Raw genomic sequence first — 57671 nt, 5'->3', positions numbered from 1 at the left:
GCAACCTGGCGAAGTCGGTCACCGTCGAATGATCGTCGGGGTGGGGATCGACGTCGCGGAGATCGACCGCTTCGAGGAGGCGCTGCGCCGGACGCCGGCGATGGCGGACCGGCTCTTCCTGCCGAGCGAACTGCTCCTCCCGAGCGGCGAGCGGCGCGGGATCGCCTCCCTCGCGGCCCGCTTCGCCGCGAAGGAGGCCGTCGCGAAGGCGCTGGGCGCGCCGGCCGGGCTGCTCTGGACGGACTGCGAGGTCTGGGTCGAGGACTCGGGCCGGCCGCGTCTGCGCGTCACCGGCACGGTGGCGGCTGCGGCGCGTCAGCGGGGGGTGCGGTCGTGGCACATCTCGCTGAGCCACGACGCCGGGGTGGCGTCGGCGATGGTGGTCGCGGAGGGGTAGCGCAGGGGTGGCGGTGGGGGGGGCGGGTCAGCGGAGGGTCGGCCGTGGGGTGGCGGAGCCTCCGGCGGCGGCCTCCGGCGGCGGTCGGCGGTCGGCGGCGGCGTCGCGGAGGGGCAGCGGCGGGTCCCGTCCGCCTACCCGCGGTGTTCCGCGCGGTGTTCCGCGCGGCGTTGCGCGGACGCTCCCGCTCCCACCGCGATGCCGGGTGGGTCGGGCGGGGACCGACGGGCGGTAGCCGGGCGTGGCGGGCGCGGCAGCACCCGTAACGCCGAGCGCGGCGGACGTCCGCACGGCATGCTTCTGAGCATGCGTCATGCCTACAGCGTCGACACCGTAAGGGCCGCCGAGGCCGAACTGATGGCCGCACTGCCGGAGGGAGCGCTGATGCGGCGGGCCGCCGCGGGGCTCGCCGCGGCGGTCGCCGGCCTGCTGCCACGCGTCTCCGGAGCTCGCGTCGTGCTGCTCGTGGGCAGCGGCGACAACGGCGGCGACGCCCTGTACGCGGGCGTGCGGCTGGCCCGGCGGGGCGCCGGGGTGAGCGCCGTGCTGCTCGATCCGGACCGCGCCCACCGGGGCGGGCTTGCGGCGCTGCAAGCCGCCGGGGGCCGGGTCGCCGAGGATCCCTTCGGGGTGCTCGCCGCCGCCGACGTCGTCCTGGACGGCATCACGGGCATCGGCGGCCACGGCGGACTGCGCCCGGACGCCGTGCCGCTCGCCAGGGCCGCGCGCGGCTCCGGTGCGACGGTCGTCGCCGTCGACCTGCCGAGCGGTGTCGAGGCGGACACCGGAGAGGTGAGGGGCGAGGCGGTACGGGCCGACGCCACCGTCACCTTCGGCGCGTACAAGCCGGCCCTGCTCGTCGACCCGGCGCACCAGCACGCGGGAGCACTGCGGCTCGTCGACATCGGTCTCGGCCCCCTGCTGCCGTCCGCTCCCGACCTGGAGGCGCTGCAACACGCGGACGTGGGCGGGATGCTGCCGGTCCCCGCCCCGGAGAGCGACAAGTACCGGCGCGGTGTCGTCGGCGTCGTCGCCGGGTCGGCCCGCTACCCGGGCGCCGCGGTGCTCGCCGTGGCGGGCGCGGTGCACGGCGGCGCCGGGGCCGTGCGGTACGTCGGCCCCGTGGCGGACGCGGTGCTCGCCCGCTTCCCGGAGGTGCTGGTGCACGGCTGGCCGCCCTCCCGCGCCGGCCGGGTGCAGGCCTGGGTCGTCGGACCCGGCCTCGGCGACGCCCCGGGGGTGGCGGAGGTGCTGGAGTCCGACGTCCCGGTCCTGGTCGACGCCGACGGGCTGCGGGGTCTCGACCCGGCCGCGGTCCGGGTCCGCAGCGCCCCCACACTGCTCACTCCGCACGCGGGCGAGGCGGCGGCGCTGCTGGGTGTGGACCGGGGGGAGGTGGAGGCCGCCCGACTCGGCGCCGTGCGGTCGCTGGCCGCCACGTACGGCGCCACGGTGCTGCTGAAGGGCTCCACGACGCTCGTGGCCGACGCGGAGGGCTCCCGTCCGGTCAGGGTGAACCCGACCGGCACCTCCTGGCTCGCGACGGCCGGCAGCGGGGATGTGCTGTCGGGGCTCGCCGGTTCGCTCCTCGCCGCCGGCCTCGACCCGCTCGACGCCGGTTCCGCCGCCGCGTATCTGCACGGCCTGGCGGCGCGGCTCGTCTCGCTGGACGCCCCGGTGTCCGCCCGGGACGTCGCCGCGGCGATCCCGCGGGCCTGGCGCGACACGCGGAGGTCCTGACGTGGCGCAGGCCACAGCAGGCGGGTGACCAGCGCCACTTGTGGCCTTCGCCGTACGGGGCGGGCGGTGGGCCTCTGAGACACTGAGCGCGATGATTCACGACGCATCCTTCCGGGCCCGTGCCGAGATCGACCTCGCCGCGCTGCGCGCCAACGTCCGCGCACTGCGCGCGCGGGCGCCGCGCGCCGCCCTCATGGCCGTGGTCAAGTCGGACGCGTACGGGCACGGGATGGTGCCCTGTGCGAAGGCCGCCCTGGCCGCGGGAGCCCAGTGGCTGGGGACCGCGACGCCGGAGGAGGCGCTCGCCCTGCGGGCCGCCGGGATCGGCGGCCGGGTGTTGTGCTGGCTGTGGACGCCCGGAGGCCCCTGGCGCGAGGCGGTCGAGGCGGATCTGGACGTGTCGGTCAGCGGCATGTGGGCGCTGCGCGAGGTGACGCGGGCCGCCGCGGAGGCGGGGCGGACCGCCAGGGTCCAGCTCAAGGCGGACACCGGGCTGGGCCGCAACGGCTGCCAGCCCGCCGACTGGGCCGAACTGGTCGCGGCCGCCCGTGCCGCCGAGGAGGCGGGCACCGTCAGGATCACCGGTCTCTGGTCGCACCTCGCCTGTGCCGACGACCCCGGTCACCCGTCCGTCGCCGCGCAGCTCTCTCTCTTCCGGGAGCTGGTGGCGTACGCGGAGAGGGAGGGCGCCGCCCCGGAGGTGCGGCACATCGCCAACTCCCCGGCGGCGCTGACCCTTCCCGAGAGCCATTTCGACCTGGTCCGCACCGGTGTCGCGGTGTACGGCATCTCGCCCAGCCCGGAACTGGGCGCGCCCGCCGACTTCGGGCTGCGCCCGGTGATGACGCTCAGGGCGTCGGTCGCCCTGGTGAAGCGGGTTCCCGCCGGACACGGCGTCAGTTACGGCCACCACTACGTCACCGGTGGCGAGACCGTCCTCGGGCTGGTCCCGATGGGGTACGCCGACGGGATCCCGAGGCATGCCTCCGGCCGCGGTCCGGTGCTGGTCGGCGGCGAGTGGCGGCGGGTGGCCGGCCGGGTGGCGATGGACCAGTTCGTCGTCGATCTCGGCCCCGGGGGCGAACCGGTCGAGGAGGGCGCGGAGGCGGTGCTGTTCGGCTCGGGCGACCGGGGTGAGCCGACCGCACAGGACTGGGCGGACGCGGCGGACACGATCGCCTACGAGATCGTGACCCGGATCGGGGCGCGTGTCCCCCGCGTGCACCTCCACGAGCACGAGCACGAGCACGGGCACGGGCACGACGGCGGACACGGATACGGACACGACGGCGGGCACGGGCACGGGCACGACGGCGTCGGCGGAAACGACGCCATGGGCGCGGGCATCGGCGCGGGCATGGGCCTCGGCGCGGGCACGGACGAGGGGGTGCGCGTGGGCACGGGCGCGGTCACCGCACCCGGCGGCTGACCGGGCGACCAGCAGACGACCACCAGTAGGAGCGGCACGGTGAGCGAGAACAGCGCGGGGGACGTGGCAGCGGCGGCGACCGACGCCGCCACGGCCAACTGGCGCCGGGCGGGTGTCGCCGGCGCCGCCATAGGGGTGATCGCCGCCGGGGCGGCGGCGGGTGTCGCGATAGAGCGGATGACCGTCGGCCGAGGCATGCGCCGGAAGGCCCGGCTCGCCCTGGACGCCTCCGGGCCGTACGGGGCGCTTCGCGGCACTCCGGGCCGGGCCGTCGCCGACGACGGCACGGCCCTTTACTTCGAGACCGACGAGGTGGACCCGGAGGCGGGCGGCGCGGCGCCGCGCCGGCGCAGGCTGTTCGGCCGCAAGGCCCCCGCGCCGGTGACCGTCGTGTTCAGCCACGGCTACTGCCTCAGCCAGGACTCCTGGCACTTCCAGCGGGCCGCGCTGCGCGGGCTGGTCCGTACCGTCCACTGGGACCAGCGCAGCCACGGCCGCTCGGGCCGGGGCAGCTCCCAGACCGGGCCCGACGGGGTGCCGGTGTCCATCGACCGGCTGGGCCGCGATCTGAAGGCGGTCATCGACGAGGCGGCCCCGGAGGGGCCGCTGGTGCTGGTGGGCCATTCGATGGGCGGGATGACCCTGATGGCGCTCGCCGCCGCGCATCCGGAGCTCATCCGGGAGCGGGTCGTGGGGGCCGCGTTCGTCGGTACCTCGGCCGGCCGGCTCGGCGAGGTGAACTACGGACTGCCGGTGGCGGGCGTGAACGTCGTACGCCGGGTGCTGCCGGGAGTCCTGAAGGCGCTGGGCTCCCAGGCGGAGCTCGTGGAACGCGGCCGGAGGGCGACGGCCGACCTCTTCGCCGGGCTGATCAAGCGCTACTCGTTCAGTTCGAGGGACGTGGACCCGGCGGTGGCCAGGTTCGCCGAGCGGATGATCGAGGGCACGCCGATCGACGTGGTCGCCGAGTTCTATCCGGCGTTCGCCGAGCACGACAAGGCGGCGGCCCTGGACGTGTACCAGGAGGTCCCGGTGCTGGTGCTGGCCGGGGACCGCGACCTGGTCACCCCCAGCTCGCACAGCGAGGCGATCGCGGACCTGCTGCCGGACGCCGAGCTGGTGATCGTGCCGGACGCGGGGCACCTGGTGATGCTGGAGCACCCCGAGGTGGTCACCGACCGGCTGGCGGATCTGCTGGTGCGGGTCGGTGCGGTCCCGTCAGCGGCTAACGTGGGCACGTATGGAAGCACCGCACAGCCCGGCGGCTGAGACCGCTCACCAGCCCGCCGCCCGTCTCACCCTCACCTCGCCGGAGCAGACGCAGGAGCTGGGCCGCCGGCTCGCGAAGCTGCTGCGGCCCGGTGACCTCGTCCTGCTGACCGGGGAACTCGGCGCAGGCAAGACGACCCTGGCGCGCGGGCTCGGTGAGGGCCTCGGCGTCCGCGGCGCCGTCACCTCGCCGACCTTCGTGATCGCCCGGGTGCACCCCTCCCTGGTGGGCGGGCCGGCGCTGGTGCACGTGGACGCGTACCGGCTGGGTGGCGGGCTGGACGAGATGGAGGACCTCGATCTCGACGTGTCGCTGCCGGAGTCCGTGGTCGTCGTGGAGTGGGGGGACGGCAAGGTCGAGGACCTTTCGGAGGACCGCCTGCACGTCGTCGTCCACCGGGTCGTGGGCAACACGGACGACGACCGCCGCCGGGTCACGCTCACCGGCGTCGGTCCGCGATGGGCGGACGCCGGGCTGGCCGGCCTCTCCGTCTGAGGGCCTCCCGCCGGCCCCGGAGGGGACCCGGCGTCCGGACCGCGCGCCGGCTGATCCGCCCGGGGGAACGTTCCGACAAGGTGTCGGCAAAGTGTTGCCTCCGCTGCTCGGGGCATGGTCACATGGAGGGACGTACGCGGTGAGGTCTGCCTCACCGCGCCTGCCCCCGGACCATCAGGAGGCATCCATGCCGGCGCCCGAGCACGCGGCGCAGTCACCGCCGCACGCATCGCCCCGGCCGTCGCCGGCGGCTTTCTCCATGCGCGATCTGCTGGCGTCGTGCGCGGCGGCCAGAGCGGTCTCCACCCCGCCGCGCGACCGCGGCGAAGCCGCCGGGTCCGGGGAGCCCGTCCCCGGGGAGCGGGAACCTCACCGCGACGCGGCATAGCCCCTTCGAGTGAAGTGGGCTCGCCCCGGCCTCCCGGCCTGCCCTGCCTCTCCGCGGCAGCCGCCTTCCCCGGGGCCTTCCGTGCGGACGGAACGCGGACGGAATGCGGACGGAACTCCGTGCAGGCCCCCCGCCGGGGGTCTGCCTCTCCGGCGCCGTGCCCCGTGTCGGCCGGTGCGGGCTTGCCTCCCGGGTTTCGCCCGGTGTCCGCCGTGCGCCCGCGATCGCTGCGGAACCCTTCTCCGGCCGCCGCGCGGGGAAGGTGCGTCCGCATACGGTCCGCGTACGGTCCGCGTACGGCCCGCGTACGAGGAGCGGCCCACGGGCCCGTGCCCGAGGCGGGGTGCGGCCCCGGCGTACACATACGAGGCGAGGGATGCGGGCCCGGCGTCCCCGCGTCGGGAACGCGCCTGCACCCGGCTACGGGACGACGACGACCTTCGAGCCGATCGTCGCGAACGTCCACATCGCGTCGCCGTCGGCCCGCTTCATCCGCACGCCGCCGGTCCTGCCGTCCGGAGCCGGGCTCGACATCGACCCGTCCACGGCGGCACCGAAGCCGATCGACACGTCGTCGACCGTCGCGAACCGCACGACGTGCTCGATCTCCACGCCGTCCGAGCCCTGGATCCTGCCGCTGCGCGAGGTCACCTCGTATGTGCCGGGCTGCGGGCTGACGGTGCTGGGCATCACGGGGAACGTCTGGGTGAGCTGATCCGCGCCGACCAGCCAGACCCTGCGCTCCGCCAGCGAGTAGACGACGCGCTCGCCCGTGCCGGACCCCGTGGGCACGGCCAGCGGGTCCTGCCGAGGGGCCTCGGCCGCGGCCGCGGAGGGGAGGGCGCTGGGGGCGGCGGCCGCGGGCTTCTCCGGGCTCTCCGGCACGGTGGCCGAGGCCTGGTAGGCGAGGAAGGCCACGACGGCGAGCGCCGCGGCGGTGAGCCCGGCCACCGTTCCCGAGCTGCTCCTTGCCACGCCTGCTCCCCTCGCTCGCACACCTGCCTGAGTGACGGTAGCAGCAGGGTGGCGGGGGCACGGGACGCCGTGCCCCCGCCGCGGTGGCCGTAGGCTGTTTGCGTGCTCTTGCTCGCCGTTGATACCGCCACCCCCGCCGTCACCGTCGCCCTCCACGACGGCGACTCCGTCGTCGCCGAGTCCACCCGGGTCGACGCCCGCCGGCACGGGGAGCTGCTGCTGCCCTCCGTCGACCGGGTGCTCACCACCGCCGGGCTGGCACTCGACGCGGTCACCGGAGTCGTCGTCGGCGTGGGGCCCGGCCCGTACACCGGGCTGCGGGTGGGCCTGGTCACGGCCGCCACCTTCGGCTCGGTCCTCGGCGTCCCGGTCCACGGCGTCTGCACGCTGGACGGGCTGGCATACGCGGCCGGGCTCCAGGAACCGTTCACGGTCGCCACGGACGCGCGGCGCAAGGAGGTCTACTGGGCGCGGTACGACGGCTCGGGCACCAGGTCGGGCGAGCCCGCGGTCGACCGGCCGGCCGACATCGCCGGGCAGGTCGCCGGGCTCCCCGCGGTCGGCGCGGGTGCCCTGCTGTACCCCGAGGTCTTCCCGGACGCCCGGGGCCCGGAGCACCAGTCCGCGGCCGCCCTCGCCGCGCTGGCCGCGGGGAAGCTGGCCGCAGGCGAGGAGCTGCTGCCACCGCGGCCGCTGTACCTGCGCCGCCCGGACGCCCAGGTGCCCAGGAACTACAAGGTGGTCACGCCGCGGTGAGCACCCCCGTCCTGCGCGAGATGCGCTGGTGGGACATCGCGCCGGTGCTGGACATCGAGCGCGAGCTGTTCCCGGAGGACGCCTGGTCCCCGGGCATGTTCTGGTCCGAACTGGCGCACGCCCGCGGGCCCGGGGCGACCCGCCGCTACGTGGTCGCCCAGGACCCGGCGGACGGGCGGATCGCCGGCTACGCGGGCCTCGCGGCGGCCGGCGGGCTCGGTGACGTCCAGACCATCGCCGTCACGCGCGACCAGTGGGGCACGGGCCTCGGCGCCCGGCTCCTCACGGACCTGCTGCAGCACGCGACCGCGTGGGAGTGCGGCGAGGTCCTGCTCGAGGTGCGGGTGGACAACACCCGGGCCCAGAAGCTGTACGAGCGCTTCGGCTTCGAGCCCATCGGCTTCCGCCGCGGCTACTACCAGCCCGGCAACATCGACGCCCTCGTCATGCGGCTGCACGTACACGACGCACAAGGAACCCGGAACCATGGCTGACGAACCCCTCGTACTCGGCATCGAGACGTCCTGCGACGAGACGGGCGTGGGCATCGTCCGCGGGACGACGCTCCTCGCCGACGCCATCGCCTCCAGCGTCGACGAGCACGCGCGTTTCGGCGGCGTCGTGCCCGAGGTCGCCTCCCGCGCCCATCTCGAGGCGATGGTCCCGACCATCGAGCGCGCCCTGACGGAGGCCGGGGTCACCGCGAGGGACCTGGACGGCATCGCGGTCACCGCGGGCCCGGGCCTCGCCGGTGCGCTGCTGGTGGGTGTCTCGGCAGCCAAGGCGTACGCCTATGCGCTGGGCAAGCCGCTGTACGGCGTGAACCACCTCGCCTCCCATATCTGCGTCGACCAGCTGGAGCACGGCCCGCTGCCCGAGCCCACGATGGCCCTGCTGGTCTCCGGCGGCCACTCGTCGCTGCTGCTCGCCCCCGACATCACCGCCGACGTGCGGCCCATGGGGGCGACGATCGACGACGCGGCGGGCGAGGCGTTCGACAAGATCGCCCGGGTGCTGGACCTCGGCTTCCCCGGCGGCCCGGTCATCGACCGGCTGGCGAGGGAGGGCGACCCCGAGGCGATCGCGTTCCCGCGGGGGCTGACCGGTCCCCGCGACCCCGCGTACGACTTCTCCTTCTCCGGGCTGAAGACGGCCGTGGCGCGGTGGATCGAGGCCAGGCGCCACGCGGGCGAGGAGGTACCCGTGCGGGACGTCGCCGCGTCCTTCCAGGAGGCCGTGGCCGACGTGCTCACCCGGAAGGCCGTACGGGCCTGTCAGGACGAGGGCGTCGACCATCTGATGATCGGCGGCGGGGTCGCCGCCAACTCCCGGCTGCGCGCGATGGCCGCGGAGCGCTGCGAGCGCGCCGGGATCCGGCTGCGGGTACCGCGGCCCAAGCTGTGCACGGACAACGGGGCCATGGTCGCCGCGCTCGGCGCGGAGATGGTCGCCAGGAACCGGCCCGCATCGGACTGGGAGCTGTCCGCCGACTCCTCGCTGCCGGTGACCGACCCGCATGTGCCGGGCGGGCCCCACCCGGGCCGTGTGCACGACCACGACCATGTCCACGAGATCAGCAAGGACAACCTCTACTCATGACCGTCGTCACGCTGATGTGGGAGGCCAGGGCGGCCACCGGACGCGGCGGGGAACTGCTGGAGTGGGCCCGGGCCCAGAGGCTCGGCGCGGCTCCGCTGCGCCGGGAGACCTTCCTGGCGCCGGGGGAGCGCGTGCTGGTGCTGACCTGGTGGGAGACGGACGGCCCGGACAGCGAGCTCCCCGCACTCCCCGAACTCCCGGATCCGGACGCCGGGCTGCTCGTCCGCCCGGTGCACCGCTGGCGCTTCCAGTCGCTCGACTTCTCCGAAGCCGACTTCACCGGCGGCTGAGCCGTCGTCAGGCCCGTCGGGCGGTGGCCGCGCCCGTCGGGCGGGCGCGGCAGCCCGCAGACCCGCGGCCACCCGCAGACCCGCGGCAGCCTGGGGCGCCCCGCGGTCCGTCAGACGGGGGCCGGCGCCCCTACCAGCACGGTGGGCGCGCCGGCCACCCGGGTCAGGAAGACGGTGGCAGCGTTCGGCCCGCTCGGCTTCACCCTGCGGCGCAACTCCTCGGGCTCGACCGCCGATCCGCGCTTCTTGACGGTGAGTGTGCCGACCCCCCTGGCGCGAAGCAGGGCCTTGAGCTTCTTGAGGTTGAACGGGATTTCGTCGGTGATCTCGTACGCGGTCGCCCACGGCGTGGGGCGCAGCTCGTCGGCCGTGATGTAGGCGATCGACGCGTCGAGCAGGCCGCCGTCGAGCTCCTCGGCGACCTCCGCGACCAGATGGGCGCGGATGACCGCTCCGTCGGGCTCGTAGAGGTAGCGCCCGGTCTTCCGCACGCCCGGGTCGGGCAGCCCGCGCCCGACGAGCCGGGCTCCGGACGGCAGCAGGGTGGCGCGCCGGGTTCCCGGCGCGGTGCCGAACCAGAGCACGGCCTCCTTCACGTCCCCCCGGTCGGAGATCCACTCGGCCTCGGCGTCCCCGGGGATCGCCTCGTGCGGGATTCCTGGCGCGACCTTGAGTGCCGCGCAGCGCGCCGTGCGCGCCGCGCCCACGGCCCAGGACAGCGGCGGTGAGTACGCCTCCGGGTCGAAGATCCGGCCACTGCCGCCGTTCGGTCCGCGTCCGCGGCCGCCCCCCGTCCGGCCTGCGCGGCGGGCGGGATCGACGAAGACGGCGTCGTGGGAGGACGTCCCGACCTCGGTGACGTCGGCCCGGCGGACCTCGATCAGCGGGGCCAGGCCCAGTGCCTCCGCGTTGGCCCGGGCGGCATCGGCGGCGAACGGGTCGTGGTCCACCGCGAGTACGGAGATCCCGGCGCGGGCGAGCGCGATCGCGTCACCGCCGATCCCGCAGCACAGGTCGGCCACGCTCCGTACCCCGAGTGCCGTGAACCGGGCGGCTCGGTGGGCGGCGACGGACGCCCGGGTCGACTGCTCCACGCCGTGGGGCGTGAAGTACATCCGGTACGCGTCCCCGGCGCCGAACTTCGCCACCGCCCGCTGCCTGAGCCGGGCCTGCGCCAGCGCCGCCGAGACCAGCCCGGCCGGGTGGTCGCGGCGCAGCCTGGTGGCGACGGCCAGCTCCTGCTCCGGGTCGTAGTCCCGCAGGGCGGTGAGCAGGGCCTGCCCTTCGGCGGTGAGCAGAGGGGCGAGGGGGGAGGGCGAGCCGGCGTCGTTCACCCGGCCATTGTCGGCCAGTCGGGGGACGGCGCGTGGCCGGGCGGCGCGGCCGGACCCCGATGGGTGCACGGCGCTGACAGGATGCGACGCCATGCGACAAGTACGACAAAACGAAAAGAAGATGGTAATTCGACGTAGGCGTACCTGGATGTGCGCACTGCTCGCCATGGCCGTCGGCTCCGGCTGCGCCGCCGGGTCCGGGCAGGCACCCGTCGCGGCCGGGGCCACCGGCAACGCGGGCGCCTCCGGCTCCGCCGCCCCCGTGCACGGCCGCGAGCAGGGGGCACCGGGATCGCGGGGGTCCTCCGGTGCGCCGGAGCGGGAGGACCGGAAGGGCGAGCCGGCCGGAGAGGGCGGCGAAGCCGGGTCCCGCAAGGACGAGGGCGGCGAGGGCCGGGAGCGGGCGGGTGAGCCGGCCGCAGCGGCCGAGGCGCACGCCAAGCGCCAGAAGAAGGCCCAGGCGGCCCGGGCGGCCGCGGCCAAGCGCTGGGGGCTCCCGCAGACGCCGCTCCCCGCGCCCCCGCCGCCCGCCGAGAAGCCGCGGCTCACCACCCGCAAGGGCTTCGAGGTCGACCGGCACACGGGTCTGCCTCCCGTATTCACCACCGTGCCGACCAAGCAGAAGGTCGTCTTCCTGACGATCGACGACGGTGCGGAGAAGGACCCGGAGCTGCTGCGGATGATGAGCGAACTCCGGATCCCGTACAGCGCCTTCCTCAGCGACTACGTCGTCCGCGACGACTACGGCTACTTCGAGAAGATGCGGGACCGCGGCGTCTCCCTGCACAACCACACGCTCACCCACCCCTATCTGCCGGCGCTGCCGTACGCGAAGCAGCAGGCGGAGATCTGCGGGCAGCAGGCCAGGATGGAGCAGCGGTTCGGCAAGCGGCCGCGCCTGTTCCGGCCGCCGTACGGCAGTTACAACCGGGACACCCTGCGGGCCGCCGCGTCGTGCGGTGTGCAGGCCGTGCCGCTGTGGGCGGCGGAGGCGTTCCCCGACCACATGGAGTGGCGCGAGTGGGACCGGGACCTGCATCCCGGCGACATCATCCTCACGCACTTCCGCGGCAAGGGGGAGTGGAAGGGCAGCATGCCGGACATGATCCGCCAGGTGATGCAGGTCGTCACGGCGAAGGGCTATGCGGTGGCGCGGCTGGAGGACTACGTCTGAGACCTGCCGCCTGCCGCCTGCCGCCTGCCGCCTGCCGCCTGCCGCGCGCCGGCCTGCCGCCGGGCCGTCGTGCGACGGGCGTGCCGCCTGCCGGCGCCCAGGAGCGAGCGGTGCGGCGGGTGTGACCGGCACGGCGGGTGCGGCGGGTGTGACCGGCACGGCGGGTGCGGCGGGTGTGACCGGCACGGCGGGTGCGGCGGGTGTGACCGGCACGGCGGGTGCGGCGGGTCGGAGTGCGGGCGGGTGCCGCGCGGCGGGTCCCCCGCGTGTCGTCTGCTGCCTCCCAGCTGGGGCAGGTGTGACGGATCTGACAGTTGTGACATGTGCGTGAGGGTGCCGCCGGGCCGTCGTGCGGGTCTCGGAGGCGGGTGCGAGGGCCCGGATGTGCCGCTCGGCCCGAGCCGCCGCGCGGCCGCCGGAACGGGGCCCGCCCCCGGCGGGCTCCCCGCGGGCCGTCATGGCCTCACCGGCGCCGCCCGCGGCTTCCGCACCCGGGGAGCGGTGCGGCCGTACCGGCCGCCGGAAACCGGCCGAACACGCAGTGCATTGGCACTCCGCTTGACCGAGTGCTAATCACGGTCATAGTCTCGGCTCTGGCACTCCCCACCGGAGAGTGCCAACACAGCGACGGGCAGGTCCGGCACCCGCGACGACGGATCCACCTGGTCGCCACCTCAGACAGATGAACCCCGTGAGATCTCCGAAGGGGGAGGTCGGATCGTGACGACCACCAGCACCAAGGTTGCCATCAAGCCGCTCGAGGACCGCATTGTGGTCCAGCCGCTCGACGCCGAGCAGACCACCGCCTCTGGCCTGGTCATCCCGGACACCGCCAAGGAGAAGCCCCAGGAGGGCGTCGTCCTGGCCGTCGGCCCGGGACGCTTCGAGAACGGCGAGCGCCTTCCGCTCGACGTGAAGACCGGCGATGTCGTGCTCTACAGCAAGTACGGCGGCACCGAGGTGAAGTACAGCGGCGAGGAGTACCTCGTCCTCTCGGCCCGCGACGTGCTCGCGATCATCGAGAAGTAGTTCACCGCAGATTTGCCCAGAGCCGCGCCCCTGGCCCCCGCTGATGATGAAGCCGGGCGGCGAGGGGCGCGGTTCGCTTTGAGAGGACTTGAGAAGCTCCATGGCGAAGATCCTGAAGTTCGACGAGGACGCCCGTCGCGCCCTTGAGCGCGGCGTCAACAAGCTCGCCGACACGGTCAAGGTGACGATCGGCCCCCGGGGCCGCAACGTCGTGATCGACAAGAAGTTCGGTGCCCCCACCATCACCAACGACGGTGTCACGATCGCCCGCGAGGTCGAGATCGAGGACCCGTACGAGAACCTCGGCGCCCAGCTCGTGAAGGAGGTGGCGACCAAGACCAACGACATCGCGGGCGACGGCACCACCACCGCCACCGTGCTCGCCCAGGCCCTGGTCCGCGAAGGTCTGCGCAACGTCGCCGCCGGCGCCTCCCCGGCCGCCCTGAAGAAGGGCATCGACGCCGCGGTGAAGGCCGTCTCCGACGAGCTGATCGGCACCGCGCGTCCGATCGAGGAGAAGTCCGACATCGCCGCCGTCGCCGCGCTGTCCGCCCAGGACCAGCAGGTCGGCGAGCTCATCGCCGAGGCGATGGACAAGGTCGGCAAGGACGGTGTCATCACCGTCGAGGAGTCCAACACCTTCGGCCTTGAGCTGGACTTCACCGAGGGCATGGCCTTCGACAAGGGCTACCTCTCGCCGTACATGGTGACCGACCAGGAGCGTATGGAGGCCGTCCTCGACGACCCGTACATCCTCATCAACCAGGGCAAGATCTCCTCCATCCAGGACCTGCTGCCGCTGCTGGAGAAGGTCATCCAGGCCGGTGCCTCCAAGCCGCTGCTGATCATCGCCGAGGACGTGGAGGGCGAGGCCCTGTCCACCCTCGTCGTCAACAAGATCCGCGGCACCTTCAACGCGGTCGCGGTCAAGGCCCCCGGCTTCGGTGACCGCCGCAAGGCGATGCTGCAGGACATGGCCACCCTCACCGGTGCCACCGTCATCGCCGAGGAGGTCGGCCTCAAGCTCGACCAGGCCGGCCTTGAGGTGCTCGGCACCGCCCGCCGGGTCACCGTCACCAAGGACGACACCACGCTCGTCGACGGCGGTGGCAAGAGCGAGGACGTGGCCGGCCGTATCGCGCAGATCAAGGCCGAGATCGAGGCCACGGACTCCGACTGGGACCGCGAGAAGCTCCAGGAGCGCCTCGCGAAGCTGGCCGGCGGCGTGTGCGTGATCAAGGTCGGCGCCGCCACCGAGGTGGAGCTGAAGGAGAAGAAGCACCGTCTGGAGGACGCCATCTCCGCGACCCGCGCCGCGGTCGAGGAGGGCATCGTCTCCGGTGGTGGCTCCGCCCTGGTGCACGCCGTCAAGGTGCTGGAGGGCAACCTCGGCAAGGACGGCGACGAGGCCACCGGTGTCGCGGTCGTGCGCCGCGCCGCGGTCGAGCCGCTGCGCTGGATCGCCGAGAACGCCGGCCTCGAGGGCTACGTCATCACCGCCAAGGTCGCGGAGCTGGACAAGGGCAACGGCTTCAACGCCGCCACCGGCGAGTACGGCGACCTGGTGAAGGCCGGCGTCATCGACCCGGTCAAGGTCACCCGCTCGGCCCTGGAGAACGCCGCCTCGATCGCCTCCCTGCTGCTCACCACCGAAACCCTCGTGGTGGAGAAGAAGGAGGAGGAGCCGGCGGACGCGGGCCACGGTCACGGCCACGCGCACTGACCCGTAGGGCGCACCGTCCGTCAGAGACGCCGGAATGCCACCACTCCCCGGGAGGGGGGTGGTGGCATTCTCCTTGTGCTCCTCGCGCCCCCTGTGCGCGGTGCCCTGAACGGGGTTCGCCGCCGGCGCCAGGGGGACGGACCGAGCGGCCCTGCCCCTCGCACGGCCGGACAGCCGTTCACCCCCGGGCGGTCCCCCGGGCGGCCCCCCGGACGGTCCCCCGGGCGGCCCCTTGTCGCCGGCTGTGCCTGTGCGTGAACCCCCGGCGGCCCCGCCGGCCGGGCATCCTGCGGAGCCAGGACAGCCCGGCGGAGCGGGGCCCGGGGAACCCGGCGGAGAACTGCGGGGCTGTGCGCCGCTTACGCGGGACGCGCCGCTCACGCCGCACGCGTCGGTCAGGGCCGTGAGGGCCGGCGGCTCGCGGGCCCCGCCCGTACCCGGACGGGGCCCGCTCTCACCGCGTCCGACGCCGGCCGCCGCCGAGCAGCGAGGGCTTTCTGCGCGCTGCCAGGTCCTCCGCCCAGCCGAAGGCGCAGGCGGCGACCAGCACGGCGGCGAACTCCAGGGCGAGCAGCACCAGGGTGCCGGGTACCGGCCAGCCCGCGAAGTCGTTGGTGCGCCCCTGGACCGCCCAGACGAGGGGCAGCGCCGGATAGTGCCAGAGATAGACGGTCACGGCCCGGGCGCTCAGCCGGTCGGAGAACGTGCGCAGCCAGGACGCCCGATCCAGCAGCGCGGCCCCGGGGCGGAACTTCAGCAGCACCACGGCGAAGGCGAGGGAGAGCAGGGTGTTCAGCAGCGGGCTGTCGTAGATGCTCAGCTCGGCGAAGTCGAGTTCGCCGTGCAGATATCCGATCCACCCCAGACCCGTTGCCGCAAGGGCCAGGGCCAGTACGGCCGCGGCCCGGCCGCTCAGCCGATCGAGCAGCCCGTCGTGGTAGGCGAAACCCGCGAGCCAGCAGGCCAGGTAGACGACGAAGGCGGACAGCGGGGCCTCGGAACCGCTCAGCATGGCCGCGAGACCGCTCTCGGCGGCCTCGCCCTCCGGCATGTACCAGGACAGGGCGGCGACCCCGGCCACCGCCGCCCCCAGCAACACCCGGGGCCCGGCCCTGAAGAGGAAGAGCAGCAGGGGGGAGAGCAGGACGAACCAGAGGTAGGCCCGCAGATACCAGAGCACCGCACCGAAGGAACCGGCCACCTCGGTGTCGGTGACCGGCGGGTCCAGTACCGGGACGACCCAGCAGAGCAACTGCCAGGTGACCGGGAAGGGGGTCCCCGCCGCACGTGTCTCCCACCACATCACGGGTATCGCGATCGCCGCGAGCAGCCACAGCGGAGGCAGCAGCCGGCGGAGCCGCCCGCGGATCACCCGCACCCCGCCGCCGCGACGGTCGAGCGAGGAGGCCATCAGTGAGCCTCCCAGGACGAACATGATGCCCATCGACGGGAACGCCAGGGTCATCCAGGGGGCGCCCGCGGTGTGCAGCACGACCACCCGGACGACGGCAAGGCCGCGCAGCAGGTCGAGATAGCGGTCGCGCCCCGCGCCGCGGCGGCTCCCCGCGCTCTCGGCGGGGGGACCGTCTCCCGCTGCCGGCGGCACGGTCGGGGCCTGACTGCTCTGTGACACGGAGCTCTTCCTCCTGGGATGCCGACGCACGCGCTCGGCGGAACACGCACGGCCCCCGGGGCCGAGGGCTCCGCCACACTGCAGGAGGAAGGTAAAGGAAGTGCTGGAGTCGGGTGGGAACGGGGCAAGGACCCGGGCCGTTGGCCGCCGCCGGACGCACGGGCGCCCGCGCCCGCTACCCGGGGTTCCCGTATCCGGGGTTTCCGTCACCGCCGGGTGCGCGGCCGGCCGCGTCCACGGCCCCGTCACCGCTGGCGCGCCCGCCCTCGGGGAGCAGGGGAAGGACGAACCCGGTGACGGCGCCGGCGCCCGCGCGGTTGCGGGCGAACACCGAGCCGCCGTGTGCGTGCACGATATGCGCCACGATGGCCAGCCCGAGCCCGGAACCCGGCATGCTCCGGGCCTCGGGTGCGCGGTAGAAGCGGTCGAAGAGCCGGTCCTCCGGCACATCGGGGAGCCCGGGCCCCCGGTCCCGTACCTCGACCCTGCCCTGTGCGACACGGATGTCCACCGGGTGGCCCCCGGGGTCGAACTTCGCGGCGTTCTCCACCAGATTGGCCAGGGCGCGCTCCAGCGCCTGGGGCTGCCCGGACACGCTCGACCCGTCGGCGCGGACGGAGATGTCCCGCGCCGCCCTGACCCGGAAGCGCCTGGCCACCCGTTCGGCGAGTTCGGCCAGTGCCACCGGCTCTCTGCCCTCGGGCTGCCGGCTGTCCGTCGAGAGCCGCACCAGTTCGTTCACGAGCTGGATCAGTTCCCTCGACTCGCTGGTGAGGTCCTCCAGAACCTGGGTGCGCGAACGCGGTGGCAGCTCCTCGAAGCGGTGCAGCAGAGCGATGTTGGTGCGCAGGCTCGTCAGGGGGGTGCGCAGTTCGTGCCCTGCCTCCTGGGCCAGCCGCCGCTGGTCCTCCCTGGCACGCGCCAGCCGGTTCAGCATCGTCTCGAAGGCCGCACCGAGCTGCCCCACCTCGTCCCGGCCCGCCGAGGGCACCGGCAGGTCCAGGTGACCGGTGACGGCCACCAGACGGGTGACCCGGGCCAGGTCGGTGAGCCTGCGCGTGACCCGTCCGGCGACGAACCAGCCGCACACCCCGGCCACGGCCGCGACCCCGGCACCGACCAGCACGATCCGCGATCTGAGGCCCGAGAGCAGCGTCTCCACCTCTCCCAGCCGCTGGGCGACCTGCACGGCTCCCCGCCCGCCCCCGAGCGAGACGGCCGTGACGCGGACCCGCTCTCCGTCGATCCGCGTCTCGCCGGAGGCCGTCCGCCCCGGCTCCTCCTCGTCGGCCATCGCCCGGTCGGGGCCGGCCACGGGCAGTACCAGGGGGTGGCCCTCGTCCGCGATGCCGCCGTCCGGGCCGAGGACCTGGACGACGAGCGTGCGGGAGTCGTAGAGCGACTCGTCGAGCCCCGCGTCCTCATCCGGGTCGGCGAGGCTCTCCGGGGTCAGGCCGCCGTGGTCGGCGGTGAAGACGGCCACGGCCTCCACGGCCCCGTGGAAGTCGTCGTCGGCACGGTCCCAGGTCAGCCGGGCGGCCAGGCCGTGGCTCAGGACACCCACACCCGCGGCGACCAGCACCGCGGTCACGGCGGAGACCACCGAGAAGGTGAGCCGGAGGCTGGGCCGGGGCCGGCGGAGACGGAACACGGCTACCGGACCGTGTAGCCGACACCGCGCACGGTGTGGATCACACCCGGGCTGCCGGGGCGGGCGAGCTTGCGGCGGAGGTAGCTGACGAAGACGGTCAGGTTCTTCGACGACGGACCGAAGTCGTAGCCCCAGATGCGCTCGTGGAGGGTGGCGTGGCTCAGTACGACCCCGCGGTTGCGGAGGAGGAGTTCGAGGAGGTCGAACTCGGTACGCGAGAGGACGACCTCCTCGCCGTCGCGCCACACCCGGCGGGAGGACGGATCAAGGAGTACGCCCCATGCCTCCAGGGCGTCCGCGTCCGCGCGGTCCGGGCCGGACCCGGCGGGCACGCGTCGCAGCAGTGCCCGCAGCCGGGCCAGCAGCTCCGCGGGCTCGAAGGGCTTCACCAGGTAGTCGTCCGCCCCGGCGTCCAGCCCGGCGACACGGTCCGTGACCTCGACCCGGGCGGTGAGCATGAGGATCGGCGTCCGGACGCCCCGGGCCCGCAGGCTGCTGCAGACCGCCAGGCCGTCCAGCCGGGGCATCATCACATCGAGAACGATCGCGTCGGGCGAGCAACCGGCCACGCCTGCGACGGCGTCCAGGCCGTCGCAGGCGGTGACCACCCGGTAGCCCTCGATCAGCAGCAGGTTCTCGACCGAGGTGCGAAGAGCCCTGTCGTCCTCGGCGAGCAGCACGGTGGGTATCGGCACGCCGTCATGCTCGCACGGGCGCCGGTACGGGACAGCGGCGGTACCGGCGGCTCCCGCGGCCGCCCTGCGCGGCCGGCCCGTTCGCCTGCTGCCTCGCTCGGTACCTGACCTACCAGGCCTACCAGGCCTACCAGGCCTACCGGACCGGGTCCCCGGGCCAGGGGCCTCGGGCGCCAGGGGCCGGTGGCTGTGTCCGCCGCGGACGGCCGGGCCGGCCGTGGGTGCTCCTGCCCCGCCGTCGGTGCTCGTCCTCCCGCCGTGCCGCCACGGCGGGAGGGGGTCCGGGGCGTCTACTTCGGCGCGTACTTGCGGCCGGCCCTGGAGCCGACCCCGCCCAGCAGACCGCGCGGCGCCAGCTTCACCACGCCCATCAGCGCCTTGTAGCGCGGATCCGGTACGGACAGCGTCCTGCCGCGCGCCAGATCGGCGAGCGCAGCCGACACCACCTTGTCGGCGTCCAGCCACATCCAGCCGGGAACGTTCTCCGTTCCCATTCCCGCCCGCTGGTGGAACTCGGTGCGCACGAAACCGGGGCACAGGGCCATCAGCCGCACTCCGGTGCCCGCCAGGTCCCGGGCCGCGCCCTGGGTGAACTGCACGACCCATGCCTTCGACGCGCCGTATGTGCCCCGCGGCACGAACGCGCCGACCGACGCCACGTTCACCACCCCGCCGCGACCCCGGTCGCGCATGGGTGCGGTGCCCGCGGCCGTCAGCCTCAGCACCGCCTCGCAGTGCACCTTCAGCATCCTCAGCTCGTCGGCCATGGAGACCTCGAGGAACCGCCCCTTGTTTCCGAAACCGGCGTTGTTGACGAGCAGGTCCACCGGCCGCCTGCTGTCGCCGAGCCGCTTCTCCACCGAGGAGATGCCGTCGTCCTCGGACAGATCGGCGGTCAGTACCTCCGCCTCGATGCCGTGCCGGTCGTGGAGTTCGGTGGCCTGCTCCTGAAGGCGCGCGGTGTTCCGGGCCACCAGGACCAGATCGTGGCCGTCGGCCGCGAGCCGCCGCGCGAAAGCGGCCCCGATACCCGCGGTCGAGCCCGTGATGAGTGCTGTCGTCATAGGCGGCACGTTAGTGCGCCGCGCGTATGCGCGCCGTTCGAGCCGGGCATGGTGCCGGACGCCGCCCGGCCCGGCGGGAGGAGGAACCGGGGCGGGACCGGAGTACGGTCCGCCGCAGCCCGCAGCCCGCAGCCCGCAGCCCGCAGCCCGCAGCCCGCAGCCCGCAGCCCGCAGCCCGCAGCCCGCAGCCCGCAGCCCGCAGCCCGCAGCCCGCAGCTCCAAGGTGCTTGTCGAATACTTCGCCGTGCCCCAAGGGTCCCTTATGATCGGGGGGTGATCGAACCCCGTCACCTCCGCGTTCTGCGCGCCGTGGCCGCCACCGGCTCCTTCTCCGCCGCGGCCCGTGAACTGGGCTGTACACAGCCCGCCGTCAGCCAGCAGATGAAGGCCCTCGAGGCGTCCACGGGCACCCCGCTCCTGGTCCGGACCGGCCGGGAGATGCGCCTCACCCAGGCCGGGGAGGCGCTGGTGCGTCATGCGGCGGGCATCCTGGCCGGGCTCACCGCAGCCGAGGAGGAGGTCGCGGCGATCGCGGGGCTGCGCGCCGGGCGGGTCCGGCTGGTGTCGTTCTCCAGCGGCAGCTCCACACTGGTGCCCACCGCCCTCGCGGCGCTGCGCGCCGCCCACCCGGGTACCCGCGTCTCCCTCGTCGAGGCCGAGCCGCCGCGCTCCGAGGAGATGCTGCGGGAGGGTGACTGCGATGTGGCGCTGGCGTTCCGGTACGGCACCGGAGGCACCGAGTGGGCGGACCTCGTGGTGCGGCCCCTGCTCAGCGACGGACTGACGGTGCTGGTGCCGGAGGGGCACCGCCTCGCGGACGCGGGTTCCGTCTCCATCGGGGAGCTGGCGGGCGAGTCGTGGATCGCCGGATGCCCGCGCTGCCGGCGCCAGCTGGTGGCGGTCTGCGAGGAGTCGGGGTTCACCCCCCGGATCGACTTCGCCACGGACGACTACCCCGCGGTGGTCGGACTCGTCGGCGCCGGTCTCGGTGTCGCGGTGCTGCCGGGGCTCGCGCTGGAGTCCGTCCTGCCCAAGGGGGCTCGGACGGTGGCGGTGGAGCCCCCCGTCCTGCGCGAGATCGTGGCGCTGACGCTGCCCGACCTGGCTCAGGTACCCGCCGTCGCTGCGACTCTGGACCAGCTGGTCACGGCCGCCGCCCGCTGAGCCGCGCCATGCCGTCCCCCGCGCCTGCCGCACCGGCGGTGGACGTCCCCGGCTGCGGGGCCGCGGTTCCGGTTGGCGGCCCGGACATTGCAGGAACGTTTCTTCTCAAGGGGTGACGGCCCGGGGTCAGCCGTGCGGCGTGCCGCCGGTGCCACCGGTCGGGATCAGCCGGTGCCGGGCCCGCCCCATGAGCTCCTCGCGCTCGTCCTCGGTGAGTCCGCCCCACACCCCGTACGGCTCCCGGACCGCCAGTGCGTGCGCCGCGCACTCCGCCCGTACCGGGCACCGCATGCAGACCTCCTTCGCCGAGTTCTCGCGCGCGCTCCGTGCGGCGCCGCGTTCCCCCTCCGGGTGAAAGAAGAGCGAGCTGTCCACCCCACGGCAGGCTGCGAGCAGCTGCCAGTCCCACAGATCGGCGTTCGGTCCGGGAAGGCGGGAGAAATCTGCCATGGCGCATGTCCCCTTGTGGCCGTGCTGAGTGGTTCTGATGTCGCCGTGCTGAGTGGTCCTGGACTTCGACCGTACATCTACGGTGTAAGTAGATGTAAATATGACTCATTGCGAATCTAGCCGCAGACACCAGCAAATGTGAAAAATTGCGGCCAAATGGGGCATAGATGCCGTCTGACGTGCGGCTGAGCTGTGTCGCGCTCCTCTGCTCACGGCCCGTGACGTAGAGTCCCGAAGGTGCCCGGCCCGCCCGTAACTCTTTCGAGTGACCGTCGTTGAGAGGGCGGAGGCGGTTGAGAGAACCAGCACTCGGGCACGAGTCCGGGGGCGTCAACCGCACAGGTGACGATACGTAACCAGCCTGGAGGCTCAAGGTGACGCGCATCAGCTGCGGAGGGCGGCCATGACATCCGTCCTCGTCTGCGACGACTCCCCGCTCGCCCGAGAGGCGCTCCGCCGCGCGGTGGCAACCGTGCCCGGCGTGGAGCGTGTGACGACCGCGGCCAACGGCGAGGAAGTCCTCCGCCGCTGGGGGGCCGATCGCTCGGATCTGATTCTGATGGACGTACGCATGCCCGGACTGGGCGGCGTCGAGACGGTCCGGCGACTCCTCTCCGCCGACCCCGGAGCCCGGATCATCATGCTCACCGTCGCCGAGGACCTGGACGGCGTGGCGCTGGCCGTCGCCGCCGGTGCCCGTGGATACCTGCACAAGGACGCCTCGCGCGCCGAGCTGCGGGCCACGGTCACCCAGGCCCTCGCCGACCCGACCTGGCGGCTCGCGCCGCGCAGGCTGCGCTCGGCCGAGATGGGCGCGGCGCCGACCCTCACCGCCCGGGAGATCCAGGTGCTCGAGGGCATGAGCCACGGCAGGTCCAATGCCGAGATCGGACGGGAGCTGTTCCTCTCCGAGGACACGGTGAAGACGCACGCCAGGCGGCTGTTCAAGAAGCTGGGTGCCTCGGACCGGGCGCACGCCGTCGCGCTCGGATTCCGCTGGGGCCTGGTCCGCTGAGCGGTGCCGGGCGAAGCCGGGACCCGTCCCGGCGGGCGGCACCGGAGGGGCGCGCGGCCGTCGTGCACGGGACGCGCGCCCGGGACCCCGCGGCAGGGCCTCCCGCGGCATCGCGAGTCCCGCCCGTCATGCGGTGGGCGGGGCGGCGGTCGGCGGCGGGCACACGTTTTCCGCGCGATGCCGCATCCTTGAGGTGTGGAGTTCCTCGGGGACGATTCGGTCGAGCGCAAGGGGAGGGCGCAGGAGATGAGTTCCGGCGCACCTGCTCATAACGCTTCGGTGCACAACTGCGGACGCGGTGCAACGGAGCAGCGGCAGCCAGGGCACCATGGACCGATGCGTGACGACGAGGCGGCGGCTGCCCCGGGGGCCATCGGTGCCCTCGTCCAGCGTGCCGTCGACGGCGACGACCAGGCCACGCACGATCTGCTGGCCCGGGTGCACCCCCTGGCCCTGCGGTACTGCCGCACCCGGCTGAGCCGGCTGCCGGGTGACGCCCGCCACTTCGTCGAGGACCTCGCGCAGGAGGTCTGCGTCGCGGTCCTCATGGCGCTGCCGCGCTACCGGGACACCGGGCGCCCCTTCGAGGCGTTCGTCTTCGCCATCGCGGCGCACAAGGTCGCCGATCTCCAGCGGGCGGCCATGCGGCACCCCGGCTCCACCGCGGTGCCGTCCGACGAGATGCCGGAACGGCCCGACGACTCCCTGGGGCCCGAGGAGCGTGCGCTGCTCAGCGACGACGCGGAGTGGGCCAAGAGGCTCCTCGCCAGCCTCCCGGAGAACCAGCGCGAGCTGCTGGTGCTGCGGGTCGCGGTCGGGCTCACCGCGGAGGAGACGGGGCAGATGCTCGGTATGTCGCCGGGCGCGGTCCGGGTCGCCCAGCACCGGGCCCTCAGCAGGCTGCGGGCGCTCGCCGAGCAGTAGCGTGGAGGGCGTCGGATGAACTCCGCGGGGGCCGCGTCCGTACGTACGAACGTACGAAGCCACTCGGTGATCTTGATCGTGGAACGTGGCGCCCCGGGATCCCGCTAGCATGGACATCCGCACCGATCAAGGCCATTTGGGGAAGGTGTCATGACTGCCTACGTCGACGGAGTGCCCGAGAAGTTCGCGACACTCGGGCTGACCTACGACGACGTGCTGCTCCTGCCCGGTGCGTCCGACATGGCGCCCGATCAGATCGACACCTCCTCGCACGTCTCGAAGAACGTGCGGGTGAACATCCCCCTGCTGTCCGCGGCCATGGACAAGGTGACCGAGTCCCGTATGGCCATCGCCATGGCCCGCCAGGGCGGCGTGGGCGTGCTGCACCGCAATCTGTCGATCGCCGACCAGGCCAACCAGGTCGACCTGGTGAAGCGCTCCGAGTCCGGCATGGTCACCGACCCGATCACGGTGCACCCCGACGCGACGCTCGCCGAGGCGGACGCGATCTGCGCCAAGTTCCGGATCAGCGGCGTCCCGGTCACCGACCCGGCCGGCAAGCTGCTCGGCATCGTCACCAACCGCGACATGGCCTTCGAGACGGACCGCACCCAGCGGGTGCGCGACGTCATGACCCCGATGCCGCTGGTGACCGGCAGGGTCGGCATCTCGGGTGTGGACGCGATGGAGCTGCTGCGGCGCCACAAGATCGAGAAGCTTCCGCTGGTCGACGACGCCGGCATCCTCAAGGGCCTCATCACCGTCAAGGACTTCGTGAAGGCGGAGAAGTACCCGAACGCCGCGAAGGACCGGGAGGGCCGGCTCGTCGTCGGTGCCGCCGTGGGTGTCGCCGGCGACGCCTACGAGCGCGCCCAGGCCCTTGTCGAGGCCGGTGCCGACTTCATCGTCGTCGACACCGCCCACGGCCACTCCAAGCTGGTCGGGGACATGGTCGCCAAGATCAAGTCCAATGCCCCCGTGGACGTCGTCGGCGGCAACGTCGCGACCCGCGACGGCGCCCGGGCGCTCATCGACGCGGGCGTGGACGGCATCAAGGTCGGCGTCGGCCCCGGCTCCATCTGCACCACCCGCGTCGTCGCCGGCATCGGCGTCCCGCAGGTCACCGCGATCTACGAGGCGTCCCTCGCGGCGAAGGAGGCGGGCGTCCCGGTCATCGGCGACGGCGGCCTCCAGTACAGCGGTGACATCGCCAAGGCGCTGGTCGCGGGCGCCGACACGGTGATGCTCGGCTCGCTCCTGGCCGGCTGCGAGGAGTCGCCGGGCGAACTGCTCTTCATCAACGGCAAGCAGTTCAAGTCGTACCGCGGCATGGGCTCGCTCGGCGCCATGCAGTCCCGCGGCGACCAGCGCTCCTTCTCCAAGGACCGCTACTTCCAGGAGGGCGTCGCCTCCGACGAGAAGCTCGTCCCCGAGGGCATCGAGGGGCAGGTGCCCTACCGCGGCCCGCTCTCCGCGGTCGTCCACCAGCTCGTGGGCGGTCTGCGCCAGTCGATGTTCTACGTCGGCGGCCGCACCGTGCCGCAGCTGCAGGACCGCGGCCGGTTCGTCCGGATCACCTCGGCGGGACTCAAGGAGAGCCACCCGCACGACATCCAGATGACGGTCGAAGCCCCGAACTACAGCAGGAAGTAGCGCGGGCCACGGCAGCAGACAGGGCCGACGGCCGCCGTCGGCGCTGCTTTCCGCCGCGGTGCGTGCTTGCGGCAGGGGCGGCTCCGGGGTTTGCCGGGGCCGCCCCCGCCTATGTGTCGGGGATACTGGTAGGCGCAGACGCAGAGGGAAAGGCCACACATCGTGACTGAGATCGAGATCGGGCGCGGCAAGCGCGGCCGCAGGGCGTACGCCTTCGACGACATCGCCGTCGTACCGAGCCGGCGCACCCGGGACCCGAAGGAGGTCTCGATCGCGTGGCAGATCGACGCCTACCGGTTCGAGCTGCCGTTCCTGGCCGCCCCCATGGACTCCGTCGTGTCGCCGCGGACCGCCATCCGCATCGGTGAGCTGGGCGGACTGGGCGTGCTGAACCTCGAGGGCCTGTGGACCCGGCACGCGGACCCGCAGCCGCTGCTCGACGAGATCGCCGAACTGCCCACCGAGCGCGCGACCCGCCGTCTGCAGGAGATCTACGCCGCCCCGATCAGGGAGGAGCTGATCGGGCAGCGCCTGAAGGAGGTGCGCGACTCCGGCGTCGTCACGGCCGCCGCCCTGTCGCCGCAGCGCACCGCGCAGTTCTCCAAGACGGTCGTCGACGCGGGGGTGGACATCTTCGTCATCCGCGGTACGACGGTCTCCGCCGAGCACGTCTCCGGCGCCGCCGAGCCGCTGAACCTCAAGCAGTTCATCTACGAACTCGACGTCCCCGTCATCGTCGGCGGCTGCGCCACGTACACGGCGGCGCTGCATCTGATGCGCACCGGCGCGGCGGGCGTCCTCGTCGGCTTCGGCGGCGGCGCCGCGCACACCACCCGCAACGTGCTGGGCATCCAGGTGCCCATGGCGACGGCAGTCGCCGACGTCGCCGCCGCCCGGCGCGACTACATGGACGAGTCCGGCGGCCGGTACGTCCATGTCATCGCCGACGGCGGTGTCGGCTGGTCCGGCGACCTCCCGAAGGCCGTCGCCTGCGGCGCGGACGCCGTGATGATGGGCTCCCCGCTGGCCCGTGCGACGGACGCGCCCGGCCGCGGTCACCACTGGGGCATGGAGGCGGTCCACGAGGACGTGCCCCGGGGCAAGCTCGTCGACCTGGGCATCGTCGGGACGACGGAGGAGATCCTCACCGGCCCGTCGCACTCCCCCGACGGCTCGATGAACTTCTTCGGCGCCCTCCGCCGCGCCATGGCGACGACGGGCTACAGCGAACTCAAGGAGTTCCAGCGCGTCGAGGTGACGGTGGCGGACTCCCAGCACAGGCGCTGACGGTCCGGCGCGGCGCGCCGCACGCGAGGGCCCGGCAGCCCGCTCCTCCGGGCCTGGGGCCCGAGGGGTCGGCCTGGTGTCCTCCCGTGCGCGGCCGGGCCGTGCGGGGCACGGGTGGTCCGAGGCCCGGGCCCCCGCTGGGTCACAGGCGGTGCGCCGCGCCCGCCGGACAGGCTCCCCTGGTGTCCAGGAAGATCTGGGCCTTGACGGCCAGACCCTGCAGATCGTACGTGCGGTGGTGCTGGAGCAGCACGGTGAGGTCGGCGGTGGCCGCGGCCTCGTAGAGGGAGTCGGCGCGGGGGACGGGACGGCCGTTCACCCGCCAGGCCGCCGCATAGGGGTCGTGATAGCCGACCGAGGCGCCCAGTTCCAGCAGGCGCCGCGCGATCTCGGGGGCGGGCGAGCCCTGCTGGTCGGCGAGGTCCGGCTTGTAGGTGATGCCGAGCAGCAGGATCCGGGCCGCGCGGGCCGACTTGCCGTGCTCGTTCAGCAGGGTCGCGCAGCGCTGGACGACATAACCCGGCATGCGTTCGTTGATCTGGCCCGCGAGTTCCACGAGCCGCAGGGAGCGGTGCGGCCCGACCGTGCCGACCGGGTGGCCGTGCCCGCCCGCCCCGGGGCCGGGACGGAAGGCCTGGAACCCGAACGGCTTGGTCTCCGCGCAGCGGATGACGTCCCAGAGGTCGACGCCGAGGTCGTGGCAGAGCACCGCCATCTCGTTGACCAGGGCGATGTTGACGTGCCGGAAGTTGGTCTCCAGGAGCTTGACGGCCTCTGCCTCGCGCGTTCCGCGGGCGCGGACCACCTTGTCGCTGATCCGGCCGTAGAAGGTGGCCGCCGACTCGGTGCAGGCCGGCGTCAGGCCGCCGATCACCTGCGGGGTGCTGGACCGGCCGTGGGCGCGGTTGCCGGGGTCCAGCCGGCTGGGCGCGTAGGCGAGATGGAAGTCGGCGCCCGCGCGCAGCCCCGACCCCTCCTCCAGGATGGGCCGCAGATAGTCCTCCGTGGTGCCCGGTTCGACCGGGGACTCGAGCAGCACGGTGGTGTGCGGGCGCAGCCGCGCGGCCAGCGCCCGGGCGGCCGCGCCGACGGCTGAGAGATCGAGCCTGCGGTCCGGTCCGAGGGGGGTGGGCGCGCAGATGACCGCGGTGCGCACCCGGCCCAGCTCGGCGGCATCGGTGGTGGGCCGGAAGCCCCCCGAGAGCATCCGGCGGATCTCCGGCGCGCTCAGGGAGCCGCTCACGGGCGGACGTCCCGCGGCGAGTTCGGCGGCGGGGCGGGGGTCGGGGTCGTAGCCGACGGTCCTGATGCCCGCGGCTGCCGCGGCCTGGGCGAGGGGCAGTCCGAGGTGGCCGAGTCCGATGACGGCGAGATCTGCGGGCATGGCGGTGGGCCGTCCTTCCCATTAGCCGAAGGGCACGTGACGCGCAAGTCCTGTGGACAGAACGAGCAGGGGCAATGTCAGACTAGGAGTAAATATGACCGTTATGCGGTATTGCGCCCCGCTGGTCGTCCGAGTGTTGTCCACAGGCGGTGGCTGAAGTCCGGGCGTGCGGACAGAATCGGGGGTGTGGGCCCGACCAGCGGGGGCGACGGGAGGCACCGTGAGGACAGCGACGATGGGACCGGCGCAGCGCGCCGAGGCTCTGGCCGCGATGGCGGAGCGCGAGCTGGACGTGCTGGTGGTCGGTGGCGGGGTGGTCGGTGCGGGTACCGCGCTGGACGCGGTGACGCGCGGGCTGGCCACCGGGATCGTCGAGGCGCGCGACTGGGCGTCGGGCACCTCCAGCAGATCCAGCAAGCTGATCCACGGCGGGCTGCGCTATCTGGAGATGCTGGACTTCGCGCTGGTGCGCGAGGCGCTCAAGGAGCGGGGACTGCTGCTGGAGCGCCTCGCCCCGCATCTGGTGAAGCCCGTGCCCTTCCTCTACCCCCTCCGGCACAAGGGCTGGGAGCGGGTCTACGCCGGAGCGGGCGTCGCGCTGTACGACGCGATGTCGGTGTCCTCGGGCCACGGCCGCGGCCTGCCGGTGCACCGCCATCTCACCCGCGGGCACGCCCTGCGGGCGGCCCCGTGCCTGCGGAGGGACGCCCTGGTCGGTGCACTGCAGTACTACGACGCCCAGATGGACGACGCCCGTTTTGTGGCGGGCCTGGTGCGCACGGCCGTCGCGTACGGCGCGCTGGCGGCCGGCCGGGCGCCCGTCGTCGGCTTCCTGCGCGAGGGGGAGCGGGTCGTCGGAGCCCGGGTCGAGGACGTCGAGACCGGCGGGGAGTACGAGATCAGGGCCAGGCAGGTGGTCAACGCCACGGGTGTGTGGACCGACGACACCCAGGGCCTGATCGGCGAGCGAGGGCAGTTCCACGTCCGGGCCTCCAAGGGCATCCACCTCGTGGTGCCCAAGGACCGGATCCACTCGGCCACCGGTCTGATCCTGCGCACCGAGAAGTCCGTCCTCTTCGTCATCCCGTGGGGCCGGCACTGGATCGTCGGCACCACGGACACCGAGTGGGACCTGGACAAGGCCCACCCGGCCGCCTCGAGCGCCGACATCGACTACCTGCTGGCGCGGGTGAACTCGGTGCTCGCCGTCCCGCTCACCCGCGACGACGTCGAGGGGGTGTACGCGGGGCTGCGCCCGCTGCTCGCCGGGGAGTCGGAGGCGACCAGCAAGCTCAGCCGCGAACACACGGTGGCGCATCCGGTGCCCGGTCTGGTCGTCGTGGCCGGCGGCAAGTACACGACGTACCGGGTGATGGCGAAGGACGCGGTGGACGAGGCCGTCCACGGGCTGGACCGCCGGGTCGCGGAGTGCGTCACGGAGGATGTGCCGCTGCTGGGTGCCGAGGGATACCGCGCCCTGTGGAACGCGAGGGCGGGGATCGCCGAGCGGGCGGGACTCCATGTCGCCCGGATCGAGCACCTGCTCAACCGGTACGGGTCCATGGCCGAGGAACTGCTGGAACTCGTCGCGGCCGACCCCGGCCTCGGCCGCCCGCTGACCGGCGCGGACGACTATCTGCGGGCCGAGATCGTCTACGCCGCCTCCCACGAGGACGCACGCCACCTCGACGACGTGCTCACCCGGCGGACCCGCATATCCATCGAGACGTTCGACCGGGGCACGCGCAGCGCACGGGAGTGTGCCGAGCTGATGGCCCCGGTGCTGGGCTGGGACAAGCGGCGGATCGCGAGGGAAGTGGAGCACTACGAGAAGCGGGTGGAGGCCGAGCGGGAATCGCAGCTGCAACCCGACGACCTGACGGCGGACGCGGCGCGGTTGGGCGCGCCGGACATCGTCCCGATCTAGGATCCTGCCGAATTGCCCTCTCCCCTAACCTTCCTGACGCCCGGTGGACCCGGGACTGCCACCGGTCCCGGAGTGAGAGAGAATGGGGGCTCTTCCAGGGCGGGTTACCGCATCGCGCGGGCGCGGCGGGCGCGGGCGAGGATCAGGGATCGCAGAGGGGACGCATGTCGGAGGCGAAGCGGGACACGGCACCAGAACCCCCTCGGGACACGCGGCGGGAGGGCGGACGTTCCACCGGCGCGGACAGCACGGCGAGTTCGGCCGGGGCAGGGGCCGGCCGCCCGGATGCGGGCTCCGGGTCCGGTGACGGCGGTTCGGACGCGACCGCCGACCGGGATGCGGCACCGGACAAGGCGGCGGGCCCGGGAGCGGACAAGGCGGCGGGCCCGGAGGCGGACAAGGCGGCGGGCCCGGGGGCGGAACACCCTCGCGACGTGCCGGGCGGGGCCGCTCGGCGAGGCGGCGGCGGTGCCGGGGCGGCCGGTGACTTTGCCGCGGGTGACGTGGAGCCCGGTGCGGGGGACGTGGAGCCGGGCGCGGGAAGCGCCCCGGTCCGGTCCGGCTCCGATGGCGCGAACGGGCCCGCGGACGGCGGCGGTACGCGTGCGACGCCCCCGGCCGGGCAGGCTGACCTGACGAAGGACGGTGCGTCACAGAGCGCGGGCGGGCGTCCGGAGCCAGGTCCCGGCGCCGCGGCCGGCTCGGGATCGGGGTCGGCGGGTGAGCGCGCGGACCCGGCGAGGCGTGCGCAGCGGGCGGCGGAGGAGCCGGGCAGCCGTCCGGCGGCCGGGGAAGGCACCTCGCGCGGCGGCACCTCCCCCGGCGGCGGTAAGGGCGCCGCCGGGGACTCCGCGTCCGGTCCTGCGGGGTCCGGTCCTGCGGGACCAGGCGGCGCGCGCGGGGCCGAGCGGGGTCCCGCCGGGAAGGCGGCGGGCCAGGAGACTTCCGGGCGGGACGGGGTGAAGACGGCCGCCGAGGGTCCCGGTCCGTCCGGGGGGCCGCGTGCCGCGCAGGCCGCGGCGGACCCGGCGCACCGCGCACCGACCGCCCAGGGGCGGCTGCTGGCCGGCCGCTACCGGCTCGGCGGGGTGCTCGGGCGCGGTGGCATGGGCACCGTCTGGCGCGCCGACGACGAGACCCTCGGCCGCACGGTCGCCGTGAAGGAGCTGCGCTTCCCCAACAGCATCGACGAGGACGAGAAACGACGTCTGATCACCCGCACGCTGCGCGAGGCGAAGGCCATCGCCCGGATCCGGAACACCGGGGCCGTGACGGTCTACGACGTCGTCGACGAGGACGACCGCCCGTGGATCGTGATGGAACTCATCGAGGGCAAGTCCCTCGCGGAGGCCATTCGCGAGGACGGCGTCCTGACGCCCCGGCGGGCGGCCGAGGTCGGTCTCGCCGTCCTGGACGTCCTGCGCTCCGCGCACCGGGAAGGCATCCTGCACCGCGACGTGAAGCCGTCCAACGTGCTCATCTCGTCCGACGGCCGGGTGGTGCTCACCGACTTCGGCATCGCCCAGGTCGAGGGCGACCCGTCGATCACCTCCACCGGCATGCTCGTGGGCGCGCCCTCGTATATCTCGCCGGAGCGCGCCCGGGGACACAAACCCGGTCCGGCCGCCGACCTCTGGTCGCTGGGCGGGCTGCTGTACGCGAGCGTGGAGGGCTGCCCCCCGTACGACAAGGGTTCGGCCATCGCGACGCTGACCGCCGTGATGACCGAGCCGCTCGATCCGCCGAAGAACGCCGGGCCGCTCGAGGAGGTCGTCTACGGCCTGCTCGTGAAGGACCCGGCACAGCGGCTCGACGACGCGGGCGCCCGCGCGCTGCTGCGGAGCGTGATCGACGCCCCGGAGCAGCCGGTGGGGTCGGCGGCCCCACCGGAGGCGACCCGGGTCGTCCCCCTGCCCCCCGTCGCGCCGGAGCCGACCGCAGCCGCCGGGGAGCGGGCCGGGGAGGCCGCGGACACGGCGGCCGACCGGGTCCGCGGAGCACTGCGCTCGGTGCGGAACGCGGCGAAGACCGAGACCGGGCAGCCGGCGGACCGGGGAGGCGCCCCCGGCCCCTCGGCAACGGCCACGCCCGCGGCCGCCCGGACGTCCCCCGCGCGTGCGTCGCTCACCGATGTCGTGCCGCGGCGCGGGCTGGTGGTCGTCGCGGTGGTCGCCGTGCTCGCGGTGCTGTCGGCCGTGCTCGTCGTCGCGCTGGGCGGGGACGGAGACGGGAGCGGGCAGAGCAGCCCGAAGAACGACAGCGCCTCCGCCGGGGCCGCCGCGGGCGGCGACGCCCACCGTGAGGGCGGCGAGGGCGACAGCGAGGGGAGCGGCGCCGGCAACGGCGAGGGCCGGGCCGCGGACGAGGCCGGCGGGGACAGCGGGGACAGCGGAGGCGAAGGAGACAGCGGAGGCGAAGGAGACGGCGGGGACAGCGGAGGCGGCGCGGGCGCGAGCACGGCGCAGCCGTCGGCCGGCGCGGACTCCGGAGCACCCGCCGGCGGCGCGCTGCCCACCGGGTACGCGAGGGTGTCCAGCGACCAGTTCCACTTCACCATCGCCATGCCGGAGTCCTTCCGCCGCACGGGCACCGCGGGCGTCAACTCGGGTGCGATCTTCAGCGCGGACGGCGGTTTCCCGCGCGTCCAGGTCGACTTCACCGACAGCCCCAAGGACGACGCGGCGGCGGCCTGGAACGCCGCGCGGCCCGCGGTGAGCGGCAGCAGTGACGGCTACCGGCATCTCGGTATCAAGGCCGTCGAGTACAAGGACTATCCGACGGTCGCCGACTGGGGCTTCGAGCGCAACCAGTCCGGTGAGCGGGTCCGGGTGCTCAACCGCGGCTTCAAGGTCGACGCCGGCCGCGGTTACTCGATCATGATCAGCTGTGCGGCGGACGAGTGGGAGGACGCGGAGTGCCGCACGCTCCGGGACACGGCCTTCGCCACGTTCGCCCCCAAGGGCTGAGAGGTTCGGCCCCAAGGGCCGGGCAGGCCACGTATCGTGAGGGGTCGTGGACCGGGCACAGGCGCAAGAGGCCGGTAGCCGACCGGAATTGACGGCTTCGCGCGGTTCACGGGACCGGGGGCGCGGCTCTGGCGACCAGGGCCGCGCACACGACCGACCAGGGCACCGGTCCGGGACCCGCGGCGGGAAGGCCCCGCCGCCGGGCCACGGGGAGTACCGGGCCGGGAAAGCTGCACACTGGTGGGAGGCGCCGTGGACGACTACGCGGGAAGGGTGCTGGCCGACCGCTACCGGCTTCCCCTGCCGCCCTCCGACGCGTACGAACTCGTCGAGACACGCGCTTTCGACACCTACAGCGGGCAGGAAGTGCTGGTCCGGCAGGTCCCGTTGCCGGAGGTCGTCGACGCCGAGGTGCTGGACGAGCAGGGCGGCACCAGCCTGTCCGCACCGCGCAGGGCCGGGGGCCGCACCACGCGCCGGCCGACCGATCCGGCGGTGCGGCGGGCCGTCGAGGCCGCCCAGGCCGCCGCGCAGATCCCCGACCATCCGCGGCTCGACCAGGTCTTCGACGTCTTCGCCGAGGACGGGTCGCTGTGGATAGTGAGCGAGCTGGTCACCGCGCGGCCGCTCGCCGCACTGCTCGCGGAGAGGCCGCTGAATCCCTACCGGGCGGCGGAGATAGGCGCGGACGTGCTCACGGCGCTGCGCGTCCTCCACGCGCACGGATGGACCCACCGCAACATCACCGTCCGCACGGTCCTCGTGTGCGACGACGGCCGGGTGGTGCTGACCGGGCTCGCGTCGGGCGCCGCGGAGGAGGCCCTCTGCGGCTATGCGCCGGTCCCGGACCCCGAGTCGGGGGTGGAGGAGGCCGAGGCGGTGGATCCGCCGCACGGGACGCCTTCCGGCCCTCCCCGCGAGCCCCGTCAAGGGTCGTACGGGCCTTTCCACGGGTCGTCGGACCCGCCGTCGCACGAGCCGTCGTCCGGGCCCCCCAGCGGGCGGTCATACGGGCCGTCGCACGGCCCGTCGTACGGGCCGCGACACGAGGGGGCGTATCCGCCGCCGCGTTCGCAGGGGCAGGCTCCGGAGGGCCACGGCGGACAGGAGCGCCAGGGCCCGGCAGCCCCCGCGGCGGAGCCCCACCGGACCCCACCCCCTCACGAGCGGCGGCCCGCGCCCGCGCCCGCGTCCCCGCCGGAGCCGGCGGCCGGATCGGACCTTCCCGGCCGGGGCGCCGCGGACCGGTATGTTCCGCCCCCCTACGGCCCCGGGTTCGGCGGCGGCCAGGGCGACGCACGTGCCGCGCGGGCCGGTGCCATCGCCGCCTACCGGGCGGGGGCCCGCGCCGCCGCGCGGCTCAGCGAGGAGAACCGGCAGGGACAGGACCGAGGCGAGGGCGGGCAGGGCGGGGCCTCCACCGCGGCCGCGGAGTCCGGCGCGGGCGGCCGGGGGGCCGTCCTCCCCGGCGGCGTCTCCCCGCGCGGCCTTCCCGGCGGCGGTGGCTCCGGTCCCCCGGGTGACCGCCCCGGCGGCGGCGACCCGGGCTGCTCCGGCCAGGGTCCGGGGACCGACGACCGCACCGGTGGGTACGCCCCGGGTGGCCGCGGCGGCCGGAGTACCCAGCCGGCCGGTGGCGGGGCGGACGCCATCGGGCGCCTGCACCATCCCGGCGTGAGGGATGAGCCGGACGACCGGGATGCGCCGGAAGGCTCCCGGACGCCACCCGGAGCCTTTGTGCCCCCGTCCGGCCCGGGTTTCGCCCTGCCCGCCCCCCGCGCCGCGCTGCCCGCCCCCCGGTGGTGGTCCCGGCCCGCTGACGCCCCGGACGCCGAGGGGCCCGATGCCGCGGACGGCTGCCGCGACCAGGGAGACCACCGTGACCGGGGTGCCCCGGGCGGCGCCACCGGCCGGGACGGCGGACCGCACCGGGAGCCGCCCGGCGGTCCCCGGCAGGCCCGGCTCGCCGGTGTCTGGCGCGACGGGTCCGGCCCCGCCTCGGACGGTCCGGCCGCCGCCACGGCCGGTGGCGGCGCGGTCCCGTACGGGGGCAGTGCCCGCGATGCACTGCGCGCCGACGCCCGGCGGGGGGCGGACGCATACGCCGGTGCCCTGCCCGTCCCGCGCGGCGGCCGCTGGGACGAGGTCGTCGCGGCCGGTGTGCCCCCGGCTGCCTACCGCGGCCCCACCACGCCCCTCGCCGCCGAGCGCGCCCGGCAGGCCCGGATCGCCGTCGTCGGCGCGGTCACCGAGCGCTGGGCACCCGAGCAGGCCGGCCCGGTCCACGAGAACTGGCAACTGGCTCCGCCTATCGGGCCGGCCACCGACCTGTGGGCGCTCGGCGCCCTGCTCTACCGCGCGGTGCAGGGCCACGCCCCTTACCCGGAGGAGAATGCGGCCGAGCTGGTGCAGCTGGTCTGCGCCGAGCCGCCGGCGTTCGCGGAGGAGTGCGGTCCGCTGCGTCCGGTCGTGGAGTCGCTGCTGCGCCAGGACCCGACCGAACGACCGGACTTCGAGGAGCTGCGGGGCTGGCTGCGGTCGCTCGTCCGCTCGGCCCCGGAGCCCGAAGCGGGCACCGGGGTGGTACCGCTGCCCTCCGTCGACGGCACCCGCCTCCCCGTCGTACGGCGCAGAGGGGAACTGGTCCGCAGGCGCGGCGGCGGCTCGACCGCACTCCGCGGCCGGCACCGCCACAAGAAGGCCAGGGACTCCAGAGAGCCAAGAGAGCCGAGGGAGCCGAGGGAGCCGAGGGAGCCGAGGGAGCCAAGAGGGCCCGGAGAGCGGCCGCGGCGCAGCCCGCGCTCGCTGGGCCGGACCCTCCTCGTCCTGATCCTGCTCGCCCTGGCCGCCGCCGTCGCCTACGCGATGCTGTTCATGCCGAAGGCCGGCTCCGGCTCCGGGCCCGCGTCCTCCTCCGCGCCGGTCTCGTCCTCGTCCGCGCCGGCCTCGTCCTCGTCCCGGGTGCCCGACCGGCCGGGCGGTCCCGGCAGTGCGGCCGGCAGCGACCCGTCACCGGACGGGACACGGCCGCAGACCTCGGCGCCCGCCGTGGACCTCGCCGAGGGCTATGCCGTACGGGTGGACCCCGAGGGCTTCCGCATCGGCGTCGACAAGTCCTGGCAGCGCAGGCCCGTGAACGACAGCGGACAGGTCCGCTACCTCGGCGGGGACTTCACGCTCATCGTCGTCCCCGGCCGCGACTCCGTCGAGGAGAACGGCTCGGATCCGATGGCGTACCAGCGGGACAAGGAGCGCGAACTCCAGCCCTTCCGCGAGTCCTCCTGGTCCACCGCATCCGGACTGCGCCGGATCGACGTGGGCAGACAGGCCATGGCGGAGGGCCAGTTCACCTGGCAGGACAGCACCGGACGCGAGGTGTACGTACGCAATCTCGCCATGATCGTCGGCGGCAGGTACCACGTGCTGCAGGTGATCGGGCCCGAGGGCCAGCGCGACAAGGTCACCGAGATCTACCAGCAGGCCACGACCGCGTACCACGCTGCGGGTTGACGGGCCGTTCGCAGGAGTGCGCGGCCGTTCGGGCCACTGCCCGGGACGAGGGGGGACGGCCGTGGCCCGCCCGCGAGGCCCTTCCCGGCGCCGAGCGCGCGCGAGCCCGGATCGCCCCGGGAGGCCGCGGCCGGGAGGGAGAGCGTCTGAACCGGAAGGGCGGCCCTGGAGCGGCGCGGCCTGCCGCAAGCCCCTGATCGGTGCTGATCTGCCAGCGATCACTGGCGCGATGTGCGGGCGCGGCGAAAAGCCGTTACTCGCGGGTACCCAAAGTCTTGACTGCGGCATACCCTCGCCCCCATGACGGACTCGCAGGCTCCCGCCCTCCCGCACGCCGGTGCCCTCGGAACCAACCCCGTCGCCGCCGCCCCGGCCGGTGCGCGCACCGCCGTCGACGTGGTCACACCCGAGGTGGTCGCCCGGCTCACCCGGGGCGTCGTCGGCTCCGCCCGCACCGCCAACCACACGCCGTTCACCGGGGAGGAGCTGGCGGACCTGCCCGAGTCCACCCCGGAGGACGTGGCCGAGGCCTTCGCCCGCGCCCGGGCCGCCCAGCCGCTCTGGGCCGCGGCCTCCCCGCGCGCCCGGGCCGGGGTGCTGCTGCGTTTCCACGACCTGGTCCTGGAACGCCAGGCCGAGGTGCTCGACCTCATCCAGCTGGAGACGGGCAAGGCCAGGCTGCACGCCCACGAGGAGGTCCTGGCCGTCGCCGTCGCCGCCCGCCACTACGGCCGGAAGGCGCCCTCGTATCTGAGGCCCAGACGGCACACCGGCGTGGTCCCCGTCCTCACCAAGACCACCGAACTGCGCCAGCCGCGGGGAGTCGTGGGTCAGATAGCCCCCTGGAACTACCCGCTGGAGCTGTCGGTCGGCGACGCCCTGCCCGCCTTCGCCTCCGGCAACGCCGTCGTGATGAAACCCGACACCGAGACCGCGCTGACCGCACTCTGGGCCCGCGACCTGCTCATCGAGGCCGGGCTCCCGGCGGGCGTCTTCCAGGTGGTCCTCGGCGACGGCCCGGTCGTCGGCCCGGAGGTCGTACGGCACGCCGACTACGTCTCGTTCACGGGCTCCACCCGCACCGGCCGCGAGGTCGCCCGGGGCGCCGCGGCCCGCCTCGTCGGGGTCTCCCTCGAACTCGGCGGGAAGAACGCCATGCTGGTTCTGCACGACGCCGACGTCGACAGGGCCGCGGCCGGCGCCGTGCGGGCCTGCTTCGCCTCCGCCGGGCAGCTCTGCATCTCCATCGAGCGGCTGTATGTGCACGAGTCGATCGCCGACGCGTTCGTGGAGCGCTTCGCCGCCCGGACCAAGGCCATGCGGCTGGGCAGCGCCCTCGCCTACGGCGCCGACATGGGTTCCCTGGTGGGCGAGCGCCAGCTGGAGACGGTGCGGCGGCACGTGGACGAGGCCGTCGCCAAGGGCGCCACCCTCGTCGCGGGAGGTGTCCACCGCACCGATGTCGGCCCGCTGTTCTACGAGCCGACGATCCTGGACGGGGTGGCGGCGCCGATGTCCGTCTGCACCGAGGAGACCTTCGGACCGGTCGTCTCCCTCTACCGGTTCACGGACGAGGACGACGCCGTGGAGCAGGCCAACGCCACACCGTACGGGCTCAACTCCAGCGTCTGGACCAGGGACGGCAAGCGCGGCCACGCGGTCGCCGCCCGGCTGCGCACCGGCACCGTCAACATCAACGAGGGATATGCCCCCGCCTACGGCAGCGTGCAGTCGCCGATGGGCGGTATGAAGGACTCCGGCCTGAGCCGGCGGCACGGCGCCGAGGGCATTCTCAAGTACACCGAGGCCCAGACCGTGGCACAGCAGCGGCTGATCCCGCTCGCCCCGTCCTTCGGCATGGACGACGAGAAGTACGCGGCGGTCATGAACACGTCCCTGAAGGTGATGAAGGCCCTGCGGCTGCGCTAGGCACCCCGGTGCTCGGCACCCGGCGTCCGGCACCCCGGCGTCCGGCACTCAGCACCCCCGCACGTTCTCACGAGGAGAGCCATGTCCGAGGACTTCCCAGCCCGGAAGCCGGGTGACCGGGGCGAGAGCGCCCCGGATGCGGCGTACGGCCGAAAGCGGGAGGCCGGCGGCGAACGCGGACGCGAGGCCGCCGTCGGCCGCCGGCGTGACCGCGAGGCCCCCCGACGCGGCGACCGCGGCAGCGACCGCCCGTACGGCAGCGCCCGCAGCGACGGCGACCACGGCGGCGGCGGCGAGGACGGCGGCGGCGAGGACGGTGGCGGCGGCGACCGCGCGTACGACTACGACGTCGTCGTGGTCGGCTCGGGCTTCGGCGGCTCGGTCAGCGCACTCCGCCTCACCGAGAAGGGCTACCGCGTCGGCGTCCTGGAGGCCGGCCGCCGCTTCACCCGGGAGACTCTCCCGAAGAACTCCTGGGACCTGCGCAACTACCTCTGGGCCCCGGCACTCGGCCTCTTCGGCATCCAGCGCATCCATCTGCTGGGCAAGGTGATGGTCCTCGCCGGAGCGGGAGTCGGCGGCGGCTCCCTGAACTACGCCAACACCCTCTATGTGCCGCCCGCGCCGTTCTTCGACGACCCGCAGTGGAGGGACATCACCAACTGGCAGGAGGAACTTCGGCCCTACTACGACCAGGCCAAGCGCATGCTGGGGGTACGGCTCAACCCGACCACGACCCCCTCGGACGTCCATCTGAGGGCCACCGCGCAGGCGATGGGCGTCGGCGACACCTTCCATATGGCCCCGGTCGGCGTCTTCTTCGGCGACGGCCGGGACGCCGTCGGCGAGCACGGCACCGGTGCGGCGAGGGCCGAGCCGGGGGCCGAGGTCCCCGACCCGTACTTCGGCGGGGCCGGCCCCTCGCGCCGCGCCTGCACCGAGTGCGGGGAGTGCATGACGGGCTGCCGCCACGGTGCCAAGAACACGCTCAACGAGAACTACCTCCACCTCGCCGAGAGGGCGGGAGCCGTCATCCACCCCATGACGTCGGTGGTCTCCGTCCGCGAGGACGCCCGGGGCGGCTTCGCGGTCGGGACCGTGCCCAGCCGCAACCGGCGCGGGGGCGCCGGCCGTACGTTCACGGCCCGCCGGGTCGTCATCGCCGCCGGCACCTACGGCACCCAGACCCTGCTGCACCGGATGAAGGACGACGGGCTGCTGCCGCGGATATCCGCCCGGCTCGGCGAGCTGACCCGTACCAACTCCGAGGCCATCGTCGGCGCCCAGACCGACGACCGGCGCTACCGCAGGCGCCACGGCAAGGACAGGGTGGACTTCACCCGGGGCGTCGCGATCACGTCCTCGATCCATCCGGACGCCAGCACCCATATCGAGCCGGTCCGCTACGGCAAGGGCTCCAACGCGATGGGCGCGATGACCGTCCTCCAGGTCCCGTACAGCTCGCGGCGCGTCCCGGCCTGGCTCGCCGCATGCGCCCGCCACCCGTGGCGCACCGTCCGGGCCCTCTCCAACCGCCGCTGGTCGGAGCGGACCATCATCGGCCTGGTGATGCAGTCCCTGGACAACTCGCTGACGACCTACCGCAAGCCCGGCGGCCTCGGCAAGGGCCTGCTGACCGCGCGTCAGGGGCATGGAGCCCCCAACCCCGGCCAGATCCCCGAGGCCACCCGTGCCGCGAGGCTCCTGGCGGAGGAGATCAACGGCTTCGCCGGATCCAACATCGGCGAACTGGTCGGCACCCCGCTCACCGCCCACTTCCTCGGTGGCTGCGCCATCGGGGCCTCGGCGGAGACCGGCGTCATCGACCCGTACCACCGCCTGTACGGGCACCCGGGTATATCGGTCGTCGACGGGGCCGCGGTATCCGCCAACCTCGGCGTCAACCCGTCCCTGACGATCACCGCCCAGGCGGAGCGCGCGATGTCCTTCTGGCCCAACAAGGGCGCGCGGGACCCCCGCCCCGAACAGGGCGCGGCCTATGAACGCCTGGCCCCGGTCGCGCCCCGTGACCCGGCCGTCCCCCCCGGTGCCTTCGGGGCCCTGAACCTCCCCTTCCTCGGCGTGCCGGCAGTCCCGCCGAAGTCCCCTTGACCCGCCCCTGGACAGACGGGAGGCGCTGCACCCCCCTCCGAGTGCAGCGCCTCTCCTGCCGCCGCCGGCGCCTTGCCTCCGCGGGCGCTCCTACGGGCGCTTCAGGGGCTCGGGCGGCTTGTGCGGCGGCCTGTACGGCGGTTCGTTACGCGACCGCGTCGCCCTTGCGGCGCTTCATCGCGAAGACGACACCGGCACCGGCGACCAGGGCGATACCGCCGGCGATCCCGATGGCCGGGAGCACCGAGGAGGAGCCGGTCTCGGCGAGGTTGCCGGTGACGGGGAGCTGCTTGACGTCACCCTGCGGCTTGATGTCGGGGCCCTTGTCCTGCTTCGGGGCGCCCGGCTCGGCCTCGCCCGGGTTCTCGTTCGGGGAGCCCGGCTTCAGGACCACGAAGTCCACGAACCTGTCCGCGCTCTCGGCGATGCACTCCTGGCCCTTGACGTCACCGATGTAACCGCCCGAGCCGAGGGAGTAGCTGTCGCCGGCCGGAGCGTTCCTGTCGATGGTGAGGCGGAGGTCGATCTTCACGAAGTCCTGGGACTTCATGGTCTCGACGCCCCAGAAGTAGTCGCCGGCGTAGTCATCGTTCCCGATGCCGACCCACTCGTTGGTGCCGGGAACCTTGAACTCCAGGTCGATGTACGGGCTGAGGAACTTCTCCGGGTCGTCGAGCTCGAAGTTCTCGACCGCTGCGTAGAAGGCGACCTCCTTGAGGTCGGCCTCCGAGGTGTTCGTGATGGTGAGGTTGAACTGCTCGGGGGCGCCGCCCGCGACTATCTTGCCGGGCAGGCCGGAGAACCGGATGTCGAGAGCCTTCTCCTCGAAGTTCTCGTCGACCTCCTCGCAATAGGGCGGGAGGCCCTCGTCGTCGCCCGGCTCCTCGTCGGCGTTCCCCTCGGAGGTGTCCTCCCCGGTGGTGTCCTCCCCGGTGGTGTCTTCCCCGGTGGTGTCCTCCCCGGTCTTGCTCTCCTCCGTGGTGGCGCCGTCCTTGGAGGTCTTCTCCGTGGCGGCGTCGTCCCCCGTCGTGCCGTCTTCCTCGGCAGGGACCCCGGCGTCGTCCGTGCCGTCCTCGGCGGCGGGCGTCCCGGTCGTCGCCGCGCTGCCCTCCGGCGTGGGAGTGTCCGTGTCCTCGGTGGAGCCGGCGGTGGCGCTCGGGCTGGGAGCGGTGCCGTCGGTCGCGTACGCGGTCGGCGCTGCGAGGAAGGCGGCAGGAGCTATGACAGCGGTCGCGGCAGCGACGGCCATAGCGCGGCGAAGCTTCATGAAGACCTCAGTGAAGTCCGGCGTGCCGCGTCACACGGCACGAGTTTTGTGGGCCGTCCCGGTTGTGGGTCACGGGTGTGGCCGTTGGTTTCGTATGCATGACCTGTGACCGGTGCAATTGGTTGCACGGAAACTCACACAGAACTTATGTGACGCCCGACACATTGCTGTGGGCATATGACGTGGACGTCGGGAAGCCCCGGGAGTGGGCGCCGTGCGAAGGACTCCTCGAAGTCCGGTCGCCATGCCGGTGCCGGTGCCGGTGCCGGTGCCGGTGCCGGTGCCGCGTGCGGACGAGAGGCGAGTGGACGGGGGTGAGGCGCCGGATGCCCCGTCAGTGGCCCGGAGGCGGCAACCGGCTGCAGGGGCCGGACGGTTGGGCCGGATAGCGGCGGCTCGGCGGTTGGGGCGGGACAGCCGGGTCCGGCGCCAGGAGCCCGGCGCTAGGAGCCCGGCGCCAGGAGCCCGGCGCCAGGAGCCCGGCGCCAGGAGGGGGAGGGCTGCGGCGGAGTGCCCGGCGGTGCGCGGTGCGGCCGGGGGTGCGATCGGGGAGGGGCCGGTTCGTGGTGGGCGGGGTCCTACGGCCACGAAGCCGCTTCGGCCCGAATCCGGACGGAGTCATCAGGATCCAGCCGTATCCAGCCGTATCCAGCCGGATGCGGCCGTATCTAGCCGTATCCAGCCGTATCCAGCCGTATCCAGCTGTATCCAGCCGGATGCGGCCGGTTCCGGGCGTCCCCGGAACCGGCCGCCTTGGGGTGACCGGGCTGCTGTCCCCTGCCGACCGGTCACGCACGCCGGAGCGAGGTCCCACGACGCACCTGAGGTACGCCACACGCCCCGGCGGAGCCACGCGTGGATCTTCACCTTCGCGGCCCGCCCCTGGCTGGCACGGACATCGGTACCAACGAAGCGGTCCGGGACCGGTCACGGGCCGTACGGGTGAGAGCGCGGCCGCAGGGATGTGCGTACGGCAGGCGGGCGGGCATCGGCGGCTCCGCGACGGGCCGGAGTGCCGCACCGGCCCGGTGCGCGCGTCCCTCGCGGATGCGGCGTGGTGCGTGGCCGTGCGCCCATCAGGCCCATGCACGGGTGCACGCCCGCATCCGTGCGCCCGCACCCTTCAGACGCGGCCCCGGCACAGCTCCAGGAGTGTCATGGCCAGGGCCGTCCCGGGCTTGCCGAGTGCGTCCCGGTAGTGGCCGAGGACCTCCATCTCGCGGGAGAGGTTCACCCGGCGGCCGCCGGATGTGATCCGGGCCTCCTGGATGACGGCCGAGACGGCCGTCCGTTCCCGGATCAGTCCGATGATCCGGTCGTCCAGGGCATCGATACGCTCACGGGCGCCGGTGATCAGGTCCGCCGCGTCGTCGGTGCGGGCGCCGGTGCCGGGGCGGGCGGTGGTCTCGGCGAGGGCGGCGGTGTGGGCAGCGGTCTCGGGGTGGGCGGATGTCCGGGCGGTGGGCACGAAGGCTCCTCGGGGTGCGGGCCCCGGGACGGCCGGACCCGGAGACGGCAGGACGCCCCGGGCCTGGCCGGCCCGGGGCGTCCTGGAAGTCGCTTGTCAGTTGCTCAAGCGGCACGACCATGGCAGCCGGCGGGCCGGGTGCCATAGGTAAAGACGGAGGTCGTGTGCTTGCGCATGGGGGAAGTATGGCCCTCCGGCCGCGGCTGGGCCAGGGCGGGCCCGGATGGTGAGACGGGGAGCGCCGCCCGGCGCCGGTAGAATCGACGCGCAGAGCCCCCTTCTCCCACCGCCGGAAGGCCGCCGTAGTGTCATCAGCGTCCCCCGCTGCCGCGCCCGACGCCACCCACCCGGACACGAGTCCGGACGTGGTCCTCGTTGTCGACTTCGGTGCGCAGTACGCCCAGCTCATCGCCCGCCGTGTCCGTGAGGCGCGGGTCTACAGCGAGATCGTCCCGTCCACCATGCCGGTGCAGGAGATGCTGGCCAGGAAGCCCGCGGCGGTCATCCTCTCCGGCGGCCCGTCGTCCGTGTACGCGAAGGGTGCCCCGCGCCTGGACCGCGCGCTGTTCGAGGCCGGTGTCCCGGTGTTCGGCATGTGCTACGGGTTCCAGCTGATGGCACAGGCGCTCGGCGGCACCGTCGACAACTCCGGTGCCCGGGAGTACGGCCGCACCGACCTGCACGTCGGCAAGGCCGACTCCACCCTCTTCGAGGGCACCCCGGCCGAGCAGCAGGTCTGGATGTCGCACGGTGACGCCTGCTCCGCCGCCCCCGAGGGCTTCACCGTCACCGCCTCCACCGCCGTCGTGCCCGTGGCCGCGTTCGAGAACGACGAGAAGAAGCTCTACGGCGTGCAGTACCACCCCGAGGTGATGCACTCCACCTACGGCCAGCAGGTGCTGGAGCACTTCCTCTACCGCGGCGCCGGCATCGAGCCGGCGTGGACGACCGGCAATGTGATCGAGGAGCAGGTCGCCGCGATCCGCGAGCAGGTCGGCGACAGGCGCGCCATCTGCGGACTGTCCGGCGGCGTCGACTCCGCCGTCGCGGCCGCGCTGGTGCAGAAGGCCATCGGTTCCCAGCTGACCTGCGTCTATGTCGACCACGGCCTGATGCGCAAGGGCGAGACCGAGCAGGTCGAGAAGGACTTCGTCGCCGCGACCGGTGTCTCGCTGAAGGTCGTGGACGCCGAGCGGCGCTTCCTCGACGCGCTCGCCGGGGTCTTGGACCCCGAGGAGAAGCGGAAGATCATCGGCCGGGAGTTCATCCGGGTCTTCGAGCAGGCCCAGGCCGAGATCGTCGCCGAGGCCGGCGCACACGGCGGGCGGCCGGTGCAGTTCCTCGTCCAGGGCACCCTCTACCCGGACGTGGTGGAGTCCGGCGGCGGTACGGGCACCGCGAACATCAAGTCGCACCACAACGTCGGCGGCCTCCCCGAGGACCTCGAGTTCGAGCTGATCGAGCCGCTGCGGAAGCTGTTCAAGGACGAGGTCCGGATGGTCGGCCGGGAACTGGGCCTGCCGGAGGAGATCGTCCAGCGCCAGCCCTTCCCGGGCCCGGGGCTCGGCATCCGCATCGTCGGCGAGGTCACCAGGGAGCGGCTGGACCTGCTGCGCGAGGCCGACGCCATCGCCCGCGAGGAGCTGACCGCCGCCGGCCTCGACCGCGACATCTGGCAGTGCCCGGTGGTGCTGCTCGCCGATGTCCGCTCCGTCGGAGTGCAGGGTGACGGCCGCACCTACGGCCACCCGATCGTGCTCCGCCCGGTGTCGTCCGAGGACGCGATGACGGCGGACTGGACGCGGATGCCCCCCGACGTGCTGGCGAAGATCTCGACCCGCATCACCAACGAGGTCGCCGACGTCAACCGCGTCGTCCTCGATGTGACGTCGAAGCCGCCGGGCACCATCGAGTGGGAGTGACCTGACCGCCGTCCGGGCCTTCGCGAGCCGATCCCCCTCAAGCCGGCGCCGACGCCGTCGCTCATTCGTTTGAGCGGCGGCATCGGCGTTTTCGCTGGGCAGTGTGATCGTACGTACCAGACTCACGTCCATGGGAGCACTCATGAGCGCAGAGATCTCGCACCACTGGCGGGTGCCACCGCGAGAGGGCTGCACCGTGGAGGACCTGCTCACTCTGCCCGACCTCCCGCCGCACACCGAGTTGATCGACGGGAGCCTGGTCTTCGTGCGTCCGCAGCGCTGTTCGACATCGACCTCGCGGACATCGACCGCCTCTGAGCCCGGCCGTCACGGCGGCGCCACGCGACCGTCCCTCACCCCTCCTCAAGCGTGAAGTCCTCGAAGTGGAAGCCCGGCGACACCACGCAGCTCACCAGGACCGGTTCGTCGCCCGCCGGTTCGGCCGACTGCCAGGTGCCCGCCGGGACCAGGAGCTGGGGCCGTTCACCGGATTCGACGTCGGGGCCCAGGACCAGGGGCGTGGTGGAGCGGTCGGGCCCCTCGCCGGTGCCGGCCAGGGACAGCCGGAGCGGCCCGCCGCGGTGCCAGAGCCATAGCTCGTCGGAGCGGACCCGGTGCGGGCGGGAACGTTCGCCCGGGTGGAGCAGGAAGTAGATCCCGGTGGCGTAGGCGCGCTCGCCGGGATAGCCGGGCGGGGCGGTCGAGCCCTTCGTACGCCATGTCTCGCGGAACCATCCGCCCTCGATGTGCGGTTCCAGGCCGAGTAGTTCGACGAGCGGGGAGGCAGGGTGCGTCATGGGCGCATTGTCCCCCGCCATGTGCCGGGTGTGGGCCGCGGACGGCCGGTCGGCGCATCCCGAGATGCCGTCGGGCCCGGCACCCGTGGGGAGGGGCCGCCGCAGCCGTTCCCGACCCTGCCCTCGTACGTCAATTCGATCGTGCGTAAATCACCCTCCATGGGGCAACCGGTTCGTCCGCAGCCCCACCGGTACGGCACAATTCCTTTGAATTGCAAGGTGGTTGCCGAAGCCGCCTACCGGGGAAGGGTGCGTCGCCGTGGCGGTGCAGGAAGCGGGACAGAGCGTGCACGGCGGTGGCTGCACCTGCGGCGACTGCCCGCACGGCCGACGCGAGGGACACCGCAGGGCCGTCGCCCGGTTCCTGGCCAGGCGCGACGAACTCGCCGGGGGGCGGGGGCTGCCCGCCCAGGTCGCCTCCTCAGCCGGCGGGACCCGTCAGTGGATCTCCGACGAGCTGACGGAGTCGGCCCGGGACGTCGCCGAGCACAGCCGGGCCGCGGGCGAGTCATGGCTCACCCGGGTCTGGCGGCGCACCCTGATGGTGCTGTGGGGCGGAGTCGTGCTGCTGCTCCTTGCCCAGGCGGTGACCGCGATCGACTCCGGCTGGACGGTGGCGCGCACCGCGGGGCTCGCCACCGCGGCCTGTCTCGCCGGGCTGCTCACGGCCGCCGCCCGGCTCCACCGGGCGCACGGCGGGCTGCTCGCGCCGCTCGTCGGCGAGGACAACCGGTTGTCGACCTCCCGGGCCGTGGCCGCCGGCTGGGTGCTGTTCGCCGTGTACACCGTCCTGTTCCTGGCCGTCCGGCTCGCCGCGTCCGGGACCGCCGCGTCCGCGCCCACCGGGCTCCGCCTCGCGCAAGGCGCCGGACTGCTCACCGTCGTCGCCGCCGTCGGCCTGATCGCGGTCGTGGTCCGCCGTGTGGTCACCGTGCGCATCATCACCCAGCGGCTGCAGAAGGTGGCGGCGGACCGGCCCCGCCCCGGTGACCTGGTCTGCGACGACGCCGGTCGCGGCAGCTTCACGGATGCGCAGTATGTCCTCGTCGGCACCGCGGCCCTGGTGTGCGCGACCGTCCTGTTCGCCCGCCGGCCGGACCGGCTGCCGGAGCTGCCGTGGGGCCTGACCGCGCTGGTGCTGGTCTCCGCGGGGGTCTACCTCGCGGGGAAGTACGCGGAGGGCGGCCGGCCGGTCGTCCTGTCCGTCGTCCGTGCCCGGGAGCCCGGGGGCCTCGACGGCCCCGTCCGCATCGGGGACGACATCGAGATCAGGGGCGCCGGTTTCGTGCCCCCGGGTGCCGGGAGTCCCGACCGGCTGGCCCTGATGACCGTCCGGATCGGCGCGGTGCACGTCCATGTGCCACTGATCCCGTTCCCCGGCGGATTCACCAGCCCCAGTGATACGGGCATCACCGTCCCGGTGCCGGCCGAGGTCGAACCCGGCAGGGTCGAGGTGCAGGTCGTGACGGCGGCGGGCGCCGAGTCGAACCGGGTGAGCGTCGACATCGTGGACTGACCGGGCTGAGCCTTACGGCCGACCGGGCTGAGCCGTACGGCCGTCGCCTCCGTATGCGCGGAGACGGGACGTGGGGACAATCGTCCCAGCCGGCTGAGACACGGAGGCGACGATGACGCATGTGGACCGGACGACGGCGACCTGCCCGTCCGACGAGGTGGGCACCGACGGGAAGGAGCGGGCGGCGCGGTACGCGCTCCTGCCGCTGCGGCTGTTCCTCGGAGTGACCTTCGTCTACGCGGGTCTGGACAAACTCTTCGACAGCGCGTTCCTCTCGGCGACCGGGACCGGATCGGTCGGCGAGCTGATGGGCAGTGTGCGGAACAGCTCCGCCGTCCCCGCGCTCGTGGACATGGCCCTGAAGAGCCCCGAGGGCTTCGGCTACGCGATGGCCTTCGGCGAACTGGCCGTCGGCATCGGCACCCTGCTGGGCCTGTTCGCACGGCTGGCCGCCCTCGGCGGGGCGCTGATCTCGCTGAGCCTGTGGCTGACCGTCAGCTGGCAGACCGAGCCCTACTACTACGGAAACGATCTCCCGTACCTGTTCTGCTGGCTGCCGCTGGTGCTCGCCGGCGCCTCCGTGTTCTCCCTGGACGCGGCCATCGCGGAACGGCGCCGGCGCAGCCGGTAGTGGACGGCGGTGGCGACCGCGGCGAGGGCCAGACCGCCGGACAGCACCGGCAGGGCGGTGAACCACGGAATCCGCCAGGCCCCGGTCGCGTCCCCCAGATAGGCCGCCGCGGTCCCCAGGACCGCGGCGCCCGCGATCAGCCTGCCGGGACGGAACTCATGACGCAGCACGGGTGACCTCCACCAGTCCGAGCGCGACCGTCAGATCGAGGTCGAGCGTGCCCGCGGGCTCGGCGCCCGGGAGCGGAGCGAGCGTACGGGTGCGGCTGCTGTCGGGGGCGATGTCCACGTCGTTCGCCGGATCCCCCGGCAACCGGACGTCACCGACCCCCGTGTACGCCCGGATCCGCACCGTGGCGCCTTCCGGCAGCACCACCCGCAGCCGGCCCGCGCCGACCTCGGCGGTGGTGCCGACCGTCCGCCCCGGCGGCACGGCCACCCGGCTCAGGTCGAGCATGGCCGTGCCCGAGCCCAGCTCGTACCGCGGCGCGACGGCGGCGGCCGACCCGGGCCGCCACTGCGCCCGTACCCACCGCGTGCCGATCTCCTCGGGCAGTACCGAGACGCCCACCAGCAGCCCGGCCGTGACCAGGGACAGCAGGATCGTGCCGGCGCCGATCCGCCCGAGGGCACTGCCGGCGGCCAGACCGAGCCCGAACACGGCCAGCGCGCAGGCCAGCCCGATCTGCAGGCTGGTGCCGAGCGGCTGTGAATCCCAGGCCAGCCCGGTACCCAGACCGCCCGCGGACAGAGCCAGCAGAAAGACCGCCCCGGCGATACCGCGGGGCTCCTGGGGCCGGGGTGCCGCCTTCGCGGAACGGCGGTCGCGAGGCAGCGGTGCGGTGCGGGGCGACATATCCGGCGGACCCCATAGATAACCGGCCGCCACCGGCCCTGTGGTGCCGTCCTTGACGATCGGATCGCGCCACCAGGAAGGGCTGTCGGGGGTCGGCGGAGCCTTGGCCTCCGGCGGGGCCTCCGCCACGGTGTGCGCGCCCGCCCCGTCCGGGGTGCCGCCCTCCTCCGGGGCGGCCGTGGTCCGCCGCCGCGACCACACCGCGGCGCCCGCCACGGCGAGCGACAGCAGCGCGGAGAACGCGAGCGTGCTGTCGTTGCCCAGCATCGAGAGGAACAGTCCGCAGCCGAGCAGCGCCAGCAGCACTGCCGCGAGGGCGGCCCCGTCGACCCGGCCGGACAGGGCACGCCGGGCCTCGTTCTCCTCCTCGTCCTCCAGCGGGATCAGCAGCCAGGCGAAGCCGTAGAAGATCAGGCCGATGCCGCCGGTCACCGACAGCACGCCCATGGCGACCCGGAAGATCACCGGGTCCACGTCGCAGTACCGGCCCAGCCCGCCGCAGACGCCGCCGGCGACCTTGTGCCGCGCGGTCCGGCGCAGCAGCACGGGGGGCGACCGGTGCCCCTGCGGCGGTGCGGTCGGTGCGGTCGGCGGGGTCGGCGGGGCGGTCGGCTGTGGCATGCCTCCATGGTGACGGGCCGCCACCGGGTGCGGCAGCCGTCCCGACCCTGGCCCGTCCCTGATATCGCACCCGTCAGGGTCTCTCTCAGGGACCGCCCTGATGCCCTCGCGTCCGGGCCCGTGTGACCATCGGGGGATGCCCGTCGCCGCCGCCCGCCCGCCCGAGACCGATGAGCCCCCCGTGCGCAGGTTGTACCGCAGCGCGGAGGGCCGGTGGCTGGGCGGTGTGGCGCGCGGCCTCGCGGGACATCTGGGACTGCCGGTGATCTGGGTCCGGCTCGTCTTCCTGGGGCTCTTCATGGCGGACGGCCTCGGCGCACTGCTGTACGCGGTGTTCTGGATCGCCGTGCCGCTCGGCGTCGGGGGCAGGTCGGCCGAGCCGAGACCGGTCTTCGAGACCGCCCCGGACGGCAGACGGAGGCTGCGCAAACCCGACAGCGGGCAGCTGTTCGCCCTCGTCGCCCTGCTGATCGGCGCCGTCGTCTTCGCCGCCAACACCGACCTCGGCGGCCCGGTGAACCGCTACGTCTGGCCGGTGCTGCTCACGGGCGCCGGTGTCGTGCTGGTGTGGCGGCAGGCGGACAACGCACGCCGGGCTCGGTGGGCGGGCGACGGCACGCGCCGCAGGCTGCTGCAGCTCGCGCGCGGGCTGGCGGGCGTCGCGCTCGTCGGCACGGGCCTCATGGTCTTCATGGTGGTCCGGGGCTCCGCGGCGCAGCTCGGCAACGTCCTCACCGCGGCCCTGGCCGTGATCGTCGGCGTCGCCCTGCTGGCCGGCCCCTGGCTGGTGCGGATGACCCAGGACCTCTCGGAGGAGCGCCTGATGCGCATCCGTGCCCAGGAGCGTGCCGAGGTCGCCGCCCATGTCCATGACTCCGTGCTGCACACCCTCACCCTGATCCAGCGGAACGCGGACGCCGCCGGCGAGGTGCGCCGGCTCGCCCGTGCCCAGGAGCGGGAGCTGCGCAACTGGCTGTACCGGCCGGAGGGCACCGGCAAGGACGAGGCCGAGGAGCCCGCCACCCTGGCTGACGCGGTGAAGCGGGCCGCCGCTGAGGTGGAGGACAAGCACGGCGTCCCGCTGGAGGTGGTGGTCGTGGGGGACTGCCCGCTCGACGAGCGGCTCACGGCCCAACTGCAGGCCGCGCGCGAAGCGATGGTCAACGCCGCGAAGTACGGCGGCCGGCAAGCCCCCGTGCAGGTGTACGCCGAGGTGGACGGCCGTACGGTGTTCGTCTCGGTGCGCGACCGGGGCCCGGGGTTCGATCCCGACGCGGTACCGGAGGACCGCATGGGCGTAAGAGAATCGATCGTCGGCCGTATGCAGCGCAACGGAGGGACGGCGCGGCTGCGGTCGGTGCCCGGCGGGGGCACCGAAGTGGAGCTGGAGATGGAGATGCAGATGCAGAGGGGGAGGGCGGACGGATGACCGAGCGGACCGACGCAGCCGACGGGACGGAGCGCCGGGTGAGGGTCGTCCTCGTCGACGACCACCGGATGTTCCGGGCGGGGGTGCAGGCCGAGATCGGGCGGACGGAGGAGACGGGCGTGGAGGTCGTCGGCGAGGCCGCCGACGTCGACCAGGCCGTCACCGTCATCACGGCGACCCGGCCCGAGGTGGTGCTCCTGGATGTGCATCTGCCCGGTGGCGGGGGAGTGGAGGTGCTGCGCCGATGCGCCGGGCTCGCGGCGGCCGCCGAGCGTCCGGTCCGCTTCCTGGCGCTGTCCGTGTCGGACGCCGCCGAGGATGTCATCGGGGTGATCCGCGGCGGAGCCCGCGGCTATGTGACGAAGACGATCACCGGGGCGGATCTGGTCGACTCGGTCTTCCGGGTCCAGGAGGGGGACGCGGTGTTCTCACCGCGGCTGGCCGGATTCGTCCTCGACGCGTTCGCCTCCTCGGACGCTCCCCCGGTGGACGAGGACCTGGACCGGCTCACCCAGCGGGAGCGCGAGGTGCTGCGGCTGATCGCCCGCGGCTATGCGTACAAGGAGATCGCCAAACAGCTTTTCATCTCGGTGAAGACGGTGGAGTCGCATGTGTCCGCGGTGCTGAGGAAGCTTCAGCTGTCCAACCGCCATGAGCTGACGCGCTGGGCGACGGCACGCCGGCTGGTCTGAGCGCGGCGCGTCCTGGGGCCCCGGCGGCCCGGCGGCCCGGCTGTGGGGTGCGTATGGTGCGTGTGGTGCGTGTGGTGCGTATGGTGCGTGTGAGCCCGGTGGCCCGGTGCCCCCGGCCCGACGGCGCGGTGCGTCCTGCCCGGGCGGGCCCCCGACCAGGGAGACGAGCTCGGTCCGGCTTGCGCCGACCGCACGCCGGACGCCGCGCCCCTCCGCCCGACGGGCCCTAGACGACCCGGGTCGCTCCCGCGAACGGCATCTGATCGATGGGCGCGATCCGCACGGGCGCCCCCGGGCGGGGGGCGTGGATCATCCGGCCGTCGCCGATGTAGAGCCCGACGTGTGAGACACCGGAGTAGAAGAAGACCAGGTCCCCCGGCGCGAGTCGGGACCGGGGAACCCGCCGGCCCGCGTCGATCTGGGTGTAGGTGGTGCGGGGCAGCGCGACCCCGGCGGAGCGCCAGGCGGCCTGGGTCAGCCCCGAGCAGTCGAAGGCGGACGGCCCGGTGGCGCCCCAGACATAGGGTTTGCCGAGTGCTCCGTGGGCGTAGGCGACCGCCTGCGCGGCCCGGGGGTTGGGGGCGGCGACGGCGGGTGCGCCCCGGACGGCATCGCGGTGCGCACGGTCTGCGGGGACCTCGTCCCGGCCGGCGTAGGCGGCGCGCTCCCCGGGGCTCAGCCGCGCCAGCAGGGCCTCGGCCGCCGCCAGCTTCTTCCGCACCGCCGCGCGGTGCCGGTCCGCCCGTGCCCGCTGCTTCTCCAACTCGGCCAGCCGGGCTCCGGCCTCGGCCCGCACCTGCTCCAGCTCCCTCATCTGCCGGCGCACCGCCGCCACGGCCGCGGTCTGGCGGTCCCCGATGCGCTCGGTCAGTTCGGCGCGGGCGAGGTAACGGGAGGGGTCGGAGTCGAGCACGAGCCGGAGCGCGGGGTCGAGGCCGCCGGCCCGGTACTGCGCCGTCGCGAACGAACCGAGGGTGTTGCGGGAGGCGTTAAGGCGCTCCGTACGCCGGGCGGCCTCGTCGCGGAGTGCCTCGGCCTCCCCGTGCGCCCTCTCCGCCTTCTCCTTGGCCCCGTTGTACTCCTCGGTCGCCGCTTCCGCTTCCCGGTACAGGCGGTCGGCCCCGGCCCGCACGTCGTCCGGTGCGGGTGCGGCGTACCCGGGGCCCTCGAAGGCGGTGGCGGTGGCCGCGCCGGCGAGAGCGAGGGTGGCGGAGAAGCGTGCGGCGGTGCCGGGAAGCGTGCGCTGCCTGGGCTTGCGGTGCGCTGCCACGAGGGCCAGTCCTTCCGTCGGGGCCCGCCGGTGCGGGGTACCGGTGGCGGACCGTGCAGGGGAGCGGCCCGCCACCGGCTCTTCCGGCGGGGGCGGCCGGAGCAGCCGCCCGGTCACGGACGGCGGGGAACCGGCCACCTGAGGGAGGACGTTAAGCCTTCGGGACACGACAAAGGGGCGATATGAACGGAATTGGCGGCATAGGGACCACCGTAGATCGCTTGGGACCGTACGGCTAGGCTCCGGTGCCATGGACGTACTCATCAATGTCTTCGTCGCTCTGCACATCATCGGCATCGCGGCGCTGCTCGGCGGCTTCCTGACGCAGATGAAGGCGATGGGGGAGGGTGCGGCGCGCTTCACTCCGGCGATGCTGCACGGCGCGCTCACCATGCTGGTGACGGGCATGGTGCTGGTGGGACTGAACCAGGCGGACGGCCAGACCGTGAACAACCTCAAGGTCGGTGTCAAGCTGGCCGTGCTCGTGGTGGTACTGGCGCTGGTCTACGTCAAGCGGGACGAGGAGGCCGTGGACAAGGGGGTGTTCGGGGCGGTCGGCGGACTGACCCTGGTGAACATCCTGATCGCGACGCTGTGGACATGACGGACCGTTGAGCGGGCCGGGGCTCTCGTGCAGGCGGCCACCCGAGGGGCTCCTGCGTGCGGGAGCCCCTCGGTCCGCGCACTCCCCGGCGAGCGCACGGCGACAGCTGCGGCGCCTCGCCGCGTCGTCGCATCGCGGCGAGGCGTCCGGAATGTTCGCCGGCATCCTGTGTGCGCCCGGTGCCGAGCGCGACCCTCCGCCTCGCGAGGTACCGCATCCGGCGCCGCGCTGACCCGCCGGGGATGACGGGACGGCTCTCAGGCGGGGCGGACGCTTCCGTGGAACGGCAGGTAGTAGATCGATTCCTCGCGGACGTTCGCGCCCGGCTCGGGGGCGTGGATCATCATGCCGTCGCCGGCGTAGATGCCGGCATGGCGGACGTCGTCGTAGAAGAAGACCAGGTCGCCGGGGAGGAGATCGGCCGTGGCGACATGCTGCCCGGACCTGGCCTGGTCCCCGGTGGTGCGGGGCAGGTCGACGCCCGCCGCGCGCCAGGCCGCCTGGGTGAGCCCCGAGCAGTCGTACGAACTCGGGCCGGTCGCGCCCCAGACGTACGGTTTGCCGATCTGCGCGCGTGCGAAGGACAGCACCTTCTCGGTCTTGGCCGCGTGGATGTCGCCGGCCGCCGGGGAGTCCGCACCCGCCCTGCTGCCCGTGCCCGTGCCTGTGCCCGTGCCCGTGTCTGTGCCCGTGTCTGTGACTGTGACTGTGCCCGCGCGCGGGTCCGTGCCGCTGCCCCTGCCCGTGCAACCGCCGGTCCCGTCCCACGTCTGCCGCTCGAACCCCCCAGCCCGCCGCCCGGCATCGGCCTCCGTCCCGACCCTGGCGTCCGTCCCGGCCTCCGCTGCCCTGGCCTCCGCGTCCGCCTCTGCCCTGGCCTCCGCCTTCCGGCGGGCCTTCTGCGCCTTCTCGCGCTCGATTTCGGCGAGCCGCGTACGATCCCCGGCGGTCAGCCGCGACAGCAGCTCCCCCGCGTCGGCGAGCTTCTTCTGGGCGGCCTGCTTCCTGGCCCGCAGCGACCCCTGAGAGTCCGTGAGCGCATCCAGGCTCCCGGCGGCCCGCGTGTGCTGCTCGGCCGCTCCGGCCGCCCGGGTCCGGTGCTCGGTGGCAGTGTCGTGCTGTTGCTGTTGCTGTTGCTGTTGCTGTTGCTGTTGCTCGCTCGGCCGGGCCGCCGCGTCGCCCCGGCCGGCGTGGGGACGCGGGGCCTCGGCGAGCAGCAGTGCGGCGGCGGGGGGCACGGCGGGGGTGCCGGTGCTGTCCCGGGCCGCCGCCCGGACTCCGAGGGTGCGCCGGGACTCGCCGGGCGCCTCCGTGCGCAGGGCCGCCTCGGCGCGGGTTCGGTCCACCGCGCGGCGCTGCTGCTCGACGGGCTCCTTCGCCCTGTGGTACTCCCGGGCCGACGAGCCCGCCTGCCGGTAGAGGTCGTCGACCTTCTGCTGGACCTCTTCGACGGTGGGCTTCGGTCCGGCTGTCGCGCTCTGGGCCGGGAGGAGCGAGACTCCCGTCATGGCGGCCGTCGTGAACCCGGCGGCGGGGGTGCTGGTACCTGTGCGGCTGCGCGGCTTGCGGTGCGACGCCAAGGCCGGCATCTCCTTCCGTGGAACGCCTACCGGGTTAGCTGTCGGGTTCGGACGAAACGGAAGGCTGCCCTACGGGCCGGGTGAAGACCGGCCCGATTCACCCCGGTTGTGCCTGATGAGTGGGTCCCCGGTTCCGAAACTCCTACGCGAGGGGCGCGGATTCGGCGCGGCCGCCCGGCTGGCGTGGTTCGCCGAAGGGGGTACGGGCTGCCTGGGCGAGCACGCTAGCCAAAGTGTGGCGCTGCTGTGAAGGAGGGTGTTCGATATGCCCGATACATTTCCGTGACCTTGGCGCTGTGTGTCCGCGTCGTGACCAGAGGAGTCCGGTAGTGATTCCCGGGAAGGCGGAAGCGGACCGTCAGTGGGGCCGCCTAGACTCGGGATGCGATGAGCAGCCTCTTTGACGACAGTTTCCTGGCGGATCTCCGGCGGACCCCGGCCCCGGAGGATCCCCCACCGCCCGAGGATCACGAGCATCTTCCGGCGGAGGAGGTCCCGCACGACCTCTTCGAGGGCGGGTTCGACGAGCCCGGGCCCGGTGACGGCTACTACCGGGACGGCGCCCCGCGCCCGGTCACCGACCCGGCCGCCCTGCTCGGCGGGCTGAACGAGCAGCAGCGTGCCGCCGTCGTCCACACCGGCTCCCCGCTGCTCATCGTCGCCGGCGCCGGCTCCGGCAAGACCCGGGTGCTGACCCACCGGATCGCCCATCTGCTGGCGACCCGCGAGGTGCACCCCGGCCAGATACTGGCGATCACGTTCACCAACAAGGCCGCGGGCGAGATGAAGGAGCGCGTCGAGCAGCTCGTCGGCCCGCGCGCCCGGGCCATGTGGGTCTCCACCTTCCACAGCGCCTGTGTCCGCATACTGCGCAGGGAGAGCAAGAAGCTCGGCTTCACGTCGTCGTTCTCGATCTACGACGCCGCCGACTCCAAGCGGCTGATGGCACTGGTCTGCCGCGATCTGGACCTCGACCCGAAGCGCTACCCGCCGAAGGCGTTCAGCGCCAAGATCTCGAACCTGAAGAACGAGCTGGTCGACGAGGAGACCTTCGCCGCCGAGGCGGGCGGCACCGACCAGACCGAGGGCTCCGGGGGAGGCTTCGAGAAGACGCTGGCCGAGGCATACCGGATGTACCAGGCCAGGCTGCGCGAGGCCAACGCGCTGGACTTCGACGACATCATCATGACCACGGTCCATCTGCTGCAGGCGTTCCCTGAGGTCGCCGAGCACTACCGGCGCCGGTTCCGCCATGTCCTGGTCGACGAGTACCAGGACACCAACCACGCCCAGTACACGCTCGTGCGCGAGCTGGTCGGCACGGGGTACGACGACCTCGGCCCCGCCGAGCTGTGCGTGGTGGGCGACGCCGACCAGTCGATCTACGCCTTCCGCGGCGCCACGATTCGCAACATCCTCCAGTTCGAGGAGGACTACCCGGACGCGACCACGATCCTGCTGGAGCAGAACTACCGCTCCTCCCAGACGATCCTCTCCGCGGCCAACGCGGTGATCGAGCGCAACGAGAGCCGCCGCCCCAAGAACCTGTGGACGAACGCGGGCGCCGGCGCGCGGATCACCGGCTATGTCGCGGACACCGAGCACGACGAGGCCCAGTTCGTCGCCGACGAGATCGACCGGCTGGCGGACACGGGCGAGGCCAGGGCCGGCGACGTCGCGGTCTTCTACCGGACCAACGCGCAGTCCCGCGTCTTCGAGGAGATCTTCATCCGCGTCGGCCTGCCCTACAAGGTCGTCGGCGGCGTGCGCTTCTACGAGCGCAAGGAGGTCCGGGACGTCCTCGCGTATCTGCGGGTCCTCGCCAACCCCGAGGACAACGTGCCGCTGCGGCGCATCCTGAACGTGCCGAAGCGCGGCATCGGCGAGCGCGCCGAGGCGATGGTCGACGCCCTCGCGCTGCGCGAGAGGATCACCTTCCCGCAGGCGCTGCGCCGCGTCGACGAGGCGTACGGCATGGCCGCCCGCTCCGCCAACGCCGTGAAGCGCTTCAACACGCTCATGGAGGAGCTGCGCACCGTCGTCGACTCGGGCGCCGGTCCCGCGGTGGTGCTGGAGGCCGTGCTGGAGCGGACCGGTTATCTGGCCGAACTCCAGGCGTCCACCGACCCCCAGGACGAGACCCGTATCGAGAACCTCCAGGAACTCGCCGCGGTGGCCCTGGAGTTCGAGCAGGGGCGCGGCGACGAGGAGGGATCGGGAACGCTCGCCGAGTTCCTGGAACAGGTCGCGCTCGTCGCCGACTCCGACCAGATCCCCGACGAGGACGAGGAGGGCAGCGGTGTCATCACCCTGATGACGCTGCACACCGCGAAGGGCCTGGAGTTCCCCGTGGTGTTCCTCACCGGCATGGAGGACGGGGTCTTCCCGCATATGCGGGCGCTCGGCCAGACCAAGGAGCTGGAGGAGGAGCGCCGCCTGGCGTACGTGGGGATCACCCGCGCCCGCGAGCGCCTCTATCTGACGCGTTCCTCGATGCGCAGCGCCTGGGGCCAGCCCGCCTACAACCCGCCCTCGCGGTTCCTGGAGGAGATCCCGGACACCCACCTGGAGTGGAAGCGGACGGGGCGGTCGGCGGCGCCCGCCGGCCCGGCGCCGGGTATCGCCTCGGCCCTGTCGTCATCCCGGTCCCGCTCCGGTCCGTCGGGCTTCGCGACCCGGCGGACGACGGACAAGCCGGTGATCGCCCTGGCCGTCGGGGACCGGGTCACCCACGACCAGTTCGGGCTGGGCACCGTGACGGCGGTGACGGGATCGGGTGGCGACGCCCAGGCGACGATCGACTTCGGCGACGCCAAGCCGAAGCGGCTGCTGCTGCGGTACGCCCCGGTGGAGAAGCTCTGACGGGCTGAGGCCGCCGCCCGCGGCCGCCACGCGGGGCCCGGGCGGTGGTCGGTGTGCCCTCCGGACGGATGGGCGCGGGGCCGGAGGGGGCGACGGGGCGGCAAGGCGCCGCCCGGAGCCGCCGGAGGCGTGCGAGGAGGAGGGGCGGGCAGGCAGGTGCGCGTGGCGGACGCGCGGGGCGGGACGGGGCCGTC

Annotated in this window: 45 protein-coding genes, 1 pseudogene and 1 riboswitch (1 of these 47 cut by a window edge); of the genes and pseudogenes, 32 read left to right on the top strand and 14 right to left on the bottom strand. The window is 73.7% G+C overall.

Going from position 1 to position 57671, the window contains the following annotated elements; all coding sequences use genetic code 11:
• The 7 genes from glmS to SCWH03_RS28960 form a co-directional block, all read left to right on the top strand.
• Nucleotides 1-32: the 3' end of a glutamine--fructose-6-phosphate transaminase (isomerizing) gene (glmS, locus tag SCWH03_RS11240; protein ID WP_173264026.1), read on the top strand. The gene continues 1816 nt to the left of window position 1, outside the view; only the last 32 of its 1848 coding nucleotides appear in the window; its start codon lies off the left edge, out of view; its stop codon occupies nucleotides 30-32.
• Nucleotides 29-397, top strand: coding sequence for a holo-ACP synthase (locus SCWH03_RS11235; RefSeq protein ID WP_173264025.1), 369 nt, complete (start codon nucleotides 29-31; stop codon nucleotides 395-397). Before glmS ends, SCWH03_RS11235 begins: the two co-directional genes overlap by 4 nt.
• Nucleotides 398-703: 306 nt before the next feature.
• Nucleotides 704-2137, top strand: a complete 1434-nt coding sequence (locus tag SCWH03_RS11230; protein WP_173264024.1) for an NAD(P)H-hydrate dehydratase — start codon at nucleotides 704-706, stop codon at nucleotides 2135-2137.
• Between the two features lie 91 nt (nucleotides 2138-2228).
• The gene (gene alr, locus SCWH03_RS11225) at nucleotides 2229-3566 is read left to right on the top strand and encodes an alanine racemase (RefSeq protein WP_173264023.1); all 1338 of its coding nucleotides are present in this window, start codon (nucleotides 2229-2231) and stop codon (nucleotides 3564-3566) included.
• 39 nt (nucleotides 3567-3605) lie between these two features.
• On the top strand, nucleotides 3606-4835 hold the full coding sequence (locus SCWH03_RS11220; RefSeq protein ID WP_173264022.1) for an alpha/beta fold hydrolase: 1230 nt from the start codon (nucleotides 3606-3608) through the stop codon (nucleotides 4833-4835).
• On the top strand, nucleotides 4807-5331 hold the full coding sequence (tsaE, locus tag SCWH03_RS11215; protein ID WP_173264021.1) for a tRNA (adenosine(37)-N6)-threonylcarbamoyltransferase complex ATPase subunit type 1 TsaE: 525 nt from the start codon (nucleotides 4807-4809) through the stop codon (nucleotides 5329-5331). The genes SCWH03_RS11220 and tsaE overlap by 29 nt, the downstream gene beginning before the upstream one ends.
• A gap of 187 nt (nucleotides 5332-5518) precedes the next feature.
• Nucleotides 5519-5719 carry a hypothetical protein gene (locus SCWH03_RS28960; protein ID WP_254076690.1) on the top strand — a complete coding sequence of 67 codons (201 nt, stop codon included), beginning with the start codon at nucleotides 5519-5521 and terminating at the stop codon, nucleotides 5717-5719.
• Nucleotides 5720-6139: 420 nt separating this feature from the next.
• Here SCWH03_RS28960 and SCWH03_RS11210 read toward each other — a convergent pair whose 3' ends face one another.
• Nucleotides 6140-6694, bottom strand: a complete 555-nt coding sequence (locus SCWH03_RS11210) for a L,D-transpeptidase (RefSeq protein WP_371872652.1) — start codon at nucleotides 6692-6694, stop codon at nucleotides 6140-6142.
• 102 nt (nucleotides 6695-6796) lie between these two features.
• On the opposite strand from SCWH03_RS11210, the gene tsaB reads away from it, so the two are divergent.
• From tsaB to SCWH03_RS11190, 4 genes are read left to right on the top strand one after another with little or no spacing between them, the layout of a single operon-like run.
• On the top strand, nucleotides 6797-7450 hold the full coding sequence (gene tsaB / locus SCWH03_RS11205) for a tRNA (adenosine(37)-N6)-threonylcarbamoyltransferase complex dimerization subunit type 1 TsaB (RefSeq protein WP_173264020.1): 654 nt from the start codon (nucleotides 6797-6799) through the stop codon (nucleotides 7448-7450).
• Between the two features lie 20 nt (nucleotides 7451-7470).
• On the top strand, nucleotides 7471-7944 hold the full coding sequence (rimI, locus tag SCWH03_RS11200; protein ID WP_173264189.1) for a ribosomal protein S18-alanine N-acetyltransferase: 474 nt from the start codon (nucleotides 7471-7473) through the stop codon (nucleotides 7942-7944).
• Nucleotides 7937-9049: a tRNA (adenosine(37)-N6)-threonylcarbamoyltransferase complex transferase subunit TsaD gene (gene tsaD, locus SCWH03_RS11195; protein ID WP_173264019.1), complete on the top strand. Its 1113-nt coding sequence runs from the start codon at nucleotides 7937-7939 to the stop codon at nucleotides 9047-9049. Before rimI ends, tsaD begins: the two co-directional genes overlap by 8 nt.
• Entirely contained in the window at nucleotides 9046-9339 is a 294-nt protein-coding gene (locus SCWH03_RS11190) for a hypothetical protein (protein ID WP_173264018.1), read from the top strand. The genes tsaD and SCWH03_RS11190 overlap by 4 nt, the downstream gene beginning before the upstream one ends.
• A gap of 110 nt (nucleotides 9340-9449) precedes the next feature.
• Here SCWH03_RS11190 and SCWH03_RS11185 read toward each other — a convergent pair whose 3' ends face one another.
• The gene (locus tag SCWH03_RS11185) at nucleotides 9450-10766 is read right to left on the bottom strand and encodes a THUMP-like domain-containing protein (RefSeq protein WP_254076689.1); all 1317 of its coding nucleotides are present in this window, start codon (nucleotides 10764-10766) and stop codon (nucleotides 9450-9452) included.
• Between the two features lie 28 nt (nucleotides 10767-10794).
• Here SCWH03_RS11185 and SCWH03_RS11180 point away from each other — a divergent pair, with 28 nt between their 5' ends.
• The 3 genes from SCWH03_RS11180 to groL all read left to right on the top strand — a co-directional run bounded on the left by SCWH03_RS11180 (nucleotide 10795) and on the right by groL (nucleotide 14599).
• Nucleotides 10795-11847: a polysaccharide deacetylase family protein gene (locus SCWH03_RS11180; RefSeq protein WP_443098658.1), complete on the top strand. Its 1053-nt coding sequence runs from the start codon at nucleotides 10795-10797 to the stop codon at nucleotides 11845-11847.
• Between the two features lie 720 nt (nucleotides 11848-12567).
• Nucleotides 12568-12876, top strand: coding sequence for a co-chaperone GroES (gene groES / locus SCWH03_RS11170; protein ID WP_173264015.1), 309 nt, complete (start codon nucleotides 12568-12570; stop codon nucleotides 12874-12876).
• 100 nt (nucleotides 12877-12976) lie between these two features.
• A complete protein-coding gene (groL, locus tag SCWH03_RS11165) occupies nucleotides 12977-14599 on the top strand; it encodes a chaperonin GroEL (RefSeq protein WP_173264014.1) in 1623 nt (540 codons plus the stop codon).
• A 454-nt stretch (nucleotides 14600-15053) separates the two neighbouring features.
• On the opposite strand, the gene SCWH03_RS11160 is transcribed toward groL, so the two are convergent.
• The 4 genes from SCWH03_RS11160 to SCWH03_RS11145 all read right to left on the bottom strand — a co-directional run bounded on the left by SCWH03_RS11160 (nucleotide 15054) and on the right by SCWH03_RS11145 (nucleotide 19642).
• Nucleotides 15054-16232, bottom strand: a complete 1179-nt coding sequence (locus SCWH03_RS11160) for an acyltransferase family protein (protein ID WP_254076688.1) — start codon at nucleotides 16230-16232, stop codon at nucleotides 15054-15056.
• Nucleotides 16233-16407: 175 nt separating this feature from the next.
• A complete protein-coding gene (locus SCWH03_RS11155; protein WP_254076687.1) occupies nucleotides 16408-17883 on the bottom strand; it encodes a sensor histidine kinase in 1476 nt (491 codons plus the stop codon).
• A 2-nt stretch (nucleotides 17884-17885) separates the two neighbouring features.
• A complete protein-coding gene (locus SCWH03_RS11150; RefSeq protein WP_173264013.1) occupies nucleotides 17886-18578 on the bottom strand; it encodes a response regulator transcription factor in 693 nt (230 codons plus the stop codon).
• A gap of 290 nt (nucleotides 18579-18868) precedes the next feature.
• Entirely contained in the window at nucleotides 18869-19642 is a 774-nt protein-coding gene (locus tag SCWH03_RS11145) for an SDR family NAD(P)-dependent oxidoreductase (protein ID WP_173264012.1), read from the bottom strand.
• A 273-nt stretch (nucleotides 19643-19915) separates the two neighbouring features.
• Here SCWH03_RS11145 and SCWH03_RS11140 point away from each other — a divergent pair, with 273 nt between their 5' ends.
• The gene (locus tag SCWH03_RS11140; RefSeq protein ID WP_173264011.1) at nucleotides 19916-20806 is read left to right on the top strand and encodes a LysR family transcriptional regulator; all 891 of its coding nucleotides are present in this window, start codon (nucleotides 19916-19918) and stop codon (nucleotides 20804-20806) included.
• Nucleotides 20807-20932: 126 nt separating this feature from the next.
• Here the strand turns inward: SCWH03_RS11140 and SCWH03_RS11135 are convergent, their stop codons facing one another.
• Nucleotides 20933-21256: a WhiB family transcriptional regulator gene (locus SCWH03_RS11135; RefSeq protein ID WP_173264010.1), complete on the bottom strand. Its 324-nt coding sequence runs from the start codon at nucleotides 21254-21256 to the stop codon at nucleotides 20933-20935.
• Between the two features lie 403 nt (nucleotides 21257-21659).
• Between SCWH03_RS11135 and SCWH03_RS11130 the strand changes: the two genes are divergently transcribed.
• The 4 genes from SCWH03_RS11130 (at nucleotide 21660) to SCWH03_RS11115 (ending at nucleotide 26135) form a co-directional block, all read left to right on the top strand.
• Nucleotides 21660-22271 carry a response regulator transcription factor gene (locus tag SCWH03_RS11130; protein WP_003948568.1) on the top strand — a complete coding sequence of 204 codons (612 nt, stop codon included), beginning with the start codon at nucleotides 21660-21662 and terminating at the stop codon, nucleotides 22269-22271.
• Between the two features lie 336 nt (nucleotides 22272-22607).
• Nucleotides 22608-23195 (top strand): sigma-70 family RNA polymerase sigma factor, encoded by a 588-nt coding sequence (locus tag SCWH03_RS11125; protein ID WP_123188924.1) that lies wholly within the window; start codon nucleotides 22608-22610, stop codon nucleotides 23193-23195.
• Between the two features lie 150 nt (nucleotides 23196-23345).
• Complete coding sequence (gene guaB / locus SCWH03_RS11120; RefSeq protein ID WP_173264009.1) at nucleotides 23346-24848, top strand: IMP dehydrogenase; 1503 nt, start codon at nucleotides 23346-23348, stop codon at nucleotides 24846-24848.
• Nucleotides 24849-25010: 162 nt separating this feature from the next.
• Nucleotides 25011-26135 (top strand): GuaB3 family IMP dehydrogenase-related protein, encoded by a 1125-nt coding sequence (locus SCWH03_RS11115; protein ID WP_173264008.1) that lies wholly within the window; start codon nucleotides 25011-25013, stop codon nucleotides 26133-26135.
• Nucleotides 26136-26277: 142 nt separating this feature from the next.
• On the opposite strand, the gene SCWH03_RS11110 is transcribed toward SCWH03_RS11115, so the two are convergent.
• Nucleotides 26278-27519: a nucleotide sugar dehydrogenase gene (locus SCWH03_RS11110; RefSeq protein WP_173264007.1), complete on the bottom strand. Its 1242-nt coding sequence runs from the start codon at nucleotides 27517-27519 to the stop codon at nucleotides 26278-26280.
• Between the two features lie 220 nt (nucleotides 27520-27739).
• On the opposite strand from SCWH03_RS11110, the gene SCWH03_RS11105 reads away from it, so the two are divergent.
• The 5 genes from SCWH03_RS11105 to SCWH03_RS11085 all read left to right on the top strand — a co-directional run bounded on the left by SCWH03_RS11105 (nucleotide 27740) and on the right by SCWH03_RS11085 (nucleotide 39963).
• The gene (locus SCWH03_RS11105; RefSeq protein WP_173264006.1) at nucleotides 27740-29446 is read left to right on the top strand and encodes a glycerol-3-phosphate dehydrogenase/oxidase; all 1707 of its coding nucleotides are present in this window, start codon (nucleotides 27740-27742) and stop codon (nucleotides 29444-29446) included.
• A gap of 164 nt (nucleotides 29447-29610) precedes the next feature.
• Nucleotides 29611-32412: a serine/threonine protein kinase gene (locus SCWH03_RS11100; protein WP_173264005.1), complete on the top strand. Its 2802-nt coding sequence runs from the start codon at nucleotides 29611-29613 to the stop codon at nucleotides 32410-32412.
• A gap of 252 nt (nucleotides 32413-32664) precedes the next feature.
• A complete protein-coding gene (locus SCWH03_RS11095) occupies nucleotides 32665-35922 on the top strand; it encodes a serine/threonine kinase C-terminal domain-containing protein (RefSeq protein WP_173264004.1) in 3258 nt (1085 codons plus the stop codon).
• A 300-nt stretch (nucleotides 35923-36222) separates the two neighbouring features.
• Nucleotides 36223-37851, top strand: coding sequence for a succinic semialdehyde dehydrogenase (locus tag SCWH03_RS11090; RefSeq protein ID WP_173264003.1), 1629 nt, complete (start codon nucleotides 36223-36225; stop codon nucleotides 37849-37851).
• A gap of 81 nt (nucleotides 37852-37932) precedes the next feature.
• Nucleotides 37933-39963, top strand: a complete 2031-nt coding sequence (locus SCWH03_RS11085; protein ID WP_254076686.1) for a GMC family oxidoreductase — start codon at nucleotides 37933-37935, stop codon at nucleotides 39961-39963.
• A 145-nt stretch (nucleotides 39964-40108) separates the two neighbouring features.
• Here SCWH03_RS11085 and SCWH03_RS11080 read toward each other — a convergent pair whose 3' ends face one another.
• Together SCWH03_RS11080 and SCWH03_RS11075 are read right to left on the bottom strand one after the other, a co-directional pair.
• Entirely contained in the window at nucleotides 40109-41230 is a 1122-nt protein-coding gene (locus SCWH03_RS11080; RefSeq protein WP_254076685.1) for an LPXTG cell wall anchor domain-containing protein, read from the bottom strand.
• Nucleotides 41231-42353: 1123 nt separating this feature from the next.
• Entirely contained in the window at nucleotides 42354-42698 is a 345-nt protein-coding gene (locus SCWH03_RS11075) for a chorismate mutase (protein ID WP_173264002.1), read from the bottom strand.
• A 305-nt stretch (nucleotides 42699-43003) separates the two neighbouring features.
• On the opposite strand from SCWH03_RS11075, the gene guaA reads away from it, so the two are divergent.
• A complete protein-coding gene (guaA, locus tag SCWH03_RS11070; RefSeq protein WP_173264001.1) occupies nucleotides 43004-44620 on the top strand; it encodes a glutamine-hydrolyzing GMP synthase in 1617 nt (538 codons plus the stop codon).
• Between the two features lie 130 nt (nucleotides 44621-44750).
• Nucleotides 44751-44900, top strand: a pseudogene (locus SCWH03_RS11065) (Uma2 family endonuclease); the annotation flags it as partial.
• 73 nt (nucleotides 44901-44973) lie between these two features.
• On the opposite strand, the gene SCWH03_RS11060 reads toward SCWH03_RS11065, so the two are convergent.
• Nucleotides 44974-45417 (bottom strand): cupin domain-containing protein, encoded by a 444-nt coding sequence (locus SCWH03_RS11060; RefSeq protein ID WP_173264000.1) that lies wholly within the window; start codon nucleotides 45415-45417, stop codon nucleotides 44974-44976.
• Nucleotides 45418-45676: 259 nt separating this feature from the next.
• Between SCWH03_RS11060 and SCWH03_RS11055 the strand changes: the two genes are divergently transcribed.
• Together SCWH03_RS11055 and SCWH03_RS11050 are read left to right on the top strand one after the other, a co-directional pair.
• Nucleotides 45677-46933: a hypothetical protein gene (locus tag SCWH03_RS11055; protein WP_173263999.1), complete on the top strand. Its 1257-nt coding sequence runs from the start codon at nucleotides 45677-45679 to the stop codon at nucleotides 46931-46933.
• Between the two features lie 112 nt (nucleotides 46934-47045).
• The gene (locus SCWH03_RS11050; protein ID WP_173263998.1) at nucleotides 47046-47564 is read left to right on the top strand and encodes a DoxX family protein; all 519 of its coding nucleotides are present in this window, start codon (nucleotides 47046-47048) and stop codon (nucleotides 47562-47564) included.
• A gap of 156 nt (nucleotides 47565-47720) precedes the next feature.
• Here the strand turns inward: SCWH03_RS11050 and SCWH03_RS11045 are convergent, their stop codons facing one another.
• Nucleotides 47721-49040: a PspC domain-containing protein gene (locus SCWH03_RS11045; protein WP_173263997.1), complete on the bottom strand. Its 1320-nt coding sequence runs from the start codon at nucleotides 49038-49040 to the stop codon at nucleotides 47721-47723.
• A 136-nt stretch (nucleotides 49041-49176) separates the two neighbouring features.
• On the opposite strand from SCWH03_RS11045, the gene SCWH03_RS11040 reads away from it, so the two are divergent.
• Nucleotides 49177-50469: an ATP-binding protein gene (locus tag SCWH03_RS11040; protein WP_173263996.1), complete on the top strand. Its 1293-nt coding sequence runs from the start codon at nucleotides 49177-49179 to the stop codon at nucleotides 50467-50469.
• Complete coding sequence (locus SCWH03_RS11035) at nucleotides 50466-51161, top strand: LuxR C-terminal-related transcriptional regulator (protein ID WP_173263995.1); 696 nt, start codon at nucleotides 50466-50468, stop codon at nucleotides 51159-51161. The genes SCWH03_RS11040 and SCWH03_RS11035 overlap by 4 nt, the downstream gene beginning before the upstream one ends.
• Before the next feature lie 226 nt (nucleotides 51162-51387).
• Here the strand turns inward: SCWH03_RS11035 and SCWH03_RS11030 are convergent, their stop codons facing one another.
• Complete coding sequence (locus SCWH03_RS11030) at nucleotides 51388-52431, bottom strand: C40 family peptidase (protein WP_173263994.1); 1044 nt, start codon at nucleotides 52429-52431, stop codon at nucleotides 51388-51390.
• A 250-nt stretch (nucleotides 52432-52681) separates the two neighbouring features.
• Between SCWH03_RS11030 and SCWH03_RS11025 the strand changes: the two genes are divergently transcribed.
• The gene (locus tag SCWH03_RS11025; RefSeq protein WP_173263993.1) at nucleotides 52682-53035 is read left to right on the top strand and encodes a hypothetical protein; all 354 of its coding nucleotides are present in this window, start codon (nucleotides 52682-52684) and stop codon (nucleotides 53033-53035) included.
• A 257-nt stretch (nucleotides 53036-53292) separates the two neighbouring features.
• On the opposite strand, the gene SCWH03_RS11020 is transcribed toward SCWH03_RS11025, so the two are convergent.
• Nucleotides 53293-54624, bottom strand: a complete 1332-nt coding sequence (locus SCWH03_RS11020; protein ID WP_173263992.1) for a C40 family peptidase — start codon at nucleotides 54622-54624, stop codon at nucleotides 53293-53295.
• A riboswitch (cyclic di-AMP (ydaO/yuaA leader) is annotated at nucleotides 54623-54792 on the bottom strand. (Overlaps the previous gene by 2 nt.)
• Before the next feature lie 210 nt (nucleotides 54793-55002).
• Here SCWH03_RS11020 and pcrA point away from each other — a divergent pair.
• On the top strand, nucleotides 55003-57477 hold the full coding sequence (gene pcrA, locus SCWH03_RS11015; protein WP_173263991.1) for a DNA helicase PcrA: 2475 nt from the start codon (nucleotides 55003-55005) through the stop codon (nucleotides 57475-57477).
• Nucleotides 57478-57671: the final 194 nt, after the last annotated feature.

The organism is Streptomyces pacificus (assembly GCF_011766325.1).
In the GTDB taxonomy this organism is placed as follows: domain Bacteria; phylum Actinomycetota; class Actinomycetes; order Streptomycetales; family Streptomycetaceae; genus Streptomyces; species Streptomyces pacificus.
The sequence above is the reverse complement of the archived record's forward strand: the minus strand, read 5'-3'. Positions and strand labels throughout refer to the sequence as shown.

Excerpts from the sequence above, each read along its gene's own strand:
- SCWH03_RS11235 (WP_173264025.1), top strand. The coding sequence starts at position 29 with ATGATCGTCGGGGTGGGGATCGACGTCGCGGAGATCGACCGCTTCGAG.
- SCWH03_RS11230 (WP_173264024.1), top strand. The coding sequence starts at position 704 with ATGCGTCATGCCTACAGCGTCGACACCGTAAGGGCCGCCGAGGCCGAA.
- alr (WP_173264023.1), top strand. The coding sequence starts at position 2,229 with ATGATTCACGACGCATCCTTCCGGGCCCGTGCCGAGATCGACCTCGCC.
- tsaE (WP_173264021.1), top strand. The coding sequence starts at position 4,807 with ATGGAAGCACCGCACAGCCCGGCGGCTGAGACCGCTCACCAGCCCGCC.
- SCWH03_RS28960 (WP_254076690.1), top strand. The coding sequence starts at position 5,519 with ATGCCGGCGCCCGAGCACGCGGCGCAGTCACCGCCGCACGCATCGCCC.
- rimI (WP_173264189.1), top strand. The coding sequence starts at position 7,471 with ATGCGCTGGTGGGACATCGCGCCGGTGCTGGACATCGAGCGCGAGCTG.
- tsaD (WP_173264019.1), top strand. The coding sequence starts at position 7,937 with ATGGCTGACGAACCCCTCGTACTCGGCATCGAGACGTCCTGCGACGAG.
- SCWH03_RS11190 (WP_173264018.1), top strand. The coding sequence starts at position 9,046 with ATGACCGTCGTCACGCTGATGTGGGAGGCCAGGGCGGCCACCGGACGC.
- SCWH03_RS11185 (WP_254076689.1), bottom strand. The coding sequence starts at position 10,766 with ATGGCGTCGCATCCTGTCAGCGCCGTGCACCCATCGGGGTCCGGCCGC.
- SCWH03_RS11180 (WP_443098658.1), top strand. The coding sequence starts at position 10,795 with ATGGTAATTCGACGTAGGCGTACCTGGATGTGCGCACTGCTCGCCATG.
- groL (WP_173264014.1), top strand. The coding sequence starts at position 12,977 with ATGGCGAAGATCCTGAAGTTCGACGAGGACGCCCGTCGCGCCCTTGAG.
- SCWH03_RS11145 (WP_173264012.1), bottom strand. The coding sequence starts at position 19,642 with ATGACGACAGCACTCATCACGGGCTCGACCGCGGGTATCGGGGCCGCT.
- SCWH03_RS11135 (WP_173264010.1), bottom strand. The coding sequence starts at position 21,256 with ATGGCAGATTTCTCCCGCCTTCCCGGACCGAACGCCGATCTGTGGGAC.
- SCWH03_RS11130 (WP_003948568.1), top strand. The coding sequence starts at position 21,660 with ATGACATCCGTCCTCGTCTGCGACGACTCCCCGCTCGCCCGAGAGGCG.
- SCWH03_RS11125 (WP_123188924.1), top strand. The coding sequence starts at position 22,608 with ATGCGTGACGACGAGGCGGCGGCTGCCCCGGGGGCCATCGGTGCCCTC.
- guaB (WP_173264009.1), top strand. The coding sequence starts at position 23,346 with ATGACTGCCTACGTCGACGGAGTGCCCGAGAAGTTCGCGACACTCGGG.
- SCWH03_RS11110 (WP_173264007.1), bottom strand. The coding sequence starts at position 27,519 with ATGCCCGCAGATCTCGCCGTCATCGGACTCGGCCACCTCGGACTGCCC.
- SCWH03_RS11100 (WP_173264005.1), top strand. The coding sequence starts at position 29,611 with ATGTCGGAGGCGAAGCGGGACACGGCACCAGAACCCCCTCGGGACACG.
- SCWH03_RS11090 (WP_173264003.1), top strand. The coding sequence starts at position 36,223 with ATGACGGACTCGCAGGCTCCCGCCCTCCCGCACGCCGGTGCCCTCGGA.
- SCWH03_RS11085 (WP_254076686.1), top strand. The coding sequence starts at position 37,933 with ATGTCCGAGGACTTCCCAGCCCGGAAGCCGGGTGACCGGGGCGAGAGC.
- SCWH03_RS11080 (WP_254076685.1), bottom strand. The coding sequence starts at position 41,230 with ATGAAGCTTCGCCGCGCTATGGCCGTCGCTGCCGCGACCGCTGTCATA.
- SCWH03_RS11060 (WP_173264000.1), bottom strand. The coding sequence starts at position 45,417 with ATGACGCACCCTGCCTCCCCGCTCGTCGAACTACTCGGCCTGGAACCG.
- SCWH03_RS11050 (WP_173263998.1), top strand. The coding sequence starts at position 47,046 with ATGACGCATGTGGACCGGACGACGGCGACCTGCCCGTCCGACGAGGTG.
- SCWH03_RS11045 (WP_173263997.1), bottom strand. The coding sequence starts at position 49,040 with ATGCCACAGCCGACCGCCCCGCCGACCCCGCCGACCGCACCGACCGCA.
- SCWH03_RS11040 (WP_173263996.1), top strand. The coding sequence starts at position 49,177 with ATGCCCGTCGCCGCCGCCCGCCCGCCCGAGACCGATGAGCCCCCCGTG.
- SCWH03_RS11035 (WP_173263995.1), top strand. The coding sequence starts at position 50,466 with ATGACCGAGCGGACCGACGCAGCCGACGGGACGGAGCGCCGGGTGAGG.
- SCWH03_RS11025 (WP_173263993.1), top strand. The coding sequence starts at position 52,682 with ATGGACGTACTCATCAATGTCTTCGTCGCTCTGCACATCATCGGCATC.
- SCWH03_RS11020 (WP_173263992.1), bottom strand. The coding sequence starts at position 54,624 with ATGCCGGCCTTGGCGTCGCACCGCAAGCCGCGCAGCCGCACAGGTACC.
- pcrA (WP_173263991.1), top strand. The coding sequence starts at position 55,003 with ATGAGCAGCCTCTTTGACGACAGTTTCCTGGCGGATCTCCGGCGGACC.